The sequence below is a fragment of the Bordetella tumulicola genome (genome assembly GCF_965138755.1).
GTDB lineage: Bacteria > Pseudomonadota > Gammaproteobacteria > Burkholderiales > Burkholderiaceae_B > Bordetella_A > Bordetella_A tumulicola.
Genome location: NZ_CBCSFP010000002.1, coordinates 886,047 through 943,717, shown reverse-complemented (window position 1 = coordinate 943,717; position 57,671 = coordinate 886,047). Strand labels below are relative to the sequence as shown.

Below are 57,671 nucleotides of genomic sequence, written 5' to 3'. Positions count from 1 at the left end.
AACGCTTCGTACGGGGTACTCGTACCACCTCAGCCCAAAGGCTGGCACGCCAGTGTGAGGAAAGCGGTAAAGAACAGATCGACATTGGCGGCATTCCCATGCCAACGGCCAACGAAAACCTCCACCTGCTCATCAGCGGTGCCACCGGTTCGGGTAAATCGGTGTTGTTGCGCAACATGGCCGCATCGGTCCTGCGTAGGTCAAAGCGTGACATGCAAACCCGATTATCCAGACAAGCAGCGGATCGCAATGACCGCATGATCGTGATCGATCCCAATGGCGATCTGCTCAGCAAATTCTGGCAGCCGAACGACGTGATCCTCAACCCCTACGACGCCCGCAGCCAGGGGTGGTCCTTCTTCAACGAAGTTCGTGCCGACTACGACTGGAAACGGCTGGCCCACTCGATGGTGCCGATGAGCCAGGACAAAAATGCCGAAGAGTGGAACGATTTCGGGCGGCTGCTCTTACGCGAAACGGCCAAGAAACTACATCAAATGCAGGGCGAGCAAGCCAGCGTCATGGATCTATTTCGCCTGTGCACCATCGAAGACCCCAAGGTCCTGAAACAGTTCCTAGAGGGTACGCTGGCCGAATCCCTGTTTGTGGGCTCCAGCGAGGCCAGCAAAGCCCTGTCCTCTGCCCGCTTTGTGCTGTCGAACAAGCTGTCGGAGCACACCGGCATGAAGCCCGGAAAATTCTCCATCCGCGAATGGCTGTCCAAACCTGATGGCGGCAACCTGTACATCAACTGGCGCGAGGACATGATGAGCTCCATGAAACCGCTAGTGTCCTCATGGGCAGACGTATTCATCACGTCCATTCTGTCCATGCCGGAAAGCTCTCATCGGCGCTGGTGGTTATTCATCGACGAATTGGCCAGCCTGGAAGCGCTTCCCTCGCTGGAAGCAGGCCTGACCAAGGGCCGGAAAAATGGCCTGCGCATCGTGGCCGGGCTGCAAAGCACATCACAGTTGGAACACATCTATGGCAAAACCATGGCCACAACCATCCGCGCCAGTTTCCGCAACCTGGCAGTGCTGGGCGGCTCCCGCACAGACCCTCAAACTGCCAAAGACATGAGCGAAAGCCTGGGAAAACATGAGGTGGAACGCCCCAAATACAGCGTCAGCCGCAGCGTCGACAACCGGAATACGTCGGACAACATGGAGCGTACGACCGAAGATGTCGTTACGGCGGCCCAGATACAGGCGCTGCGATCACTCGGCGGGTACGTTGCGCTAGCAGGAGACTTCCCGATTGCGAGGGTAACTTTGCCGTTCAGGAAATTCGGATCTGCTGCGATGGCCTTTCAGGAGTCTGGGAGAGACGATAACTCTGAATGTCGGCAACAAAAAAGTGACACATGACGCGCTGCCACAGCACAATTTTCCACAGGCGCAGGCCAAGTGTATCCAACTCAACATTCGCTACAATAAGTAACTTCGTAACATATTTCAGATACTCAGTGCTGATGGTGTCCGTACTTTTTTTGCTTTCCTCAGAGGGTCGAGGAATGCCGATATTCGCCTAATGGAGGTCGTTTCTGCGCGTAAGCAGCAATCAGAGCTAGAAATATGTCGAATTGATCACACCAGATTACGTGTTAGTTCCTAACTAAGACAACGGCATCTCTCCTCGACGCGTCAGAGCGAATAGATCTTGCGCCGCTATGCGCGTTGCACGAACTATTAAATAACAAGGAAATAGCAGATCTGATGGAAAATCGCATATTGATTCATCGCGAATTAAAGAAATTGGATATTCGCATACGAAATAAAGTACGAGCAATTGTCGCAGGAGAAATAGCAGATAGCGTGCGAATCCTAAACTCATTGCGCGAGAGGCTAAGCGTGCACGAGCTAGCTCAAATAGACGTAGTCCTCCGCGCATTTGGGCAGATTAGCATCGTATCAATTCCAGATCTATTTCCGTCGCATCCGCAAATTACAGAAAATTTTAAGCGGCTTAAACTGCTGACCCTGCCAAAGCAGCTAGCATTTCTTGATGTGTTATGCAAATCTCATTTTGATAAGCTCGAAGCGAGCCTACGCTGTGTCGAAGCCATAAACGTCGCGGTACTCAAAAAAGACTATCAGGGGGCATCACTAGCTATTGCCAAAGCGTACCGCGAAGCAGGTGCAAGTCATTTTCTATTACGTAAAGCAGCGCTAATTTCGGTGGAAAGGGAAAATGGAGACGAACTACCTGAAGTCGATTCCATTCTGGAAGACGCTGGCATAAGGGTCAACAATTTAGTTTCTAGCTCTTTGGTCAATTGTTACCAAGAGGGCCAAGACTTTCTTAGTATGAAAAAATCTCTATTGGGCTTGCCCAACAAAGGAGACTTGAATAAATTCACTCGCGATACGTTAAGACTTGCCTTTCATCCTCATGCGGCAGACACGGAGGATCTGACCAATCTCATTCAGAGCAGCCTGCAGTCATCCCTACTCGATGCGATAATCATTGCCAAAGTAAACAAACATGCATTCCAGGCAAATACCTATAACTATCTCAATATAATTTTTGAGAGGTTGGAAAACCTCTCTGATATTTCTGCAATTGCTAACCAATACACTGAATTCGAAGACGGTGAAGAGCTATTTTACAAACGCTCAAGCGCCTGGTTAGAAAACGACTCTGTCGTGCTGTATAGAACCCTTCAGGATAATTTTTACGATTTTCCTGAGTCCCCGTATATAAAGCTAGATGAAGAACTGTTAACTCGCGTTGGCCAGTGGGTGGGCGACGTCATTTTGCCAGAACTGCCTTCTGGCAGAAAAATGACGCGACATACTTGGACCTCGCTTTCGCGTTTGGAACGAGATGGCTCCACGACACGTTCGTCGGTTTTCAATTATCTAATAGCAAAACACAAGGGATACGCTGATATCTCTGAAGACGGCTTATTATTGCTGATGAGTCGAACTCGTGATCTTTCCAAAACCATAAATCCTGCCTATCTTCGAAATATGGCAGCATGTTCTTCATCTCAGATATCTAAGCTCATATATTTTCTGCTAATAGCCAAGAAGAGTAGGAGCGAAGGCGATGATCATCAATTACGAAGAATCCTTCAGAAGTTGGTCTTGGATTCTTATAACGGTCGCCTAGTTGATTTTGTCGCCGCCATGTCAACTTGCTCTCAAGTAGTCGCTGAATACATGTACGAGGTCTTTACAGAAGACTTCATTGCAAAACTATCAAAAATAATACTCACAGCCTCTCAGATTACTGAAACACGTGCTGCTTTGCATCGTTTCATGGGGGATACCACAGGCGAAAAGATCTACCTTGATCGAGCCCGTACTCTCCTGATCGACCATCAGATCAATAAGCTGAGAAATGAAATTGATGACAATAGAATATATGTAGATTCCTCACGACTTCTTGAATGGATAAATGACGAGTTGATGCGAGAGCTGAATGCCATACTTACAGCACTAGATCTTAACAATTCCCTTGAGCAGGATAGCAACCCGCAGATGTTGGAGATAATTGGTAGATGTTATGCCGCATTTTGTGGAAGCACCGTTTTCGGAATTGCTTCATATTTAGGACGAAGAATTAGACATGGCACTTTCAAAGGGCATTTATACTCCTCTGTAGTTAATCTCTCAAAACTCTCTAAATATCAATCTCTTCTTAATGAAAATCTTGTTGGACAAATATGGTCAGATTGGCAAGCACGCTATGAAACCGTTATAAACGAAATAATAATTGATAGACTGCACGTTGAATCTCCAGGCAAGCGTCAAGCTTTACTGAGGCCAAGGTTAGAGGGCCCTCACAAGATGGAGATTGCGAACGCTTGTTCAAAAGCGGTGATGCGAGACTACTCGGAGCGTAAGACATCTCAAGCGGCTCCACAAATACTGATTGAGTATTGTTGGAGAATGCTGGAGGACGACTTAAATAATGTAAATACCTTCCTTAAAGGCAAGAAATCTGAACTAATCGGTGCAGACCTGCTATCTCAAATAAAATCCTGCGCGCATAGGTCCGAGCTTGCGGGAGTATTTTGTCGAGACTTAACCCATCACATAAATGAAAAGCTGTCGTCTATGTATGGATGGTTTAAACGCCCAATTAGTGTCTCACCGAAAGCTTCGTTATCTCTCCTTTTTAGAGCTGTAGCCGCTGAAGTCAGGGACACATTTCCCGACTTCAAGATCGACCAACTACATGATCATGATGACGATATCGAGATAGTCGGAGGAGCGTATCATGTGCTCTACGACGCTTTTTACGTTGTCATCTACAACGCTGCAAAACACGGTAAGCCGGGAGCAGAGGTCGACAGATTATTTCGTTTCGTGAGGAGACAGCCTCAGAATGATTTGGCGGTAAGTATCACTATTACTTCACAGATTAGCGACGATGACACAAGCGAGTATGTAAACTCCCGTCTCGAGGTGAATCCAGACGACAATCTAGATAATGCACAAATCTCTGAAGACCGGAGTGGAATTCGGAAACTCCATCAGCTTGCACGTTCAGATCCAAATTTTTCAATAAACATTTTGCACTGCGAAGAGCGCAACGTAGTTATATCAATGTCGTATTTGCTGGAGCATTAACATGCACAGAATATTGCTCATCGAGGATGATAGCTTCAAGGCAATAAATATCCGCGAATATATTCTTGAATTAATGCCAGACTCCTCATTTGATGAGATTCCCAGCCTCGTGGAAGCGATAGATTTCATAAACAAGAATACCTACGATTTAGTGCTAGTTGATATGGCGATACCCAGTCATCCGAGCTTGCAAGGAGAAGGGAGTCCAATGTCTTTTCTTAATGGAGGCTTGGAGATTTTATTGGAGCTCAAATCACTTGACCGCAAAGACCCATGTATTGTGATTACTCAGTTTCATGAGATCGAAATCAGTAGCGTTCATTACGCAGTGAAGGACGCCGCAGACGCCATCAAGAAAGAAATAGATTGCGATATTCTCGGATGCATTGAGTACTCTGAGGAGAGCGAGCGCTGGAAGGCTGATTTATCAAAATTTATTAAAAAAAATGAAAATCCTAATACTTGAAGATCAAGAAGAGAAGTACCGTCAAATCGAAGAGCAGGTTAAAGGCGAGGCATCTGATGCTGATATAACATGGGTGAAAAATTTTCAGACCTTTCACAGAGTACTTGAACGCGAAAAATTCGATCTAATTATTGCTGACCTAGTCGCTCCACAATTTGATGGTATTGAAGAGCGTGATCTGACACTTCAAATAATTGATGCTGCGCGGGATCATGACTGCATCAACTGTCGGTCGCCTATGCTGGCTCTAACTCAGTTCTTGCAAGCAGCGGATGAAAGCTACAAAGACCTTAATTCGAAAGATATTGCGGTCGTAACATTCGAACCTGCAAATCAACTTTGGGTTGAGCCATTACGAGAAAAAGTTAGAGCTTGCAAACCACCATTACGTTTTGATTTCTTGATTATCTGCGCTCTTCCGAAAGAGGCGAATGGATTCCAAGAAGCTGGCTATGAGCTCGGCCCGCTGACAGGAGTTTTCGGTCTTGAAATTCGTGGCCTCGAGATAAATGGCCGCAAAGGCGCTATCGTGATTGCACCACGAATGGGATTGGTCAGCTGTGCGATAACTACAGCCAAGGCCATCGACTACTTCAAGCCTGATTTAGTGTGTATGAGTGGAATTTGCGCGGGAATAGAAGGTAAAGCCGATATCTATGACGTCGTCATACCAGAAATTTGCCACCAACATGATTCTGGAAAGTGGGGAAAGAACGGCTTCGAGCCTGAGCTATACAGCGTCCAGATCCTACCTGAAGTGCGTCTCAAACTTAACGAGATTATCCAGTCTCAGGAGTTTATCGAAACAGCGACTGAGGGGATAAAACTGGGACGTAGTGAGCTACCAGATTCAATGGAACATTTCGCGCCTAAGGTATTGCTTGCGCCTACTTCCAGCGGCAGCTCCGTGGTTGCAGACAAAAATTTCCTAACGTCTATCAAAGAGCAACACCGCAAGATTACTGCCTTTGAGATGGAGGCATTTGCTGTATATGAGGCTGCTCGCCTCTCCTCTAGTCATCCGAAATTCTTTAGCGCCAAGGCTGTTGTGGATGACGGAGGGCCTCATAAAGGCGATCAGTATCACCGCGCAGCATGTGTACTGTCCGCTAAGATTGTATATGAGCTGATTCGAAGGGGGCTATGAGTTGGTCAAATCAGTCGCAATATACCCTAGAGTGACGCTCCAGAGCGTCGCAGATGAAACATGAATAGGATACAGAGCTGTTTTCTTACTGACAGCTTTGCATCCTTTGCATTCGAAGACTCAAAACCTACAATTTCTCAGCGGTAATCCCCTCTTTCTCCTCGTTTGCTAAAGCTCTAGTCGAGTACGGGGAACAGGCCCTGCCGCCCTGTTCCATTCTCACCACTCCAAATCTGGACTCCCTGGCGACCGGTTATTGACTCAGGAGGGTCCTGATTCTCGAAAACTAAGAACTGGGCGAATGCAGACATTGACGACAAATGAGCATAGAAAGCTTCATTGAGAGCTGTTTGCCCAAGCTCTTTCTCATCGGACCGAAGCTCTCCATGCTTGAAGCCCTTCAGAGGGCTTCGATATGTGAGAAGCGGAGAATCGAGAACAACAAATCCGGGATGTGGAAGATTCTTTTCATGACAGTACACCAAAAGAGCTACTTTCATAGCCGAATGCAAGATTGCCCGAATACCCTTGCCGTTATCCGATCTTTCCTTTCCATTCACGACGATGTCTTGTTTTTTGAAGTCGAAATCGACAGTCTGAATTTGGGGAAAATTCCAGGCTTTTAAAACGGCAAGTACTGTTCGAGAAAACTCTGCCCCTGAACTCGACCCGATGGGGTCAGGAAGCCCATCAGCACGCTGCTTTCCAAGCTTTTGCGCTTTCAGTGCTGCAATACGACCTTCGTGTGCCTCTTTAAGCTGGAACAGAGCAAGCCGATTTTGAAGTGACAAACGCTCACTTACCGCCTCCTCATACCTCTGACGTGAAGCCCCCTCCAGCGGCAGCAGGTCATCGATTTTTCTGTCTTCCTGCGCCAAATTTTCCGCAAGATCCACATGATTTTTAGTTAAAACTTCTATTTTTTTATTCAATGCGGAGATAGTGAATTTGAGCCCATCCAGATCGCGCAGAATCTTCTCAATCTCTGCTTCTGCAGCAGCAGACTGGGCCTCAAAGTCGTGCACACCCTCGGGATGATGCTGGTGATTCGGTTCCGCGCCACATACCGCACAAGGACGAGCACTCAAGTTTGAGAATAATAGGCTACCTTCTTGAAGGGCTTCTAGGCGTTCCATATCCAACAGATAGGTCGATCGGAGCTCCTCAAAGCGCATTAACATCCTCGAGTGCGACGACAGCCTATCTTCTATTAATGACTGACTTTCAAGGATGTTCCTCCTACTGATCCGTCGTGCGTCTAACTCACTCTGAAATTTCTTAGCATCTAACTGAATATCCGCCAACGATTGGTCCAAGCTATCTAAACGATCAACAAGTTCGGTCCTTGTCACAGTCCTCAATTGCACCTCGATCTCAGCAACCATCTCCTCCAAGACTTCTAGCTTCCCTTCTCGATTTGCTTTCAGGGTTTCTGTTTTTGGGACGCTTGCAATTGCAGAATCATCCTTGCCATTGAGGAGAAATCGAAAAATGCTTTTATCTTCGGTGCTTAGTCGTTGATCCAACGATTTCAAGGGACTACCCTCTGTCACCATCGATTCTTCGCCAACAAGTAAATATCGACTCAATAGCCGGAGCGACAACGTTACCTTATCCCCTGTCTCGTTTCTTAAAATCTGGGCTCCTAACGGCATGCCCATATTCTCGAAAAAATAGTCTGAGACACTTCTCTTTTTTTTCTTTGTCTTCGTCTTCTGATTGCTTGCTAGCGTTTCTCTGGAAACACCATTCAAGTTCTCTTCTACATGTCCTTCGAAAAGCGATATGTCCCCACCACTGGCAGAGCGTGATAATGTATTTTTACTGCCATCAGAAAGAGTCACCCATAGATAGAGATGAGTGTAATTTTGGCCTTGCTTAGGCATTTTCAACGAATCTGCACCCAGCATGAAGTCGAGCGCCTTAAGCGTAAACGACTTGCCGGCGTTCGATCCACCGTAGACAATGTTCAATCCGGGAAATAGATTGAGAGACGCAACCGGAAGCGCTGGCCCTATGAAGAATAGTCGATTTAAGCTGATTGGCTTGAAAGTCACGACTACATCTCCTGATTTTTAGGGCCACTCTGTGGATTGGCGTTCATTTCGGACAGCTTATCAAGCATCCATTCTTCGAAGTCTAGCGGTTCATACATATGCCTCTCATATAACCAAGCAGCACGATGCTTCAGCTTTTCGTGATAGGGCGCAGCGACCACATCTAGCAAACCGGTGGCCTCCTCTGTAATTTTGTATGCTTGCCCATCAGCATCGTTATGAAGTTCAATAAGATGCGCCCTTTGCAAGAATAGGAGTGCACGCTGAATCCCTTTACGCCGCACAAGAAACTCACCCGATCGCGATGCCGTAGCAACGTGAAGGCTTTTCGGACCATCAATATCTTCTGTATGAAGGATGTAGTAGTCGTAGGCCGAAAGATACTTTAGATCAATCGTACAAGGATGAAATGCTTCGAGAATAAATAGAATACGCATTCCTATCTCGGTTAAGCTATTGAATAAGCTGTTGCTCTCCAATCCCTCCAGAGAATTCACTTTTTCCATGGCATGACTCCGATATTGGCTTGCTGGTGGCATACGCCCTGTTTGACACTAACGGCAGCTGAATTGTGTTTACCGAAAACTCCTGATACTTGGACGTTGCCGGCAGATTTCATAACTGCATTGACTCGAGGTAATCCTGAACTACTTAGATACTCATCGATAACAGCATGGTAAATATCGTGATTGAACTGTTTTAGAGTTTTCGGATCGATGTTGTCTCGAAAATGCCGATGGAAAGCCTCAGCGTCGTAGTATCGAGTACGCTGAACTAAGAGGTGTTGTCCATATTTCTCATGAGCATGAACAGCGTCCTCATTGGAAAACTTTTCTCCGCAATCATCTTCATACACACCAATGAGTTGATTAATGAGTCCTCGCTCAGTGGGATCAATATCCGCTGGCACAGTTCCCTGTGGCGCACTCCCTGGATTTACATCCATGAAATAGTGCAATACTTTCCGAACGTTAGGCTGCTCAATAAGTTTGGTGTTATTCCAAGCCTCAATCTTAGAGAAATCGTAACCCTCAATCGCTGTCTTTAATTCAGAGGATAAGGGAATTTTTTTCTTTGAGATAATTTTCCCTGAACAACGTACATCCCATTCATCTAGCAGAGCTGCTTTCAGTTGCTTTGGAGAATTAACAAACTTTTTCGTCTCTTTAGAAATTCCATTCGGAGCAACGAATATGTACCTACGTGGCAATATAAACTCGTTGAGAGATGCGTAATAGAAGACCTTTCCAATCTCGGCGAAAAACTCTCCATCTTTCAGTGTGGATCTGAGTTGCTTGCATTGGAAATTATCCCAATCACCGTCATGGCGCTCTTTGGTTAAAAAGCCGACAGCATCCAGACCTCTGTCGTAGGCTCCGGAAGATCGAGAGAAGTCGAAATATATTTCACTCTCTAATGCCAACCATTTCTTCACCAGCTCCTCGAGTTCATCCGAGTCAAGCTTCAATATGAGCGCACTCTCTTTTAACGACATATTTAACTTTATTGAGTCAATGGTTTAAAACGTGAGATTTGAACGATAGCCAGCCTTCTAGCAGTTCTATACTTTTATGTTTCCGTCAAGGGCGATCTCTGACCTTCCCACGAAAGATATTCGTGACCGACCGAGCATTTCAACAGCAAAAAAAGGACCGATCTCTACTAATGTTCTTATTGCTAGACTAGCCATACTTCAGCAAAACCATCGCTAGAAACAACTGCTGCGCTCACATCACCAAGTGCCCGAAGCTCACATAGCGCCATTGGCTCTTTACGCAGCCACTGTCTTATCGAAAACTCCGGCTCAGCCTCATTGAGCTGATCGACAATGGCGCGAGGTGCGGTGTCGGAAAGATACCTGAGCGCCACAACACGTTCGCCAAGAATGGCTGCCAGCGCCCACTCATCGCCATCGTGCGTATCGCACACGGATTCGGGAATCGGATAGATTTTCATGTCAGACAAAACATAATTTATCTAAATGTGACTGATTTTAGCCATATCACCCGATTATTAAAGCTGCCATGCATAGGGATTACCCATAAATCCCTGAGATAAGTCACCTTTCCACGTTGTTTCTGCCAAGTTGATGATGGCAAATCCACGCGCTTCGGCAGCACACCGCACACCAAGCCGTTGACGTAGCTATTCCCTCTCCCCGTTCGCTTCTGGAGTTTCTATGATCTCGCACAGCCAGATCTATCGCGCTCGCGCGTCCGTTGCTACCCACTACTACGCAGACCAGGCAGACGATTACTACAGCCGAGACGGTGACGCTGCCACTTGGCAAGGTGAAGGAGCTCGACGGCTAGGCGCAGTCGGTGAGATCGATCCAGCACGTTTCAAGGCCATGTTGCAAGGCGAGTTTGGCCATCGTGTCGCCGCAGGCGAATCCATTCGTAAAGATGCCAAAGCCCGGGCTTCTCTAGACCTCACGTTCGGTGCCCCTAAGAGCATCACACTGCAGGCCTTGATCGGCGGTGACAAGCGCCTAGTCCAAGCCAACGACAAAGCGGTCGCAATGGCCCTGGACTATGTTGAGCAACACTTGGCCATGGGTCGCCGCAAGGAGAAAGGCAAATCACGCGTCGAGCACACTAGCAACCTCATCATTGCCAAGTTTCGCCACGAAACCGCCCGCCCTACCGAGGACGCTGCCCCAGATCCTCATCTGCACGTTCACGCGCTGTTGATGAACCTGACTCAACGCGCCGACGGTAGCTGGGTAGCCCTATCCAATGAGGAAATATTCAAGCTCTTGCGCGTGACGGACTCTATCTACCAGGCAGAATTGGAACGCAATGTCCGCACGCTGGGCTATGGCGTCCGCCATGAAAAACACCATATTGAACTGGCCCACATCAGCCGCGAACAAATCGAGTTCTTCAGCAAGCGAAGCACCAACATCACGGCAGAGCTCTCCGCACGCGGAACCAATCGCGACGAGGCTCCTCACGCGCTGCGCCAAGGTATCACATTGTCCCGTCGCCAAGCCAAAACTCAAAACTTCGATCGCGCTGCATTGCAACAACAATGGCGCGACGCCGCCGCGGCAATCGGCATGCAGTTTGGCCACACTACGCCATCATTTCAGGAACAGGAAGCCCCACATCCGCAAGCACCGGCCAACCTAGTCGCGGAAGCCTCATTAGACTGGGCGATTCGGCATCTGGCGGAAAGAGAATCCGTGATGTCCTTGGCAGACCTTTTGCGTCACGCGGTACGCCACACGGGCGGGCATGCAAACGTCACAACCATCCAAGACGTAATTCAGCAGCGTATCGAGTCCGGCGCATTGATCCGAGAAGCCCCTCACTACCGCGACGTGCAAGATAAACGGGCATCACCCATGACGCGTGACGGCTGGGCAGCCGAAGTGACACGCCTATCCAACGTGGCACAGCCTATCGCTCTGCAACTGGTCGACCAGGCCATCGCAGCAGGACGTCTGTTGATGGAGTCCCCACGGTACGCGACTCGGGAAGCTTTCGACGCCGAATCAAGAATCTTGTCGGCGGAGCTCGCAGGCCGCGATGACTGGCCCGCCACCATTGTCGAGTCCCATGCTGTAAACGATCTGGATATTCGGCTGACACCTGGCCAGCGCGAAGCGGTCATGCTGATTGCGACCGGATCAGATCAGGTCGCAGGTATTCAGGGACTGGCAGGCACGGGTAAATCCTTCGCGCTGCAGAACGCACAATCCGTACTGCACCAACACGGTCATACGATGGTTGCCCTGGCCCCTTACGGGAATATGGTGCGCAATCTGCGTGAAGACAACATATCTGCCAAAACGATCGCTTCCGTGCTCGCCGCGTCCGACAAACGCACTTTCACCGACAAGCTAGACGCTAAAACCGTGGTCGTCATCGATGAGGCTGGGGTGGTACCCGTCAGGCAGATGGACAAGCTGCTGTCCCTAATTCAGCCTACCGGTGCGAAAGTGGTTTTGTTAGGCGACACTACCCAGACCAAAGCCATTGAGGCCGGACGAGCATTTTCCATGCTGCAAGAACGCGGCATGCGCACCGTCTTGATGGGGGATATTCAGCGTCAGCGTTCGGAACGATTGCGCCAGGCGGTTCGGTTGGCCGCCGACGGCCAGGCCAGCCGATCCCTTCCACTATTAGACGAAATCCGTACTATTACGGATCAGTTCACAACAGATGAGCATGGTCACAAGCGTCGAGACAGTTCGGCACGATATGAAGCCATTGCTCAAGCGTATACAAAGCTTTCGGCGACGGAGCAATTGAATACCCTCGCGGTCACGGGCACCAACGACTCACGCATCTCAATCAACGCCCAGATACACCGACTGCTTGGCCTGCAGGACAAGGGCCAACAATGCGATCTCCTGACGCGCCGCGACACCACTCGCGCGGAGCGCAGTGTGGCTCGCTACTATACAGAGGGTGATATCGTCATTCCCGAGCGGGACTATCAGTGTGGGCTGAAACGCGGCGAGCCCTACCGCGTAACGGGCACCACGAGTCATGACCGCATTACCGTCAAAGCAGTGACTGCCAGCCAATCGTCTGCGCAACCCATAGAAATTATCCCTAAAACCATGAGCAAGCTATCGGTCTACCACCAGAGCCGAGCCGAGTTATCGGTGGGAGATCGCGTCCGGATCACGCGCAATGACACGCATAACGACCTGGTCAATGGCCAACTGGCAACGGTCGCCGCCATTGATTCGGCTCATGTCACCATCGAGACCCAAGGCCGATACGTTCGATTGTCCACAGATCGTCCCCTTAATATGGACTATGCCTACACCACCACCGCGCATAGTGCCCAAGGTTTGACTTGTGACCGTGTGCTTTACAACGCGGAAAGCTTCAGCCGCACCACGGCCCAGGACACCTACTATGTCAGTATCTCCCGTGAACGGCATGATATCGTTGTGTTCACAGACGACGCAGGAAAACTACCAGAGCGCGTGGATCAACTCACATACAAGGGTCTGGCACACGACCTGCAACCGGTGGTGAGCAAAGACCTGACAGACGGTCAGAACAGACTGGATCCTCTTGCCCTGCGCGCAGAATCTGAGATGGAAGTAGGATAACTAGTCGCCTCTTGCTCTCTATTCCACATACCGCCTAGTTAACCAAACAAGCAACGGCAACTGCATCAAAGTGGACTTGTTGCCATGCCCGGCACGTATCGGCCAAGAGCGGTCAGTGGGCACGATGCCATAAGCGATAGCTCGGCTCTGCGCATCAGTCTAGAATAAGCCAGAACGCGGGCCAATGGCAGCTCGCTCGACGAAGCGAGGGAGACGGGCATGATAGTCGCAATCGGGCGATCGGAGGGCCAAGCATGAGCCTTGATCGCATCCAGCTGCTTCGAAACGTGGGGCAATTCGATTCCGTAAGTGAAGGGGCTCAATTCCCGCTGACTCGCTTGGTATTGATCTATGCCGAGAACGGCCGCGGCAAGACGACGCTCTCCTCCATTCTGAGATCAGCGGGCACTGGTAACGCTCATCTCGTCACCGAACGCCATCGCCTCGGGGCGCAGCATCCTCCGCACTTGGTCTTGACCCCGAGGGCGGGTCCGCCACTGGTCTTCCAGAATGCCGTCTGGTCAAGCACACTGCCCGGCGTCGCCGTCTTCGATGATCACTTTGTCGCTCAGAACGTCTGCGCAGGCATTGAGATCGGCGCGTCACACCGGCAGAACCTGCACGAACTGATCCTCGGCGCGCAGGGTGTTGCGCTGAACGCCGCTCTACAAGGCCATGTGGCTAGTATCGAGGATCACAACCGGACTTTACGAGCGCTCGGCGACGCGATACCGGTGGAGGCGCGCGGCAACATGGCGGTCGATGCGTTTTGCGCTTTGCCTGCGCGAGCCGACATCGACGTCACTATCCAGGATGGCGAGCGAGACTTGGCCGCGGCAAGGTCGGCCGATGCGGTGCGGCAGGCTGCGACGTTTATCGCACTCAGCCTGCCCAGCTTCGACATCCCGGCCATCAACGCGCTTCTCGCCCGGACGCTGCCTGATCTTGAGGCGGAAGCTGCCCATAGAGTCCAGGCCCATCTAGTCAAGCTCGGTGGAGCAGGCGCCACGTGGGTCAGTGATGGCATGCAGAGTATCGCCGCCGCTTCCACTGACGTGGATCACGAAATCTGCCCCTTCTGTGCTCAGGATCTAGCTAACTCGCCTCTATTGGGCCACTACCGTGCTTACTTCAGCGAGGCCTACGATCAATTGAAGCGCGACGTGGAGCAGCAGGTCCGGGAGCTGAACAACACTCACGGCGCGCCTGCTGCGCTCACCTTTGAAAGATCGCTACGAGAAGCGGAACAGCGTCGCAACTTTTGGGGCGCCTTCGTGCAAGTGCCCGAGATCACTGTCGACACCGCGGTGCTTGCGCGCGCATGGGGAGAAGCGCGCGAAGCAATAGCAGAAGTGCTCACCGCAAAGCAGGCCGCCCCATTGGAAGGCAGCATCCTACCCGAGGCTGCAATGGCCGCTATCGCGAACTACGAGGCGGCCAAGGTGGCCGTCACTGCCTGTTCCGAGTCCTTGACGGCCTGCAATGACCAGATCGCACTCGTCAAGGAGCGCGCAGCCGAGGCCAGCGTCGCCGATCTGACAGCGGATCTAACGCGGCTGAAAATCACACGTGCGCGCTACTCCGCAAACGTCGCTCCGCAATGCGCGGCGTACGAAGAAGAAAAGGCAGCGAAGACCAGAACAGAAGGTTTGAGAGATCAAGCGCGCATCGCCTTGGACAACTACCGGCAGAATATCTTTCCGGCTTATCAAAGAGTGCTCAACGACTACCTCGGACGCTTTAACGCCGGGTTTCGCCTTGACCAAGTCGATTCAGTCAATACGCGAGGGGGATCGGCCTGCTCGTATAGCGTATTGATCAATAATGCAGTGGTGCCCCACACGGCCGATGTGGGTCCTTCGTTCCGCAACACACTCAGCGCTGGGGATCGCAATGCGCTTGCGTTGGCGTTCTTCTTCGCATCATTGGAGCAGGACCAGCAGCTCGCGCAGAAGATAGTGGTCATCGACGACCCCATGACAAGCCTCGACGAGCACCGTTCGTTGACTACCGTGCAGGAGATTCGCCGCCTGCTTCCTCGCGTTGCCCAGGTGATTGTGCTTTCGCACTCAAAGCCTTTTTTATGTAACCTGTGGGAGGGTGCGAACACAGCGGACCGCTCCGCCATCAGGCTGATTCGCGCAGCAGCGGGCTCGACATTCGCCGCCTGGGATGTCCGTCAGGACTGCATCACGGAGCATGATCGGCGTCACGAGCTCGTGACCGAATATCTGCAAGCCGCCAATCCGGCAGTCGAACGACAGGTCGCCGCAGCCTTGCGCCCCATTCTTGAGGCGTTCGCACGCGTTGCTTACCCCAATACCTTTCAGCCAGGTGGACTTCTCGGACCGTTCATCGGCATCTGCGAGCAACGGGTGAACACCCCGGGGCAGATCCTAAGTCAGGCCGACATCGTGGAGCTTCGGGCGCTGCTGGACTACTCCAACTTGTTCCACCACGACAGCAACCCCGCGTGGGCAATGCAGGTCATCAATGACCAGGCGCTCGTCAACTTCGCGCAGCGCACCTTGGCTTTTACCAGGCGGTAGGCTCGGAACAACGTCTGCTCGAGAGTGGCAGTGCTCGTCCCCATTCGCTGCTCTCGACCTCTTGAATGTCGGCATTGGGTCGGAAGCGGTCCGCTACGAAGAGCAACTTTCGGCCAGAAACCGTCGGTGGCTTCGAGCAAAAGCGGACGTTCAACGTTCACAATGAGCGGCCGGGCAACAGCAAGCGAAGCGCCGCGAACGGTCCCTCGATTATATTGTTAGACCGCTTCCCCGCAAGTTCAGATGCGATCAAAGCAATATCACTTCCGTTTCCGTTAGCCGGTAAAGCTGAACTTGGATCTCGCTACGCGCCAAAGCCGCGGCCAAGTCCTTGGCCAAGGTTTCATCACCGGGCAGCACGAGAGTGCGTGAACATTCAGGACTTTGGGCGTGAACGACTAGTTGGCCAATGCCTGTATAGACGTCTCCTCGCGTTGCCGATGTCTTTACCTCGAAAGCCTCTACTAGGTCAGAGCCCTTCGCGACACCGAGGTCAAGTAGCGTGCTCTTCACTAAGCGATGGCCAGCTTTCATGCCCCTGCTCTTGCGCCACTCCTGCAGCGCCTTGACAACTTCACCATGCCTAGAAACATAGTCAATATCGCGCGCTGTTACTTGTCCATTCTTCCGCCCAAAGAATTCATCGAAGTATTCCCGCAGCTTCCGTTCCTTCTCCCGAGCCTGCGTAGTCTGTGTTTCTCCACTGCGGACCGCAGCCTTGAAATCAATGATGGATTGGAGATACGCAATTGCTGGACGGGCAGCCCCTCGTCCCGAAACGGGCATCACAAGAATCCCTTCTTTGTATGATCCGTCGCTGGCGAGGACAGCTTGAAGCTGGAGATCAGCCCAGGCAACGAGCGCATCCTTCTTGACGCCTTTAGCGCCGCCTCCGACACGCCCGGAATGGAACAGATAAGCCCGGCCGCTCATAGAGTCTCGAGCGAAGAAACCAGCGATGGAGTCATTGCGACCCTCGTAAAGCGTGTTCACCTCTACTGCAATCGCCACGCCTGGCCCTTCTCCGATTCGGCCAAACCAATTCAACCTTCTGGGGGTCGCGACTCCGTCCTTGTGATCGGAGGACCAAAACCAGTACGCTCCGTTTGTGCGCACCCTCGCTTGCGACTGTCGGCCACCTTGCCAGCCAATGTCCCGAACCGCCGTTGTCGGAAACTCGCGACGGATTGTCGCTTCGAGCTCAGACTGTGCCTTACGAATCGCTGCGCGGTCTTCAATCAGTGTGAACATTAAGTGGGCCAGTGTAGGGAGTTTGAGGCAGTCTAACGTTTGACATGAGAGGCGCTAGCCCTGCAGCAGGTGTACTAAATAAAAAGACATTGCTAAATCTAGCCATGAAACGCGCCACACGGTTGTTGAATCAGATCCGCGAACGAGTTTGTAACAAACTCTATACTTATACAGAGGTCAGGCCTATGTGCAATGGGTACGCCTGTTTGTTAAATAGCACTGTTGGCGGCATCGCGAGACATGAGGCTGCAGGAAACCGAGATTTTTCAGTTTATGCTGGCCAATAAGTGACGGCTTTCGAGCTTCTATCTGGATGGCGGCTCAGGGTCGGAAGCTGCCACCATCCAGCAACTCTCTTTGTAAGCATCCGCCGAACACATCTTGACTGCCCGCATGAGCGGGCATTTTGACGTTATGGCGTTGCCGGCCGCCAGTTATGCGGGAGTAACTCATCGATCTGATCGGCCAGATGCGTGGGCCGACGCGTGAGTTCCTATTTCAGACAGGCATAAGGATCATGGCCGTTGAGTTTGGCTGATCGAACCAGCGTCATCACAGCCGCCGCCCGTTTGCCTGCATGCAGCGCGCCCGCGAACAACCAATTATTCCGGCCCACCACGACCGGTCGGAACTGCCGTTTGATGTGGTTGTTGTCGATCGGCAACTGTCCATCGTCCAGATAGCGCGTGAGCGCACTCCAGCGCTTAAGGTTGTAATCGCAGGCTTTTGCGGTGGCTGAACCGTCGGAAACGCGGGCACGTTGCTCTTGCATCCAGAAGTGCAGCGCATCGGCCAGGGATTTTGCTCGTTTCTGACGTATTCGCCTTCGAGCATCGATGTCCAGGTCCTTGACCTGGCGTTCAACCTCATAGAGCGACCGATATGCTGCAGAGCTTGCTCAGCGAGCTGACTCTTGCTTGCGGCATGCAGCTCGAAGAACTTGCGCCGCGCATGCGCCATGCAGCCGACCTCGATCATGCCTTGAGTAAAACAGGCCTTATAGCCCGAGTAGTCGTCACAGAGTAGAGTGCCTTGCCAGTCGTTCAGGAAGGCGCGATCGTGTTCGCCGGCACGGCCTTGCGTAAAGTCGTAGATCACCGCCTTCAGTGACTCGAAGGCACCAGGTGCATATGCCCGGAGATAGGCTCGATGGATCTTTTGCTACCAGGTTGGAGCATTTGCACCGGCGTTTCGTCGGCATGCACCACGCGATTTCACGCCGGAAGTCTCAGGTTCAAACCCCGTCCGCTCAGCCAAAAACTCAGAAGGTCAGCACTTTTTAGTGCTGGCCTTTTTCATGTACAGCTCAAAACTCCGGCGCAGGTGACCATAACTTCCACCTATACCACCACGGCACCTACCTGTTTCGTGACTTCCTGCAGCGCGCTCAGCAAAGAAGACAATGCCTCTGGATCGGCTGCCGTGCCCTGCCGGGTAATGAAAGATACCGCGGGAAGCGCGACGACCGGACTTACCGGCAACACTTTCACAAGCCCAACCTGCGCATCATCCATGACTTGATGCGCGCGCGTAAGCGCAAGCAAGGTAGGGTCACAGCGCAATAGCCACCGAACGGATTTAAAGGAAACGCACTCAATCGCCGGCCGCGGCGGTGTCAGCCCCTGATCCAGGCAAATGGCCACAAAGCGCTGGCGGGTCAATGCATCGGGTGGCGATAGCACCCATTGCTCCGACACCACATCGCTCCACGACAACGAGTCATGCCCCGCAAGCCGGTGCTGGGGCGAAGCGACCACACACATCCAATCAGCCATGACAGGTTGCAGACGTATGCTCTCCACTTCCGATGAGGAAAGAATATCTGGCGGCAAAGGCGCAAGAGCGCAGTCAATTTCCGCTGCCATTAGCCGCGTAATCAATTGGCGGGGCGGCTCATCCCACACTCTAAGCAACAGGGACGGCATCTGGCGGCGCAGCGTTACCACGGCCTGGGACAACAGAGGCATCGTTGACGAAGAGCCCACATTTAACAGCGCCGAAGCACCAAGCTGCATCGCCTGCAACTGCTGTCCGGTGGCATCAAGCTGATGCACCGTCAAGGTCGCATGCCGAATCAAAAGTTTCCCCATTTCCGAGGGCTCTATACCCCGGCGGCCACGATAAAAAAGCTGCGCCTGGCACACCTCTTCGATTTCCTGCAACATTTTACTGACTGCGGGTTGCGACAAACTCAATTTGGCCGCCGCCGCACTTGCGGTGGCAACTTCACCCAATACTTGCAGCAACTCGATGTGCCGAAGCCTGAGTCGTCGTAAAGCCTGATTGGTGAAATTTTTTTCAAATATTGAAGTCATGTCAGCATCCTGCTCAGCAGAAGCGATGTGATATATCGATTCGTAATGGAACGTTCAATATATATGACTTATGGAGAATATACGTTCTGCAGATAATAGTCTCCAGAAAGATGAGTCCTGGCACCGAACCTCATGGTTCAAGCGCCTTCCATATTAAGGAGACAATAATGAAACTGATCAATTACACCCGATGCGGCCTGGGTGGGCTTGTCATGGCCATGGCGGCCGTAGCCAGCTTCCCTGGTTACGCGAAGGATACTGCCGAGAACTACCCCGACAGGCCCATCCGCATGATCATGGCGCAATCGCCGGGCGGTGCCCCGGACATTCTGGCCCGGATACTGTCCGACCAGGTCGGCAAAAAATTAGGCACTTCTATAGTTATTGAATACAAGCCCTCCGCCGGCGGCGTCGTTGCGCAAAATTTAATTGTAAATTCACCCGCCGATGGCTATACCCTGCTATTTGCCACGCCATCCATGCTGGCTGTTGCTCCCTATCTCCACAAGTCGCTGCCGTTCGATCCATTCAAGGATTTCCAGCCCGTTACGATCATAGGTCAGAGCGCCAACATCCTGGTCACCAGTTCCAAGGTCAAGGCCAATAGCATCCCGGAACTGATCGCATACGCAAAAGCCAATCCCGGAACATTACGATATGCCTCTTCAGGTATTGGCACCCCCTCACACCTGGCAGGAGAACTGCTGGCCGCAAAGACAGGAGCGCAGATGCTGCATGTGCCCTATAAAGGCGCAGGCCAGGCCCTGAATGACCTGGTTGGCGGCACCATCGACTTCATGATCACATCGCCTGCTGCGGCAAAATCCTACTTGCGTAGCGGCCATCTCAAGGCCATGGCCACTACTGGCCAGGTACCCGATCCCTTGCTTCCTGATCTACCGCTGATGAGTACAACTGTGCCAGGCTACGAGATTACACAGTGGTGGAGCATCGTGGTTAAAGCCGGCACGCGAGAGGCCATTGTCAACAAAATTCACTCGGCAATCGTCGAATCACTGAAAGATCCAAAAATCGTCCAGCAATTCAAAGAACAAGGCGTTCTCGCCCGCTCCATGTCCGTCGCCGAGTTCACCAGCTTCATCGACTCTGAGCGCAAGCGCTATCAGGAGCTTCTCAAACTGGCTAAAGTCAACGTAGAAAATTAAGGCTGACAATAATGAAACCAAGTAATCTGCTTTTTATATTTTCTGACGAGCACAACAAAAAGGTGACCGGCTGCTACGGTAATGAGTTCGTCAAAACACCCAATATCGACAAGCTGGCAGCAAACGGCACACGCTTCACGCAAGCCTACACAAATTGCCCCATCTGCGTGCCCGCACGAGCAAGCCTGGCTACCGGACGCTACGTCCACGAGAACCGGTGCTGGGATAACGCCATTGCCTACAAAGGTGCTCAACCGAGCTGGGGGCACCGCCTGATCCCGCAGGGCCACGATGTCGTGTCTATCGGCAAGCTGCACTATTCAGGCTACAACCCATCCCAGAATGGATTCACAGAAGAAATACAGCCGCTGCACATTGTTGACGGCTTGGGTGACCTGCTGGGCCTGATCCGTCAAGAGTGCCCTCTTCCAGTCCGCAAGGGCTCGGCAATGCTGGGACCTGAGGCCGGCCCGGGCGAATCCGACTACACACGTTACGATCGCGCCGTGCGCGATGCGACCATCCAGTGGTTAAAGAACCGAACCAAAAACATAGGCGACAAACCATGGGTGCTTTACGTCGGGTTCGTTGCCCCTCACTTCCCGCTGATCACCCCACAGGAGTTTTTTGATCTGTACCCTGAGCATCGCATGACGATGCCCAAGCAATATCTAGGCGAAGACCGGCCAACGCACCACCCTTTCATTCAGCAATTACGAGAATCACAAATCTTTGATCAAGGTTTTACCGGGCAGGAAATGGTGCGGCGTGCATTGTCCGCTTACTATGGGCTGGTGAGTTTCCTTGACGATAACATCGGCGGGATTCTATCCGCTGTCAAGGAGTTTGGCCTGTCCGACTCGACGCGCATCATCTATAGCTCGGATCATGGCGACAATCTCGGTGCACGAGGACTGTGGGGTAAATCCACAATGTATGAAGAGTCTGCAGGCATTCCATTAATCATCTCCGGAGAAGGAGTCCCCAAAGGGAAGCAATGCAATACGCCTGTCAGCCTGATCGATCTGTTTCCGACAATAGTGCAATGCGTTGGAGCAACGTTGAACCACGAGGACAAGGATCTGCCTGGCCTCTCGCTGTGGGACATCGCCAACGACAAGGAGGTAATGCCACGCACAATCCTGTCCGAATATCATGCTGCAGGCTCATCCACCGGCACCTTCATGATCCGCTACGGCCAATACAAATACATTTACTACGTCAATATGCCGCCCATGCTCTACGACGTGGAAAATGATCCGGAAGAGCTCCAGGACCTGGGCGCCGATCCCATATACGCTGACATTCTGCAGGAATGTGATTTGGCCTTGCGCAAAGTTGTAGATCCAGAAGCGGTCAATGCACAGTGCCTGCTGGATCAAGCACACAAGATAGAGGAAGTCGGAGGGATCGAAGCCATCAAAAAACGCGGCATGTTCCGATTCTCGCCTCCTCCTGGGGCAAATCCTGTCATGTTCAAGGAGTAGCCATCCTTATTTACTGTTTCTGATGTTGAGTCGACCGGCCGCTTACCGGCCACAAACGGCCCTTCACATGTCTCGTAAGGCGGACGTTCAGGCGTCGGCTTTGTTCAGACAACGGACCCTCGCACGCGGAAGAAGTCGGTTCGTTCGTCGGCCATAGCGAACATTCGCAATATTATCGCCGAGCGCCCTCAGCAGACCTCAAAGTGGCCATTGCCTCACCTAACCAAACTCTCTTTCTTTTGGGCGGCTTATCGCTGATATGCTGTACCTATTGGTAAGAACAGATAAGTAAGCCTAACGGGGGTAGGAAATGGCAGGCATAAAATGTGGAGATCCATTCGGGCTCGACGCAACCTTGCTAAAAACGCTGAAATGGGAGCGAGCGTTGAAGCGGGTTGCACACGACCAGCGGTCTGATTTTATCTATGCACCTCACTTCGGGATTATTTACGCTAAGGCGGGCGACGAATTGGCGGAGCTAGTTAGTTCAGAATTAAAGAGCGGGAAGTACCTCCCGGGAATGCCGATTACCATGGAAGTACCCAAGTCGGGCCGAATGCGGGCAGTGAGTATGAACCGGCAAGGACCGGGTTTCTCAAGACCCGGCAGTATCCTTTGGCCGAAAGACAGGTTGTTTTATCAGCTACTTGCTGATGAAGCTGCACCTATCATTGAGAAGAAAACCGACAAAACACGGTCATTCAGTCATAGACTAGCCGCTCCGGATCAAGCTTCCATGTTTGCGCCAACACGCACGTGTTGGAACGCTTTGCAGCAGGCGCTTGCGAAACATTCGAAGAAACGCGGTTCAAAATACATCCTTCGCGTCGACGTTGCGAACTATTTTGGGTCAATTAATCAACACACGTTCATAAACGATTTGACTGGCGCGGGTTACCCCAAGACACTTGCGGATCGGCTTGAAGTGATGCTTGTTGCATATACCGAAGAACGAAGCTCCCGAGGGATACTACAAGGCATGTATCCATCTGATTTGTTCGGAAATTACTACATGGATCCAATTGATCGCTTTCTCAAAGAATATCCGATTCCCTCCGCGCGTTACGTAGATGATCTTTATATTTTCATCGGTAGCGTTGATGAAGCAGATGATTTGTTGCGAGGGCTCGTTCCTTTGCTTCGCGCCTACGATCTCGTCTTGAACGAAGCTAAGTCAGCCATCATGCCTAAAAACGCATTGATGTCTGAGGAACCGGACCTTGAAACCCTCTTTGAAGAAGCGTTGGACGAAATTTCCTCACAAGTCGCCGATGAGGATTTTGATGCCGATTACGGCTTCCAATCGGAATGGGACGAAGATGACGACGAGGAAGAAGAAGAGGGTTCACTCGATATCAAGCTGGAAGCGACAAAGCATTTATTCAATTCCATCTCGAAGTATCCTGGCCATGAGGAAAACATTGAGCGGTTTTGTCTGCCGCTTTTTGCAACAATTGAGTCTGATTACGCGGTCGGCCATGTACTGAATTCGTTCAAGAAGCGCCCCTCAATGTCGCAAATCTATGCAGCGTATCTTGCTCGATTCCTTGATGAGGATGGCGTAGCTGACTATCTAATCGAATTGCTCTCGGACGCTTCCTTAATGGATTGGCAGAAAATGTGGATACTCGCCGCACTTTTACAAGGTTCGGGAGATGATGGTGCAGTGAAGGTGGTTAACCAGATTTTGACGGATACAACGCGACGTGATGTTCTCCGGGCGATTGCGGCGATTTATGTCGGAAAATTCGGTGATCATGCGCGACGTAAATCTTTGCGTCTGCTTTATCCTTCATGTTCACCTTATGTTCAGCTTGCGATCTATTTTTCGTCACGCCATTGGTCAGCAGCGGACAAGAAAAATGCGCGTAACGCTTGGGGGGCAAGTAGCGCAATGCACAGCCTACTAACCAGTGCACTTTTGAAACCTCAGTGACAACGTTCGATACTGCTGGAGATGCCCTGGACCTGACCGATTTGGCCGTCGTCTTCGCAAGTTCCTTTTCCGCCCGTCATCGGTCAAACAGTGTGCACCGACTCCATGTCCGTTTCGGCTGAATTCCAGTCTCGCACTGCGATCCAACGAACGTCCGTTGTACCTCGGGAGGCGGCCCTATAAGTCGCGCTGGGTCGACGGACCGCTGTGGGTCGCTTGCTGCCGTTCAGATCTGGCAAGGTCTGCCTGCTCAAGTCGGAATCAGCACCCCTGAGATTTTCCCGTATGCATGGTGCCGTAACACTGTAAAGTCCATGCTGCCAATAGGTAATCATCATGTAGCATGCATGCTGTCGCCATGCAATCAAAAGGCATATGGAAAGCAGTCAGCGTGTAGTCGATATGTTGCTAGCGACAGGTGCCCGTGCCGTCTACCAGAAACGAGACTACAACTGTAGCCAGATATCTATTCGATAAATCAAGCTCTTACACTGTTTTGTGGTTCTATATGTCCTGCAACGCGGCTAGCCGCCGCTTGCTCCCAATCCCTTGAAAAACAAACGCTTTTCCCACCCCGTCAGGGGTGCGTCATGTGTGGGACGTTTAAGGCCACAAATGAGCGCCAGCGAATTTGGGGACAAACGTCCCCGCCTGATCCCGAAAGCGGGCAGGCAGTGTCACGCGGCCGGGGCCCNGGCACAGCCTGGGCAAGCGGCACAGGGCAAACATTAAAAGAGCCACAGAAGCGCCCCTAGGATGGAAAGTTTGCAGGGATCAAATCGTTTTTGCACGCCAAAACAATGCAAACCGAACGGCTTTTTTAAGAACTCGCCCACGATTTCGGCCAGGCAGTTGTAGAACACGATCCGATGCTACTCAGTTTCTTCGCGCCATTCGCCCGTGGTCTTGCAAGAAGGAGCGCGGTCACGCAATCGACGTATCAGGCCGCGCGCTTAACGTAATGATCGCCCACACCAAGGAGATGGACTAATTGCAAGGTCCGAGCGGCGAGCACCGTTGCCCGACGCAAGGATGGTCTGATCTCTAACTGTTATTCAGTTAGGTCAGTATTAACCCTGATTACCAAATTCAAACAGGGACAAACCCTAGTTAACCGGCTTTATCAGTTACACTTAGACAAATTTATCTCGCTCCTTTGAATGCTTTCAAGGTACCCATTCATGAACGATCGATGGCTTTCCGTCGAAGAAATCGCAAACTACCTCGGTGTTACCAAGGACACGATCTACACCTGGGTAACCGGAGGCAATATGCCGGGTCACAAGGTTGGACGATTCTGGAAATTCAAACAGGAAGATGTAGACGCTTGGGTCAAAGGCGGCGGCGCGGCTAACGCCAATAGCCATACAGATTCCTAAAAGGACAGCCATGACTGACGTACATCACCAGGCTCAATCAAACTCCCTCGCTCAACAAATGCCTGACCAAAGCTCTTTTTTGACTGAGCTGCTGCAAGTCCGTCTGGCGGTTGGTTTTCTTGGTGAACGCGCCCAATATGCTTGGTGGTCGACCGCATTCTACGAGACTTCCAGCAGATTATTCTTGGAACCAGTCTTTTCGAGAACTTCTCGCTTGGCTCAATACCATGCTGTCCTAGAAGCAGCCAAACGGCTGCATGACGAGCACCTCCATGCCGGCAGCTACCACCTATTCAGGCTGCCCGAGGAGATTGAACAAGATCTGCACGCGATCATGCAAAGCAGCATAGGAGAAGAGCTCGCTCTCCAGACACAGCAAAGTCAGGAAACCGCGCTAGACAGACTGAAAAGTTTGGCAATCACCAATAGTAGCGAGTTCAGCGAAGGACCAACAAAGGTTGGACACATCCGAGACCTCAATTCCAACACCACGCTGAAGGCAATCGCTGCGGCCTATTTATCGGCTTTCACTCGAAACGTCAAAACCTATCCGTACTTGGTGGGATGATCGTGGCCTCGACAATGCAGTACGACACCAATCTAGCGATGGGCCTTGGCCTGACCGAGGAGACCAAGGCGCTACTGCACGCGTGGTCTCCGGCCATGAATGCTACAACGCTCTATCATGAAGTGCTGGAATCTGGACTGCTTTCACAGATCTCTGCTTACCGTCTAAGAAATATCGTCGTCCGTTGCTTTGGAAATCGATACCTCGTGAGCGGAGACGAGCCTGCCAGATCGTTGAAAAGGCTCGCTTCTTCTCTGACTTCTGCTGAGCTAAATCAGCTGTTCTTTATTCACACCTGCCGAGCAAATCCGATCCTCCGCGACTTTGTGACGGACGTTTACTGGCCTAGCTACGAGGCTGCATCTACGGCAGTATCCAAAGTCAGAGCCGAGGATTTCATCAGGAGAGCAATAGACGATCAGAAGACCCCTTCACGTTGGGCCGACGGCCAGATCGAACGCATGGGAAGGTATTTGACAGGCTGTTGTTCCGATTTTGGATTGTTGAGCCGTCCATCGAAAGGTGGGCGACCAATTCTTCCATTCCGAGTGGAACAGAAAGTAGTCGTCTACCTCGCCTACGAGCTGCATTTTTCCGGTGTCAGCGACAACGCGTTGTTGATCCACGAGGACTGGCAGCTATTTGGACTGACGCGCGAAGACGTGTTGGACGAAATCAAACGACTCTCGCTGAAGGGACTACTGATCGTCCAGGCTGCCGGCGACGTGATCCGCATCAGTTGGAAACAACCAGACATGGAGGCGCTCTGCGATGTCCTCACTCAATGCTGATTTTGACGAGTTGCGCGAGCGCATCCGGCATGGGCGAGAGCTCGGCCATGCGAGCTTCGAGCCGATCTATTACCTGGTCTTTCCGCCAGAGCAAATCCTTGAGGTAAAGCGACAGACGCCCGCCTGGATAGCCAAGCTCCATCAAGAAGGCTGGGACGTTCACACCTTCTCCATCGTCGAACAGATTTGGTCTCTGCTCAAAGACGACCCGTTCTGGTCGCTCTGCGTGATGGAAGACAAATCCGCACCATTGGACTGGCCGCGCACCAACAGGGCGCTGGCAGACATTCTGACAACAGACAACGGCTTGCTCAAGCGGCTTGAGGACGCTTTACAGCCGCTGGAGGGCCAGCAAAACGCGCTGCTGTTGGTAACGGACCTTGAGGCGTTGCATCCGTTCATGCGGATCGGTGCCATTGAAAGCCAACTCCAGGGGAAGTTTCATGTGCCGACGATTTTTCTGTACCCCGGTGTACGAACCGGCAAGACACGCTTGAAATTTCTTGGCTTCTATCCGGAAGACGGCAACTACCGCTCTGTACACGTCGGCGGCTGAACAGACAAAAAGAACCCTGAGACACGACTATGACCATTCGCTCACTCTTCGATCCAAGCAAGGACATTTACCGGACCATCGAGAAGGTCATCACCTATGGCGCGTCGCAAGAAAGTCGCCTGAAGGCTGAGATTTCCGAATACGTGGTCACTGAGAGCATCGAGGAGCAGTTCCGAAAACTGCTCGATCGCATGCAGCTCGCCATGGAGTCCGGTGGTGAAAACGAGGTAGGCGTCTGGGTCTCAGGCTTCTATGGCTCGGGTAAGAGTTCGTTCACAAAGTATCTCGGCCTGGCGTTCGATGATCAGCGCACTATCGACGGCACGCCTTTCATGAACTATCTGCAAGACCGCCTGCACAAGCCGCAAACCAAGGCGCTGCTCACCACTGTCGCGAAGCGCTTCCCGGCCGCTGTGGTCATGCTCGACCTTGCCAGCGAAATGCTCGCCGGCGCCACGATGGAAGATGTCTCCACCGTTCTCTACTTCAAGGTGCTGCAATGGGCTGGCTATTCGCGCAACCTCAAGGTCGCCGCCTTCGAGCGCATGGTCGAGAAGGACGGGCGCACACCCGAGCTACATGAACGCATCGGAAAGGCATTGCCAGGTGCAACCTGGGCCCGCGTGCAGAACAACCCGTTGGCCATTGACGGGCTGATTCCGAAGATCGCCCACGAGATGTACCCAGCGCTCTTCCCCGAAGCCAAGTCCTTCTCGTCAAGCACCGAGGGCTTCTTCCAGTTCGAAGACCAGCGCGTGCAGGAGATGATCGACATCGTTCGGGAGAAGAGCGGCAAGCAGAACATCATCTTCATCGTTGACGAAGTCGGCCAGTACGTCGCCTCGCGCGACAACCTGATTCTCAACCTCGATGGCCTGGCCAAAAACCTCAAGCGGCTGGGTGACGGCAGGGCATGGATCATTTCCACCGCGCAGCAAACGCTGACGGAAGACGACCCGCGCGCCGCACTGAACTCCGACAAGCTCTACAAGCTCAAGGATCGCTTCCCGATCCAGATCGACCTCGAATCCAGTGACATCAAAGAGATTTGCTATCGCCGTCTGCTCGGCAAATCGCCAGCGGGTGAGACAGAGCTAGGCAAGCTGTTCGATGCACACGGCCAGGCGCTGCGACACAACACCAAGCTGCAAGACGCCAAGTATTACGACGCAGACTTCAGCAAAGAAAGCTTCACCAACCTGTACCCGTTCCTGCCGGCGCACTTCGACATCCTGCTGCACCTGCTGGGTGCGCTGGCCAAGTCCACCGGCGGCATCGGCCTGCGCTCGGCGATCAAGGTGATCCAGGACGTTCTGAAGGGCGAAGGTGGCTCCAAGGCAATGGCCGACCAGCCCGTAGGTTGGCTGGCTACCACTGTCACGCTATACGACGAACTGGACAAGGACATCCGTCGCGCCTTCACGTCCATCCACCAGGCGGTCGGCAAAGTACAGATTCGCTTCCCGGATTCGCCGCTCCACTTGGACATCGCAAAGTCCGTCGCTGTGCTGCAAATCCTGGGCAACTTGCCAGTGTCGGTACAGAACGTCGCAAGTCTAATGCACCCATCTGTAACGGCACCTTCGCAGCTCGACACGGTCAAGAAAACCGTTGAGGAAATGCTGGGCGACGTGCATGTGCCACTGGGAGAGAAAGATGGCAGCCTGGTCTTCCTCAGCGAAAAACTGCGCGATATCGAACAAGAGCGTGGTGCCATCGCACTGCGCACTGTCGATGTGAAGCGTATCTTTAAAGATGCGCTGCGCGAGTCCTTCGATCCGCTGCCCCGCGTCAGCCTGCATGGCACGATGGCCGTCGCGGCCGGCCTGAAGGTCCAGGTGGGCAGTGCCAGCACCAGCCTGACAGGCGACAACAACGCCATCCAGACCGTCGTGGAGCTGGTGCCCGCCAGCGACTACGAGGTTGCCAAGAACCGCATGCTCGACGACTCCCGCAGTCGCGCCGGTCGCAATGTCATTGGCCTGCTGGCCCGCACCAATGCTGAGCTGGACGACCTGACGAATGAAATCTACCGCTGCCAGCGCATCGCCGAGCTGCACCGTAATGAGCCGGACCAAGAGGTCAAGGACTATTGCTCTGGCCAGCTTGACCGCGCTGCCAAGCTGGCGACGCAACTGCAGAGCAAGATCAAACAAACGCTCCAGGCCGGTTCGTTCGTCTTCCGCGGACAAGCTACTGCCGTGTCGGCGCTGAATGCCGACCTGCTGGAGGCAGCCAAGAAGCTGCTCTCGGACGTGGCCGAGCAAGTCTTTGACCGTTATGTCGAAGCGCCGGTGCGCGCCGGCACCGACACCGCCGAGAAGTTCCTGAAGGTTGCCAATCCCGCAGCCATCAGCAGCACACTTGACCCGCTCAGCTTGGTGCAAACCGTGGCGGGACGCGCCTCGTTCAAGACCGACCACAAGGCGATGATCAGCATCCGCGACTACATCGACAAGCGCGGCACGGTCGATGGCAAGCGCTTGCTGGACGACTTCAGCAGTGACCCATTCGGCTGGTCACCCGATACGACGCGCTACATCGTGGCCGCCATGCTCATGGCCGGTGAAATCAAGCTGAAAGTCTCTGGGCGTGAAGTCACCGCGGCTGGGCAGCAGGCGATTGATGCCCTGAAGACCAACAACTCGTTCAAGCAGATCGGCGTTGCACTGCGCGACGAGCGCCCCTCCATCGAAACTCTTGGCCGGGCTGCAGAGCGCCTCTCTGAGCTGGTCGGTGAGATGGTGATTCCGCTGGAGCAAGAGATCAGCAAGGCGGCGGCCAAGCACTTCCCGCGCTTCCAGCACGACTACGGCTCCTTGGCCGAAAAGCTCAGCGGGCTTGGGCTGGCAGGCAGTGACCGCATCCGCACCTTGAACCAGGACATTGCCGACGTTCTGTTTACCGATGCCTCGGACGCCCCTCAGCGCCTGGGCGCAGAAACCTCCGCCATTTACGACAACCTCAAATGGGCGCAGGAAGTGAAGCGGGTGCTTGACAACGGGCTTGACGCTACCCTGCGCGACTTGCAAGCCCACCGCCGCGACATCGAAACCCTGCCGGACACCGGCGTGCCAGGTGAACTGCGCCACGAGCTTGCCGAAGACCTGGGAACCCTGTCCGAACGTCTTGGCAAAGAAGACTTCTACAAGCACACCGCCGACTTCAACTCACAGCTCACCCATCTGAAGGGCCGCGTACGCGACGCGGTCATCACGCTCTCCGAGCAGCAAAAGCTGCGTTTGAAGGAAGGCGTGGAAGATTTGCAACGTATCCCCGAGTGGGAAGAACTCACCCAGGAGGAGCGTGGCAACGCGGTGAATCGGCTGGATGGGCTCGCCCTGGTCGCTACACAGGATCTGGCAGGACTCAAGAAACTGCTGGCCCGCGACTACGACATCAACAGCACCCTCGACGATCTGAAGCGATCGATTCAGCGCCAGGGGCAGGAACGCCTGCGTCAGCGCATGGAGGAAGAGCGGGCCAGAACGGGCGACAAAGGTCCTGCAAAGCTCACCAAGTCGATCGCTGTGCCGGTGAAGATGACTTCCGCTGCAGACATCGACGGGCTGATTCAACAGCTCAATGAAATCAAGGCACAGCTTGGCCTCTATGCCGAAATCGAGGTGTCACTCGAAATTAAAGGAGAGTAATCATGCTGACCGCCATTACTCTGGAAGACTTCAAAAGTTACCGGCAAGCAACACTGCCCTTGTCTGCGCTGACAGTGCTGATTGGTGCTAACGCGTCAGGTAAAAGCAATGTCATTGAAGGCCTGCGCTTACTGTCCTGGTTGGCGCAAGGGCAGAAGCTGTCAGCTATCCGCTTTGCTGTGCAAAGCGGCGATCAAGTGGTGCGCGGCAAACTGGAGGATCTGGCCTATCAACGCGGTGAGTCTTTTGGACTCGGTGTACACACCAACGCGACTGAATGGAGTCACCTCAGCATGCGCCTAAGCCGTCGAACGGATGGGTTGCACATCACTGCTGAGAGCCTGACTCACGACGGGGCAAAAGTGCCACTTTACACCTTGGATCAGCCCTCCATCGGACAAGGCACGGATGCTGGTGTGGCCTATAACAATTTTGCAAACGGTCGCAATAAGCCTCGCGTGACCTGCACCGATCAAACGGCAATCTTCACCCAGCTCACCAGCCCAGCCACTTTTGACGCGAAGCATAAGAGCTCTCGGGAACGCATCCCGCCTGTGACGAAAGACTTGGAGCAGTGGCTTTCCGCCGTGCTTTTTCTCGATCCGGTGCCGGCGCAAATGCGCGACTATGCGTTTCCGTCAGACAAAGAACTGCAAGGCAATGGTCGCAACGTATCGGCAGTGCTGTTCAACTGCTGGGGGCCTGATGAAAAGGCAGGCGACGAACCCTTTGCCAGCAACCGTGCGGCCATCCTGAATTTTATTCAGAGCTTGCCCGAACAGGACATCGCTGGACTGTCGTTCCTGGAAGAGCCACGCGGTGGTGTCATGGTCCAGCTTACCGAGACCTTCGGCGGCAGGACGGATGAACGCGACGCATCCTTGCTCTCTGATGGAACCCTGCGTGTTCTGGCCATCGCCGCCACCATGCTATCCGCCCCGGAAGGCAGCCTGGTGGTCATCGAGGAAATCGACAACGGCGTGCATCCCAGCCGCGCCCACCATTTGCTTCAGCAGATTCAGCGCATAGCCAGTGAGCGATCCTTGCGTGTGCTGCTCTCCACTCACAACCCCGCGATGCTTGATGCGCTGCCTGACAGCGCCGTGCCCGAAGTAGTTTTCTGCTACCGCCACCCGGAAGATGGTGCCAGCCGCCTAGTGCGCTTGGCCGATGTCCCGGACTACCCGGAGCTCATCGCCCAAGGCAGCTTGGGCCACCTAATGACCTCCGGCACCCTGGAGCGCTTCGTCAAGCATCACCCAACGGGTGATGCACGCAAGCAGCGTGCACTGGATTGGCTGGCCAAGATGCGTTCGGGAGCCAGCAATGAGTGAAATTGTTTTGCTGGACACATCGGTTTACTTAAACGTGCTGGATGTGCCTGGCCGCAATCAAGAGCGTGCGCAAGTGTTGGATGCATTCCAGGCCCGTGTACTAAACGGTGATCATTTTCTGCTACCCATGGCTTCTATTTGGGAAGCTGGCAACCACATATCTCGCTTGGCCAACGGTGCGTTGCGCTACCAATTTGCAAACACGCTGGTTACCAATGTTCAAGCCGCGCTCAGCGGCGAAGCCCCTTATCGCACTACTTATTTCCCGGACAGTGCAGTCTTTACCACCTGGCTGAATGATTTTCCTGCTGCGGCCCAGCGCAATAAGTTTCCGCAGAAAACAACCGAAGGCGTCAGCCTCAGTGACCTGTCCATCATCAAAGAGTGGGAGCGAACTTGCGGTCTCCATTCAATGTCGCGCGTGCTGATCTGGTCTCTGGACATTGATCTTTCTGCCTACGACACAGGAGCGCGCTAACGCATGGCCTTCGATCAAACAACAAGAAACCGCCTACAGCGCTTCGTCAACGACGCGCGGCGGGTGCTGGAAGAGGAATTCACTCGCCAGCTTCAGAACGACTTTGGGCTAGACCCAAGCGCGGGCAGTGTGGCCGAGCTGGCCAGCCTTCGTCACATCAACGACGGCCAGCGAGAAACCGCCCGCATTCTGCGCGATACCCTGGCTCACTACACCGCCAGTGGCGACATAAACGCCAAGCAGGGGCTGGATCGCATCGTGCGCGAGCAGGCCTTCACTGTGCTCAACCGCCTGGCGGCACTGCGCATGGCCGAGGCGCGGGGCCTGTTGGTCGAGTCGGTCGGTAACGGCTTCCAGGCCAAGGGCTTTCAACTCTATGCTCGCCTGGCTGGCACGGGCCTGGGCGAAACCGGCGATGCCTACCGCCTGTACCTGTTCAGCGTGTTCGATGAGCTCGCCCAAGACCTGCCGGGCCTGTCCGACCGTTACTCACCGCAGGGCCGTCTGTTCCCGCGCGAAGCTGCACTGCTGCAAGTGCTGAACCTGATCAACGATGCCGACATCGCCCCGCTCTGGCGTGAGGACGAAACCATCGGCTGGATCTACCAGTACTTCAACTCTAAAGAAGAACGTAAGGCCATGCGCGATGCCTCGCAGGCGCCGCGCAACAGCCGCGAGCTGGCAGTACGCAACCAGTTCTTCACGCCGCGCTACGTGGTGGAGTTCTTGGTCGATAACACCCTGGGGCGCCTGTGGTTCAACGCCACGGGCGGGGCAACGAGCTTGCGCGATCGTTGCCAGTACCTGCTGGTGAAACCCGACGAAACAGCTCAAGCCGCCACCAAGCTGCGTGACCCGCGCACACTGAAGCTGCTGGACCCGGCCTGCGGCTCCATGCACTTCGGCCTGTATGCTTTCGATCTGCTCGTGGAAATTTACCGTGAGGCATGGGCCTGGGAACAGCAGCACGGCCCTGGTTCACTCGATGTCTCGACCCAGCCGCAGGCGGCCCTGAAGCCACTGAGCCAGACCTACGAGGACGAGGCGGCATTTCTGCGCGATGTGCCGCGCCTGATCATCGAGCACAACATCTACGGCGTGGACATCGACCCGCGCGCCGCGCAGATCGCCTCTCTGGCGCTATGGTTGCGGGCACAGCGCGCTTGGCACGATGCGGGCGTGAAGGCTAAAGAGCGCCCGCTGATTGGGCTCGGTCACGTGATCGCTGCTATCGCGCCACCTGCAGAGCGTGAGCTGCGCCAGCAGTTTGCTGCCAACCTCGATCAACGCGATGCCGAGCTGTTTGAGAAGACCCTGCAACTGCTTAAGGGGCTGCCTGAGTTGGGCGTGCTGCTTCAAGTCGAGCGCGAGTTGCCGCAATTGATTCGTCAGGTTTATGTCGGCAAAGGTACGGGACTTTTTGCGCAGCAGGAGCAGGAGAACTGGCAGCAGGCGGAGACACGTCTGCACACGGCACTCACTGAGTTCGCCCAGGCCGCCAAGTCGACGTATCAGGGACGCCTATTTGCGCACGATGCCCTGCAGGGGCTGCGGCTCATCGATCTGTGCCGTGAAGTGTTCGACGTGGTGGTGATGAATCCTCCTTTTGGGGCGCTCCCCCTGGGTGTAAAGGAGTACTTGACTGACACCTACCCCAATTCACGCAATGACCTGCTTGGCGTATTTGTCGATCGCGGATTGGGTTTGCTCAGGCGGGGAGGTCGGCTGGGTGCGATCACCTCACGAACCTGCTTCTTTTTGACCAGTTTTACCGATTGGAGAAAGAAAGTCGTTTTGGGCCTTTCCGGCATCGAGGTAATTGCCGATCTGGGCCAAGGCGTGATGGACGACGCGATGGTGGAGGCGGCCGCTTATGTACTGGAGCGCAGCGTCTCGCACCCAAAAATCAATGTCATTCGTGCTATCGCCGACGAAAACCGCCATCAAACTTTGGATGTTTGCGTAGCTGCTCATCGCAAGGGCGAGACTAACGCACGTTTGTTCAAGGCCGAGAAGAAGACCTTTGATCTCCTGCCAGATTCACCCTTTGTCTATTGGGTAGGCGCTGACACGATCAAGCAATTTGAATCCGAAAAGCGCATTGAGCCGGATGTAGCTAGTGTGCGTGTGGGATTACAAACAGGCGATGATCCGCGCTTCGTTCGCGCTGTGTGGGAGGTGGCACCTAAGGACACGCAATTCTGCTACTACCCGACAAACGAAGAAGCTTTTTGTAGCTTCGACGACCCCGTTGTTCAAGCATATTTCCGGAGACGTGACGAAGGCTCTCCACGCTGGACATTTCATGTCAAAGCGGGGGCGTCACAGCCTTGGTACTCACCGATCACATTGAAGCTAAATTTCGCAGACGATGGTGCCGAACTTCGTGGATTTAAAGATAGCAAAGGAAAGCCCCGGGCATATTTGCGAAGCCAAGGACATTACTACCGCCCCGGCTTCAGTTGGACGCGCCGCGCAGTTCGCTTCTACCCCTACGTGATTCCGAGCGGTTGTATTCCTTCTGTCAGCCGCTATATGGCGTTCCCTGAAGCAGGACGGGAATCCGAAGCATTGGGTATTTGCGCGTCGCGCCTGGCCTCGGCATTTATGCGGTTCTATGCGGAGTTTTGGCAGCGCCCGAATTTTTTGGTCGACAACGTCAAAATGTTGCCTTGGCCTCAATTGACCGATGATGCCAAAGGCTACTTCAGCGCCTTGATTGCTGGCGAAGTTGAGAAACGGCGCCAAGCCTATCAAAACTTCGAGCCATTCCACGAGTTTGTTTTGCCCACGCGTATTCGTGACCACTCGTGCGGTGGTGCGGCGCTTGCCTTCGATCGAAATAGTCTCATAGGAGAAGAAGGTGAAAGCCTGGTGGCAGATTCCTACGGATTTACGCCACTGCAGGCAGAGGCGGTAGAGCGCGACTTAAGGGAAGCCATCCTCCATCAACATGGTGTGACCGCCGAATCGGACGACGAAGAATCGTCTAGCGAAGACTCGGATTTTATTCTGGATACGTCGCCTTACGCTACCGAGGAAGCGCACATCTCCTACCTTCTGGGTTGTGCATTCGGTCGATGGGATATTCGCTTTGCAACGGGCGAACGCCAGCCTGAATCGTTGCCAAATCCTTTCGCGCCGTTGCCGGTATGTCCGCCTGGTACGCTTCAAAACGGAAAAGGTCTTCCTGCACGCGAGCATGATTTGCCAGACAGCTATCCGCTGACCATTGCCTGGCCTGGTGTGCTTGCTGATGACGAAGGCCATAGCTCTGACGTTGTTGAGCGAGTGCAAATTGCGCTGCGTGCGATTTGGAAGGAGGGGGCCGACGCTGTCGAGGAAGAGGCGTGCGTAAAGCTGGCCACCAAGTCGCTTCGCGACTATTTTCGGCGTCCAAACGGTTTCTTTGCAGACCATCTCAAGCGATACACAAAAAGCAGCCGCAAAGCGCCAATCTACTGGCCAATGGGTACACCGTCCGGCGGCTATACGCTGTGGGTCTATTACCCCAGCCTCACCAGCCAGACGCTGTACACGGCGATCAACGACTTCGTCGAGCCCAAGCTCCAACAAGTCGGCGCTGACATCACAGTGTTGCGCAACAAGGGCGGGGCCCGCACCCGCGACGACGAAAAGCAGTTCGAGGCCCTACAAGCCTTCGAGTGGGAGTTGATCGAACTGCGTGACGCCCTGCTCAAGCTCGCGCCGACCTACAAGCCCAACCACGACGATGGCGTGCAGATCAGCGCCGCCCCGCTGTGGCCGCTGTTCCGTCACAAGCCCTGGCAGAAGGTGCTGAAAGACACCTGGGCCAAGCTACAAAAAGGCGACTACGACTGGGCACACCTGGCCATGAACTACTGGCCCGAGCGCGTGCGCGAGAAGAGCAAGACCGACAAGTCGCTCGCCATTGCGCACGGCCTGGAGGATTTGTACATCGAGCCCGAGACAGCGCCGAAGAAGACGCGCAGCAGAAGGACGAAAGAGGAGTAAGGCATGCTGGTCTACGTTAACAGTTTTCTGTTCGAGCCCGAACGTGGCCCGGATCAAATCATTCAATTAGTGGCCAGATGGGTGAGTCGCCGTTCAAGAAGCTCTGTCGATGCACAGCGGCTTGCAGTAGGCATTCGTGAATTGAGGCTCAGGGACGGTAGTACGCTAACGTCCCGTACAACATTGCTTGCTGACAATTGCAGAGCCTATCCGTTTTGGTTCTCGGCGCGGCTCAGCCATCCTGACGACAAGACCTCCGGTCGGCGCTGGACGACTGAAATTGGTCTGTGTCAGAAGGCTGTAGATGGACCGGTTGAGTGCTCCTTACTACTTAAAACGGATGAGGTGAGCGCACGTGTCACCGCTCCAATTCAGGTAACACGTCCGAAGCTGGTCGAGCAACTTATCCTCTCGTGCAATCCTCTTGGCCGCACGCCTGGCTTGAAGGTCAAGCAGTTAACGCAAGAAAGTGCTCCAGCCTTTTTGCATGAAGTCGAACGTGCTGAAAGAACCTATCCAATTGCGATCTTGAGCGCCAAACCTGACGAAGGATACCCCGTAGATCCGGAGCGGTTGCGTTCCATCCTGGTCGGTTTAGCTGACGTGGTCTGCATTCCTGCGGATGAGGATACCTTTGCTATTGAAGATGCGGTGAGTCGCCGCTTCATGGCATTTGGAGGTGCAATCAAGATCGTGTTTCCAGGCCGCCAGGGGGAGCGTGGGCACTTTTATGAAAATGTGCGGCTGGACCCTGAGGATATTTCTGAATTTCTTGCAGATGGTCGATCTATTGAATCCGAAGTGTTGGCGGCTATCACCCATCGAACCAACCTTCCTTTGTCATGGCAGCACATTTCACCAGAAAAGGTTGCTCAAGCAGCGCTCCGTGCGCAACTGATACGGACGATCCAACAATCTAAAACAAATGAGCATTCCCAGCAACTGGATGAGTACATCGCGTTACTGGCAGAGGCAGACCGTGAGCTGAAGGCCAAGGATGATGAGCTTTCCAGTCTTCAATCCGACTACCAGGCAAAGGATGATGAAACCAGGAGCCTTGCGGCAGATGTCGCCAACCTCAAGTACGCGTTGAGCGGTATTCAATCGAATGATGGTGAACCGGACAGCCTCACCGAGGTAATTGGCCCTCTGCGTGAAAATATTGTGGCGGTGCTTGATGGTAGCCCGAGTTTGCAGCAGGTTGTTGCTTTGATTTCTGCTTTGTATGCGGATCGAATTGTTTTCTTGGAGTCTTCAAGGAGTTCTGTCAAGGAGTCTGACCGGGGCGGTTTTCGGCTAGGCGACAAGGCCTTTGAATTGTTGAAGAAGCTGGCAACTGACTACTGGCAACAGCTTGCTGATGGAAAAGGGGAACAATATGCCAAATCTGCATTTGGGCATAACGCCTACTCAAATAATGAGGGTAACGCTCTTAGCGTGGAAGGCAGGCGCCGCCGCACTTTTTCTTATCGAGGGCGGGATTTCGTCATGGAGAAGCATCTGAAGCATGGTGTCAAAGATAGCCTGGCTGAAACTCTGCGCATTCATTTTGAGTGGGTCGCTGCTGAGAAAAAGATCATCATAGGCCATTGCGGTAAGCATCTGGATTTCTGAGGGGGACGCTTTGAGTATTGTTGAATTTATTCGCGAAAGCGTGCTGCGACCGCGCCTGAAGCAGGCGGGCTGCCTCGTGGTGTACGACACGGACAAGCGCTATCGCGAGCTGTGTTTCGACTTGGCTGTCGACAAGTTGCGGGTGGTGGATGCATCCGAGAGCAGCATCGAGAGCCGCGAGGCCGCACTGCTGGCGCTGCGCGATGTGGGGCAGCCAGCCAAGCAAGGAGGGGCACCATTGGAAGGTGTGCTGATCTATGTGCCAGCCAAGCGCCCGGAAACCGAAGAGCAGAAGCAAGCAGACCCGTTCGCCCTGTACGCAGAATGCGGCGCGGTATTCCCACAAGATGATGGCGACGAGTACCTGAGCCTGTGCCTGCGCGCGAGGCCGGACCACGCCACCGAAATCCGGCAGGTGTTTGCCAACTCGCCAGCGGGGCCGACCTTCGCGGTCATTGATGCCATTGGCGGTGGCGTGAGCTGGCCGCAGTTGCGGGCCACATTGCAGGTGGAATCGGGCCGCGAGATTTTGGCCGCGCTTTTGGTGCCCAACGCCAAACAGACCGAGGCATTGAAGGCGCAAGAAGGCTGGGTACAAGAGACACGCGACTTTCTGCGGGCGACTTTGGGACTGAGCGTGAAGACGCGGGGCAAGACCTGGGGTGCGTTGGCAGACGAGCTGTGGCGTTACGTGCTATTCAGCGAATTCGTCTTTGATCTGCCGGTGGCCTTGCCTGACGCCCTGCACGGGGTGCCGCATGCTCCACCGGAGGCCAGGCCTATCGTCGAGGGTGTGTGCGCCCAATTGCGCAATGACCCCAAGGCTCGCGCAGCCTATATCGACCGGGCAGAAAGCATAGAGAAAGAGCTCAATCTGGTTGAGCAGTGTGGTGCGCTGGAAGACCTGGGCGAGCGAGATACCTTTGCCTTTGAAGAGAGGACTTTTCTACGCGTGGCGATTAAGGGCATCGTCACGGACGATACCGATGCCACGCGCCGCGTGTTGGCCCGCCACAAGGGTTCTGTCTGGCTGGGCAAGGGAGAAAGCCAGGCGCAGTGGGAGCTGGTGCGCGCGGGTCTGAGCCTGGTGGAAGCCTGCGACGATTTCGAACGTCAGCTGCCTCAGCACGCGCGATCCCAGGCCGAGCTGATCGACTTCTATCTGAACAGCTTGCGCGAGGCAGACCGCCTGCAACGCGAATTTGAGCAGGCTGCAGGGGATTTCCTCGATCAGCATGGGCTGATGCACGAGGTCATCAGCCAGGCACGTGCCCGCTATCGCCGCCTGGCGGAGAAGGTGCAAAGCATCTTCGTCAAGCACATCGAGACGGCCGGCTGGCCACCCGCAGGGCGACTGGCCAACGCCGACGTTTTTGATCGTCTGGTGGCTGACCGCCTCAAGGAGCGCGGCCGCAAGGTGGCGTATTTGATGGTGGATGCCTTGCGCTACGAATTGGGCGTGGCGCTTCAAAAGCTGCTAACCGAGGATGGCCCGGTTGAATTGCAGGTGGCGTATGCGCAGTTGCCCTCCATCACCTTGGTCGGCATGGTCAGCTTGTTGCCCAATGCCCGCACAGGGCTGACCCTGGCGCTGGAGAACGATTCGCTAGTGCCAAAATTGGACGGTGAATCCGTGGGAACTGTGGCGCAGCGCATGGGGGTTCTGGCCAAGCGGTATGGCGATCGCTTCGAGGAAATGCCGCTGGGCGACTTTGTTCGCGGCAAACCGAAGATCGCCGAGACCGTCGATCTGCTGGTGCTGCGCTCTACGGAAATCGACAGTCAACTGGAGAACAACCCCGAAACAACCTTGGGGCTGATCCCCGGCACGCTCAAGCTGATCCGTGTGGCACTGCACAAGCTGCGCGGCATGGGCTTTAAAGAGGCGGTGATCGTGACCGATCACGGTTTCTTCCTGAACGCGCAAGCAGAGGCTGGCGATGTGTGCGTGAAACCGCAGGGGAAATGGCTGAATGCCCATGACCGCATGATGCTGGGCAATGGCACGGTGGACAGCCATAGCCTGGTCGTCAGCGCAGACAAGGTCGGTATTCGCGGCAATTTCGCCCAGGTGGCCTTGCCACGCAGCATGGCACCGTACCGATCCGGTCATCTTTATTTCCATGGCGGAGCATCTTTGACGGAGGCTGTTGTTCCCGTTCTGGTTGCCCGTCTTGACCACAGTGCTAATGCGGAGCCACGCAAGGTGCTGGTGGAACTGAGCTACAAGAACGGTGCCAAGCGCATCACCACCCTGCTGCCCGTGATTGAAGTGACCTTGATATCCGATGACATGTTCACGCAGGACATGAGCGTGGAAATCTTGCTTGAGGCCCAGGACAGCAAAGACAATGTCGTGGGTGAACCACGCCCCAGCGGTGATGTGAACCCTGCGACCAGAACCATGACCCTGATGCCGAACCAGCGCAAACAGATTGCGTTGCGAATGGATGAGGAGTTCAGGGGCAAGTTCAAGATTGTGGCGTTGAACCCGACGACCTTGGCGGCCTACAGCAATCTGGCGCTTGAAACGGACTACACGGAGTAAGAGCCTTATGGACGAACTCGACCAGAAACTGAACGCCACTTTCGACGGCAAGGTGCTGCGTAAGGACTTGCTGCACCGGATCAAGAAAGGCACCAACGTCCCGACGTTCGTCCTGGAGTTCTTGCTCGCCAAGTACTGCGCCAGCAATGACCAGGCCGAGATGGATGCGGGTATGGAAGCGGTGCTCTCTTCACTGCAAGAAAACTATGTTCGGCCAGATGAAGCCAACGCCGCGCAGTCCAAGGTGGCCACCAGGGGCAAGCACCGCTTCATCGACAAAGTGCATGTGCGCTATGTCGAGAAGGAGAAGCGTCATTGGGCTTCCCTGGAAAACTTCAACTCGCAACGCATCGCTATTGCCGAAAAATTTTACCGGGACAACGATCGCCTGCTGGAAGGTGGCATCTGGGCCGAAGTGACCCTGGCGCACAACGACATTGATGAAGACGACTACGCGTTCTCTATCGAGGACTTACGACCGATCCAATTAACGCGATTCGACTTTGACCGCTACGCAGACGGCCGAACCGCCTTCACGCGTGATGAGTGGCTTGCGGCGGTGTTGCGCTCTGTGGGGTTGGAACCGAGTAAGCTAAGCAAGCGCGTGCAAATGCACTTTATCGCCAGGCTAGCCGCTTTGGTGGAGCCTAACTACAACTACATCGAGCTGGGGCCACGCGGCACGGGAAAGTCCTATTTCTTCAGCGAATTTTCGCCTTACGCTACGCTGATATCGGGAGGTCAAGCCACGAAAGCCACGCTGTTCTACAACAATGCGCGTCGCAAGGTGGGGCTGGTGGGCTTTTGGGACACGGTTGCATTCGACGAGGTCGGCGGGATCAAGGTGCGCGATCCCGACACCATTCAGATCATGAAGGACTTCATGGCCAACGGGCGCTTTTCGCGCGGGGCCGAAGTCATTGCGGATGCCAGTTTGAGCTTTGTTGGCAATATCGATGTGTCGGTGCAGCAGGTGGTCCACTCCAACGAGCACGATCTGTTTCAGCCGTTGCCTCCAGAACTTGACTTGGCGGTGATGGATCGTTTCGCCGCTTACATCCCAGGTTGGGAGATGCCCAAGAACAGCAGCCACTTCCTGACCACCAACTACGGCTTCATCACCGACTACTTGGCAGAGGCCTTTCACTACCAGTTCAAGCACACGAATCGGTATGAGGAAGTGAGCAAACGCATTCGGCTCGGAAAATCGATTGAAGGGCGCGACGAGAAAGGCATCAAGAAAACCGTCTGCGCGTTCTTGAAAGTCCTACATCCGAACGGGCCGCCAACGGACGAGGAGTTCGAGGAATACGTGGCCTATGCGACGGAATGCCGTCGTCGCGTCAAGGAGCAGATGAACAAGCGCAAGCCGGATGACGAGTTCGCGCGAATCAACCTGTCCTACTTCAAGACTGGTGGTGATGAGGTGGTAGTGTTCTGCCCGGAATCAAAGGATGCACCGGCAACGCAAGAGCCTGCGCGCCGTCGTCTGAATCTAATGAAGGAACGCCCTGTTGCAGAACCGGCTCCTTCTTCCCAAGACTCCCAAACATTGTCGACGCCCGCAGCAGCGGCCCCGAGCCCGGCTGGGGCTTCGGCGACGAAACCATTGTCGGCCGAACTCAAGGAGCAGCACTTCACCATTCTCTACGGCGATACCGGACACAGCTATGAGTCCGTCCTCGGCCCTTATCTGCAAGGAGCCAAGTCCGTCGTGATCGAAGATCCGTACATTCGCCTGCAGCACCAAATTCAGAATTTCGTACGCTTCTGCGAGACGGTGTTGAAGGCTGGCACGGTGAAGAAAATCAACCTTATCACTGGTTATGACGGTACAACCCAGCTGGCCGAGATTTCAGAGAAACTCGATGAATTGAAGCAGAGCTTGCTAGAGTTAGATGTAGAGCTAGAAGTGCAACTCAATCCGAACATCCATGATCGTGAGATCCGTCTGGACAACGGCTGGGTCATCAAAATTGGGCGTGGCCTCGACTTCTACCAAAAGCCAGGGGGGTGGTTCGAGGTTGGTGCAAATGATCTCAGCTTGCGCAAGTGCCTAGAGACAAAGGTGGATATTTTCAAAATCTAGAACATCCTCGTATTTCCCATCAAGTACCACAGCGAGGCCTCTACGCTTGACAATTTTATTCGCCACACCGTCTCATGACGTGTCACAACGCTCCAAATTTAAGTATTTATTTAATAAAATCGGCCATCCCAAAAATTGGACAAGCGACGTTTTTTAAATAAATATAGACTTACACTCCCAGCACCGCGCACGAGAAAAATGACAGCAGAAATGGAACCGAGCTCAAGAGGCAGCATCGGCGAGCGCTTGATCATCGCACGCAAGAAGCGAGGACTGTCCCAAGACGCCTTGGCCCGCCGTCTTACCCCTCCCGTGAGTCAAGGCGCGATTGCCCATATAGAAAGCGGGCGCATTGAGTCGTCCCGCCACCTTGTTTGGATCGCAGCCGCCCTCAAAGTTCGCGCCGAATGGTTAGTCACAGGGGAGGGAGACATGTTCGAAGTGCCTTGGCCGTGGCCAGAGACGCCCCTGTATGTCGTTGAACAGTTACCGGCTCCCGTCCTGGAAGACATCGGCGACTACATCAAGATGAAAATTAACCAGCAAGCCAGGCACGACAAAGATCAAACATAAGCCTGCGAACTACGCTCCTCATCGCAAAGAACAACATTTCCCTTCCCAACGCCCTAAATTTCGTAACGAATCAGGGCGTTTCTTATTGGGTTAAGCCGGTTTATAGGATTTCTCTGTTCAAAAATTTTTACCTTTTATTCGGCCCAGATTCAGTACTTACTTATTGACGTCAAAAAATAAGTACGTAATGATTACAGCAACGCTGCTCTTTAACAACACAACACCGATAAACACCGCGCCCTGCCCCATTGCGGGCGGTGTGAGTGCGCGGCTACCCGAGTTACCAGCATGCATATGCGGGGTGACATGCACCTGGGTAGGAGCAAATCAGGTGAAAAATCGTTGTGCTCTTGGGCCGGTCGTGACTGGCATGAACTGAGAGCACCAACGACGATCCTCGTTACTGGACGCCGGTGCTGCCGAAGGCAGGCCACCCTCGATGGATGGCGCGAAATCCGTCGATGACAGCGGCAAAGACCACAGTTTTCAGTATCCCGACGAACCACACTTGTGGATCAACAACGATGGGCTCTACCGAAAATGATCAAAGCAATTGGTTCCCATCGCGGTTATTTGGCGAGCCAACTACCAGGGCGCTGGCTGCGCCCGCTTTGGAAAGCATCCTGGAGATCGTCCTAGGATGCTTTCCAAGGTTTAAAGGAGAGAACATGGAGAGACAATCTCAACGATCACCTTTTAATACGTCATTTGGCAGCAGCGAAGTCGCTCACCCGTCTGACGGCGCATTGCTTTATCGCATACATACTGCCGAAACCAAACTCGGCGTGTCTCGATCTACGATCTATCGACTCGTCAACGAAGGGCAGTTGGTCTTGATCAAGATCGGCAAACGATCCAGTGGCATTACGGCAGCCAGTTTGCATGCGCTCATTGAGCGTAACAATACATCTGCTTGCTAAGCACCTCGTTGACACTCATGACAACGAAAGCTCATCAGTGAGCACACCTCGCATACAGATAGAGCGACGTCTCAAAAGCTGCTCACCGTCCTATCACTCCCGACGAGCATGCAACAGGGAGACGTAACCTGGAGTTGTTCAGTGACCACCGAAGAACAATTGATCAAACGGTATGGACCGTTATTGTCATTAGTCGAATTATCTGAATTGCTAAAGCGCAGCCCTGATGGCCTACGGCTTGCCCTCTGCGGACAATCCGAATTCGCCCGACAGTGGAACACCGCAAAGCGGAAAGTGGGAAGACGCGTTTACTTTCGGGCCAGCGACGTGGCCGAGTTGATTGACGGCGCGTAAGCACTTCTGCCCATCATTGTTTGCAGCGGCACACGCGCTCATTCTCCGTAAAAATTGCGGTGATTAGCCATGACAATCACCGCATACTCCTCTTTTTCGACACTTGCATGTCTCAACCAAACTAGCCACCGCGACTAGGTCCGTTGCTGTACCGAACTGTACCTACGCTTCGCTTTTCGGTACAGTAACGGTACAGCCATCAGTTCTGACGAACTTCGTTAAAATAACATAAGCAATTGATTTATAACTACTATCATCTAGTCTAAGATGCACTCAACATTGCCCAGCTTCCCTGGAAAAACAGCCTGAAACGCCAACTCACCCCCCCGCCGCAAGGCGCGCCGGTTCGATTCCAGCCCCCGGCACCAGATTAAAAGAGCCGCTCGTGCTAATGCAGAGCGGCTCTTTGCTTTGTTAGTAGCAGACCAATCGACTAGGCGTGTGCCATCGGCCGAATCAGGCTCTCAGCCGGGATACCAAGCTCTCTATGCAAACGCCAAATCATTGGCAGCGTCAGATTACGCTTGCGGCTGAGCACCTCATAAACACGGTTGCGCTTACCAATCATTGGTTCCAAATCTTTCGAGGTAAGGCCACCCTGCTCCATTCGGAACTTGATAGCCTCGACGGGATCTGGAAGATCAATCGGATAGTGCTCCACGGTTTCGGCGTCAACCTTGTCATACTCTGCGTGAGTGCCGATAAACTTCACGTAGACGATACCTAGTCTGAATCGCTCCGAGCGACTAAATTTGCAGCTGAAGGCCTATCGGCTCGGACGTATCAGTCAGATATCGTCGAAACCACCACCGTCATCAAAACCGCCATCGTCGTTGACCGCGTCTTGATTTTCTTCCGGTGCCGCTGCGGCGGGTTCTTCGGCAGGCGCCTCGGCAGCCTGCGCATCATTGCCACCGAACAAACCACCCAACAGATTACCCAGCATCATGCCGCCGGCAACACCGACCGCGGTTTGCATGGCACCAGCCAAAAAGCCACCGCCACCGGCATTACTGCGGCCAAAGCCCGACGACAACGGCGCCGCAGCCGGAGGCTGCCCAGCCCCTTGTCTACCAAAGCCCGTCGCTGACAGTGCCGCCGCGCCGGCAGGCGCCGACGGATCGGTCTGACTCTGCTCCTGCAGCTTTTGCTGCGCGTTCTTCAACGCTTCTTGCTGGATCAGGACGGTCTGAGCCAAATAATAGGCGGACTGGGGGTTTTGCTGAATGCGCTCCTGAATCAGGCGCTCAGCTTCGCTATCCCGAGGCGCGCCTTGACGCCCTACTTCTTCAATTCGGGCAAAGACATTGTCGATGGCTTGACGATCTTGGGGGTTCATAGATAACTCCGTAGCGATTGCTGCAATAAAGCTGGGCAGTCAAGGAGCCCATGCGGGCTTCTTAACTGACAGATAGGTAGGGTACCGCGCCTTTTTTATACGCGGGATCCAACCCTTGAATTTATTCAGGTTATTGTAAGTTTTCTACGAACGCAAATCTGCATACCAACGCCGCGATTCAGAATGGCCACTTACGACGGAAAGTTCCGCGACGAGCGAAACTGGCAGCAATTCCACAATCCTAAAGATTTGTCCCTTGCGCTCAGCATCGAAGCGAGCGAGCTGCTGGAGGCATTTCTATGGAAGGCCCCTGAAGCCGCCGACCCTGAGAAGGTGAAGGAAGAGCTCGCCGACGTGTTGGCCTACGCGCTACTGCTTTGCGATACGTACAACTTCGACATAGAGAAAATCATTCTCGAGAAAATCGAAAAAAATGAAGAAAAGTATCCGGTGCACAAGGCAAAGGGAACAGCAAAGAAATACAACGAGCTATGAACCAGACGCAGCTGGTCGAAGTGAATCGCTATGGGTTTTCAACAGACGCTCTGGCATGCGAATGAATTGATCAGTCTGGCAGCCAGTGGATCGGGCGCCGTGCAACGTGAATTGGCGACGCTCACGAACAGTGGCCTAGTAACCGTGAGGGCGGGGGTGATCAAAACCACTACCAGGCGAACGCAGAATCACCTATCTTCCATGAGCTACGCTCCATTATCCAAAAGACGATAGGCTTGGCTGACCCGTTGCGCGCCGACAAATTCAGCTACGCAGAACTCTTCACTGCTTTGGCAGATACCATTTACCGTCGCGTATAGGCAGGAAGCTGCCGTCGTCGACGCCGACCTCCTCGGCCAGGCGTTGATTCAGCTTTTCGTTCAATGCCATGATCAGCGTGCGGTGCGCCTGCGGATCGCGGGCGAGATTGTTCATCTCCTCGGGATCGTTCTGCAGGTCGTAGACCTCCAGGTCGTTGTGCGCCAACAAGTCCTCGAACGTCGTGGGCGTGTTGAAGTGGGCCGGCGCGAAGTAGCGGCTGAAGCGGTAGCGGCCGTCGAAGATGCTGCGGATCGCGCCACGATTGTCGAAATTGAACGCCGTAGACTCCAGCTTTTTAACCTTGTCGGCCGTCGACACTTTCGGAGACGCTAAAAGACCTTCCATTGCAGCCGCCCACTTGGCATCCTGGAACGTCAGCATGTTGTAGTTGAACAGGGCGGCCGGCCGCAGCGCGTCCGCCTGGGCGTCCTGGGGATGCTTCAACAACCCGGAAAAATCCCGCCCCTTCAGTCCGTCCGCAGCGTTCTTGACGGCGTCCGGGCTGGCGCCGGTCAGCGCCAGCAGCGTCGGCGTCAGGTCGATCTGCGAGGTAACGGCCTTGCATTCGAGGCCACCCGGATAATCAGGGTGAACAATCATCAGCGGCAGGTGGTTCTGCTGCCAGTAGGTGCAGGTGCCTTTGCCGCGCATCTGGTGGTTGCCGCCCAGTTCGCCGTGGTCGGCGGTAAAGACGACGATGGTCTTATCCGCCATGCCGCTTTCTTTCAGTGCGTCGAGCATGGCCATGACCTGACGGTCGCAGTCGCGGATGCAGTTGTAGTAATAGTCGCGCAGCACCTTCCAGCGGCGGTCCTCGTCGGGCCACTTGCCGACCAGCACATTCATGGACTCCTGGTAGGTCTGTTGCCCTTGCGGGCGCCCCGGCTCGTCGAACGATTGCTTGCGGGACGCCGGCAGCGGCACATTCCACGTGGCCTGGTACAACGCGTCCTCCGGTGGGCGCGCGATGGGCATGACCGCGTCCTTGCCCTGCACGGTCTCGCCGGGCAAGTCGGAGTCGATGTACATGACGTCGTGGGGATTGACGAAGTTCACCGCCAGGTACCAGGGCTTGCCGGCCTTGTGCAGTTCCTCGCCTTTGGTGCGCAGCCACCGTACGCTGAATGCGGTACACGTCTCGTCGTATTGATAGCCACCCAGGGTGCCATCGGCAATGTCGCCGACGCCGAAGAAGTCGTCGAATCCATACGACTCGATGATCTTGCGATAGTCCGCAAACGGCGCGTCGATGGCATGGTCCGATTGCTTCAGGTTCGCGCTAAGGTGCCACTTGCCTTGGTAGGCGGCGTGATAGCCCAGTTCGGACATGCGGTGACCGATGGTCTTGATTTTCGTGGACAGCGCGGTCTGGAACAATTCGTTGGCGTTGTCAAAAACGCCGGTGTGCTGGATATGCAGTCCGGTGTAGATGGTCGAGCGCGCGGGCGAGCAGACACAGGACGCACCCTGGTGATTCAGGAAAGTGATGCCGTTGGCCTTGATCCATTCCCGCGCGGGAACAGGCATGGGCCAGCGCGGGAAGAAGTGTTCCTGGTCGACCAGGATGAAGAGAATGTTGTAGCCCTCCGGAAGCTTGGCGGGCGCCGCCTTGGGACGGTGTTGGGTGGCGGGCACCGCGGTCTGAGCGCTGGCCGCGTCGGGCAGCATGCCACTTCCCAGCAGGGCAGCGGCGGAACTCGCCAGCAAGGTGCGCCGCTTGGGATTGTCGGGTACGTTCGACCCGCTCTGGCCCGGCTCGTTGGACTCGATGGATTCGTTCTTCTTCATGACGGGCTCCTGGAATCGCGTGCGATGCTTCGGCCAACAGCATAGCGGCTATGTATGCACCTGCGCGTGTTCGTCGCTTAAACGCCACAAGCCGCTCTGCCGTCATGCTCATCGTGGTAGCCTTTCTGGCACCTAGGCCGTCCAACGAAAAACAGGAATATCCATGAAAGTCGCCCTGGAAGAACACTTCATATTCCCCGAGTTCCTGTCGTATCTGGACATGGCCATGCCGAACGTCTCGGCGCAGGGACGAACGCGGATCATAGGGGCGCTGTCCGATTTCGGAGAACAGCGTTTGGCGGCGATGGATGCGGCGGGGGTTGGATTGTCAGTCCTGTCGATCTCGGGTCCGGGTGTGCAAGGTGAGACCGATACCGCGGTCGCGGTGAAGGTTGCACGCAAGGGCAACGACATGCTGGCGGAACAGATCGCCAAGCAGCCCGACCGCTACGCGGGGTTCGCGCACCTGGCCATGCAGGATCCGAAGGGCGCGGGTGATGAATTGGAGCGCTGCGTAAAAGAGCTGGGCTTTGTCGGCTCGATGGTGAACGGTCATACCAACGGCGTGTACCTGGATGATGCTCGCTACGATCCTTTTTGGGAGCGCATGCAGGATCTGGATGTTCCGCTCTATCTGCACCCCGGCGATTCATTCCGCTTGCCTTACGTGCTGGAGGGTGCACCGGAGTTGCTTAAGCCTACGTGGGAATGGACGGTGGAGACGTCGTCGCATTTCCTGCGTTTGGTTTTCTCTGGGGTGTTCGACCGATTCCCTCGGCTGAAGATCGTGTTGGGGCACATGGGTGAGGCGTTGCCCTTTTATCTGTGGCGTTTGGATAGCCGTGCCGAATTGATTGTGGGCAAGCGTCCGCTGAAGATGGCGCCTTCGGCGTATTTGAAGCGAAATCTTTACATCACGACTTCTGGAGTTTGTGACGACGCACCGATGATTGCTTCATTGAGCTCGTTGGGAATGGACCATGTGATGTTTTCGGTGGATTATCCGTATGAAGATTCGGCTACGGCTGGCAAGTTCCTGGATAACGCGGCTGTCGATGAGGCCACGCGTGAAAAGGTCGCGCGGTTGAATGCGATCAGTTTGTTGAAATTGAGGGCTTAGAGTTGAGGGCTTAGTTCAGTGCGATAGGTCGGCCTACGCTGCTAGGTGGAAGAACGCTGCCCTAAAAGGAAAGGGATTCCCTCCCAGCAAAACGTGAACACTAGCCAATCAAACCCAATATGGGTATGACAAAACCCAATATGGGTACAAAAATCACGACTGCATCCCCTCGGAGCCTATCCGGCGCCCTCTTCCCCGGCACCAAGCAACGCGTGCTGGGGATTATTTATGGTCAGCCTGACTGCAGCTTTTATGCGAATGAATTGATCAGTCTAGCTAGCAGCCCTGACACCAGGGGATTTTCCAATTTTGTGAGCCAGGCAGTCAGACCCCGAGCGAATCCTAGCTTAAGTCTGCGATTTGGCTGACGCCCAGCGCGTGCCGCCCTGCCGTCGGCTGGCCTTGTCGGTCACGACATTCTCGGTGGCCATGCGCGCGCCGCGCTGCGCCACCACCTGCAGCAAGTGCAGCAACTGGCGTCCTTCATCCGGCGTCAGGTCGGCCATCAGCAGGTCGTTCAAGTGAGCGATCTCCGGCAACATAGCGTGGTACAGCGCTCGCCCGGACTCGGTGGCCATGACGTGCGTGATGCGCTTGTCGTGTGTGTCGCGCACCCGGTCAGCCCAGCCCTTTTCGCATAACGAACCCAGGGCGCGCGAAGTGCGCACCAGGTCCAGCCGGGCGGTGGCCGCTAGTTCGGCCGATGTCAGCGGGCCGTATTCCACCGCCGCCGCCAGCAAACGCCATTCGCGCCGGGTAATGCCAAAGCGGCCTTCGCACAGCCGCACGAACACCGGGCTGGCCTGCGACCAGGCCTGGTACAGGCAATACATGGGCATTTCCGCCAGATGGACGGGAGGCTGCGCGGGCACGGAAGGCATGGGAGGGTTTCCTACCTGGATTGCGTATGTTTGTTTATGCCGATATTGGATTAGATCAAGAAACACGTCCGTTGCTACAGTCTCTTGTACCTTGACAATAATTCATCAAAAGACAGCAAGACAGGAGGAGACATGATCAAACAGATGATACTGGCCGCCCTGGCGGCATGCGCGCTAGCCACCTCGGCATGGGCGGCGGCACCGCTGAGCGGCCCCTTGACCATCGTGGTGGGCTATCCGCCGGGTGGCAGTTCGGACCGCATCGCCCGGCTGGTGGCCGAACGCCTGAAAGATCGAGTGGGCGTTTCTGTCATCGTCGAGAACAAGACCGGCGCGGGCGGCCGCATTTCGGCGCAACTGGTGCGCAACGCCGACACAAACCAGAATGTGCTGCTGCTGGGCAACCCCGCCGTGATGGTGGTGGCCCCGTTGGTCTATGCCGACCCCGGCTACGATGCGCAGCGCGATTTCAAGCCCGTGTCGCTAGTCAGCAGCTACAAGTTCGCGCTGGCGGTGTCGGCCGATTCGCCCATGAAAGACATGAAGGCGCTGCGGGCATGGCTGAAGGAACACCCCGACCGCTTCACGGTGGGCGTGCCCGCCACTGGCAGCCTGCCACACTTCTTCGCGCTGATGCTGGGCGGCGAGATCGGCCAACAGGCCGAAGTGGTGGGCTATCGTGGCTCGGCGCCACTAGTCAGCGAACTGGTCGGCGGCATCCTGCCGCAGGCAATCGATACGCTGGATACCCTGCTGCCGCAGCACCAGGGCGGGCGCGTGCGCATCCTGGCCACCTCGGGCACCGAGCGCGAGGCGGAGCTCGCGGACGTGCCGACTTTCCGCGAGGCCGGCATCGACCTGGCGGCGGACGGCTGGAACGCATTTTTCGCGCCGGCCGCCATGCCGCAGGACAAGGTCGAACGCCTGGCGCGCGATATCGCCGTGGTCATGCGCGATCCGGCCATGCAGAAGGCCGTGCGTGCCATCAACCTCGAGCCGATCTCGGCCGACGCGGCACAGACCGCGCAGGCGCTGGCGGCCTATCGCAAGCAATGGGAGCCGGTGGTGCGCGAATCCGGCTTCAAGGCAACCCAGTAACAAGGGCGGGCATTCCATGAGCAAGATCCAGAACGTGCTGTTCATCATGGCCGACCAACTGCGGGCCGACCACTTGGGCAGCTACGGGCATCCGTACCTGCGCACGCCTAACCTGGATGCGCTGGCGGCGCGCGGCATGCGCTTTGAGCAGGCGTTCGTGAATTCGGGGGTGTGCGGACCATCACGCATGAGTTATTACACCGGGCGCTATCCATCCAGCCACGGCACGACCTGGAACCGCGTGCCGCTGTCGGTGAGCGAGGTCACGCTGGGCGAGTACCTGGCCGGCCGCGAGCGCGAGATGGTGCTGATCGGCAAGAGCCACGTCATCCCCGACCAGGCCGGCATACAGCGGCTGGCCATCGACGGCGGCTCGGAACTGGGCACCTTGCTGGCGCGCGGCAGTTTCCGCGAGGCCGACCGCTATGACGGCCACCACGAGCCGGGCGATGAAAGTGGGTATCCGGCATTCTTGCGCCGCCATGGCTACGATTCGCCCGATCCGTGGTCGGACTATGTGATTTCCGCGGTGGATGCAGACGGGCAAGTGGTCAGCGGGTGGCATATGCGCAATGCGCACCTGCCCGCGCGGGTCCGCGAACCGCATTCGGAAACCGCCTACACCACCGACTGTGCCCTGGATTTCATACGCAAGCGCGGCTCGCAGCCCTGGACCCTGCACCTGAGCTATGTGAAGCCGCACTGGCCCTATATGGCGCCCGATCCCTACCATCGTATGTATCGCAGCGACCAATGCCTGCCGTTGGTGCGCAACCAGCAGGAGCTGGCCGGCGCGCATCCGGTGCTGCAGGCCTATCGCCAGCATGAAGAAAGCCAGAGCTTCGCGCGTGAAGAATGCGTGCGCACCGTACGGCCGATCTACCAGGGGCTGATCACGCAACTGGATACCCACCTGGGCCGGCTGTTCGACTACATGGAAGGCGCCGGACTGATGCGCAACACGCTGGTGGTGTTTACTGCCGACCATGGCGACTTCCTGGGCGACCACTGGCTAGGCGAGAAAGAGCTGTTCTACGACACCGTGCAACGGGTGCCGCTGATCATCATGGATCCGAGCGCCGAGGCCGACGGCACGCGCGGCCAGGTGTGCCGGCAACTGGTGGAAAGCGTGGACATCACGCCAACCATCCTGCAGGCGCTGGACGTACCACAAGCCGGCCACCGGATCGAGGGGCGCGCCCTGCAGCCGTTGTTGCACGGCGCAGCGGAAGGCATGCCGNGGCNCNCCGCGGCGGTATCCGAACTGGACTACAGCTTCCGTCAGGCGCGGCTCACGCTGGGCAAGACGCCGCAGCAGTGCCGCGCGTGGTCGGTGCGCACCGACCGGTGGCGCTACGTGTACTGGCGCGACGAGCCCGAGCAGCTGTTCGACCTGCAGCGCGACCCCAACGAGTTCGAGGATCTGGGTGCCAGCCAGTCCCACGCCGCGGTGCGCGCCGAGATGCGGCAGCATCTGCTGGACTGGTCGTTGCGCAGCAAGCGGCGCACAACCATGTCCGACGAGGCGGTGGAGCGATCCACCAACGCCCACAAGCGGGCGGGCATTTACTTTGGGCAGTGGTGATATAACGTCGCCCACAAAGTAGTTCAAAATATTATTCGCATTGCTTGTGGATCAGTATTGCATCAACTCTGACAACTAACTGGGTCCTTGAGCGATTGCACTAGCGCCGTCACACCTTATCGCTGGCACATGGTCAATCATGTAAAAGTGATGACAGAGAACATTGTTGTACTCCGTGAATTATTTCAATCGACGTAACAATACTGCGAGAAAAACGGACGGTTGTTGGGGCATCGGGGTCTGCCAGCACTCTTATAGAAGTGTCTGTTTATGCTCTGCACAGAAAAATTTAACGACGGTTGGTTGCCGTTCGACACTCGCCCTGCATGCAGACAAACGTCAGAATTAATAGCACGGTAGCCACCGCCGGCACGATAGTTGCGGTGCGCCGAGCCCACACACCGTTTGGAGAACTCACATGAAGCGTAAATTACTTGCTCGAGTTGCAGCCATAACTGTCTTCAGCGCCATGGCTGGTAGTGCATATGCCCAAGGCACACCCGCCGGGCAAACCGATCCGGCACAAGGTGGCCAGGGGTATACCAGCGCCGGCGATCCGTGCATCCCCGGAAGCAAAACCGGCCTGCAGCTAGACCGTAACTATGTCCCCAATCGCCAAGAGCCCGCCATAAACGAAATGAGGACGTCTGATACCTGCGGCACCTAAGCTTGCTTGCAGGCCAGCGACGCCCCAAGGGCGCCGCTTTTTTTGTCGACGGTCCGGCATCGAGCTGCTAATGACAGGCCGTCGGCAAAGTCATATACGCGCGGCACACTACAGGCTTCAACGCCAAGGAGCCGGCCGCTTCCTACGACGCGCTCACCGTTCCCCGCTACTTGCATAGGGAATTGCGTGCTCGACCGTCTGCCAGATATGCTTGCCTGTAGGCTCACGCATCTCTTCGGCAATGTGCCCCACCCAGACCCGCCGAGCGACTGATCACAGCCACACCCCGCATGATGGCACTTGGAATGGCGATCTCGCCCAACAGCGCTGCTGTGGCACCTGTGGCGTCGGTGAAGCCGAATTTTCCAATGACATCTTCGGTTAAAGCGCGTGTCAATGTGAATTCGCCGTACGCCTGCGCACGCTTGGCATACGCCGCTGCTTGCGTACTTTCGGCAACCATTGCCGAGAGATGATTCGACCAATACGGCGTGCCTTTTGTGACATATCCGTCTGCTCCGAAAATGTAGCAAGCAGGTAGCTTGACCTATTCCATAAGACGCCGGAAGGGTGTGCTTAGTGGATCATTTACGGATCAAGCTAAGCATTGCTTAGCTTGATCAAAACCTTTATATTTACCAACAGGTCAATTAAATCAAGAAAAGACGTAAAAAACTGAGAACGGGCTCGGGCCGCAGAAGCCAGACAGATTACCCAATCAGTAGATACTGTAGTTGGAAAAACGCAAGACCGACGCAATTGCTTGTACCCCAGCTTTAACAGCAACCGTCGCATAGCCTTTCTACCTCAGGAGACAACACATATATGAAAAGCGTAAATAAATGGGCCTTTGTCCTCTGTATGGCGTCAACCGCCACCATGACTGGCGTGCAGGCTCAGACAGACCCAATCCGCATCGGGTTGCCCGTACCGTTAACCGGCCCTTATGGTGCCGATGCAAAAGATCAAGTTAGAAACGCGGAAATAGCCGTTAAGGAATTTAACGATGCTGGCGGCCTAAATGGCCGCAAGGTCGAGCTTCTGGTCCGTGACGACAAGCTTAATCCTGGCGAGGCAGCCACTCGTGCTTTGGAACTCATAGAGAAAGATAAGGTTAATTTTATCGTTGGTGGTCTCTCTGCTGCTACACAACTTGCTACCAACAACATCACCAAACAGCGCAAGATCCTTTATATATCGATCAGCCAGTCAGACACTATTAACGAAGCGTCAGACTATTCTCGCTACACCTTCCATGAAGCGCTAAACCCGTACATGACCACCCAGGCGGTTGGCAAGTATGTATTCAAAAAAGGAATGCGTATTGCCTTTATTACTGCAGACTATGCCTATGGTCACGAGATGGCACGTGGCTTTAGGCGTGTGGCAGAAGAAGTGGGCGCAGAGGTTGTTGGCGAGGTCAAGCATCCTCTGGGCACCTCCGATTACTCAATTTTCTTGCCACGGCTACAAGCGCTTAAGCCCGACGTTCTTGTTTTCAACAACCTAGGACGTGATAACTACATTTCGATCAAGCAAGCGACCGACTTCGGCATGAAGAAAAGCACGATTTTTGCAACCCCCGTGCTTATGTATACGTCCCGCTTGGCTGGTGGGCCTAAAGTTTATGACGGCGTCATTGGCGGCACGTCGTATTACTGGGGCATTCAAGACAATACGCCCTCCGCAAAAAAGCTGAATGACCTCTACAAGGCCGCCAACAAGGGAACCTATCCGTCCGACTACGGCGCAATGGCATATTCCGCCGTTAAATCACTGCTAACGGCAGTCACTAATGCCGGCACGGTAGACACTGAGAAGGTAGTCGACGCTCTGGCCGCACTTAAGTACGACACCTACAAGGGCGAACAATATTATCGTCCCTGCGACCATCAGTCAGTACAGTCGGTGTTCATCATCCAGTCTAAAGACACCAACGCAGGCAACCCTGACGATGTGTTTAGCGTACTGAAAACCGTACCAGCATCCGAATCTATGTTGCGAACTTGCGCAGAGCTGGGCCATAAATAATTGATTCGGCATATGGCGGGCCCACTGTTCGTCGTAGTGGGTCAATATAAAAAAAACACGGAGGCATCATGGACGGCATTACCGCACAACTGCTCGCGCTGCAGGTATTTACTGGCCTGGCGCTGGGCGCCATCTATACACTTTTGGCGGTAGGCTTGTCCTTGATCTTCGGGATGCTGACGGTCGTCAACTTCGCCCATGGTGCGTTCTTCATGGTGGGAGCCTACGCCGGCTATAGCCTGTATCAGTACGTGCCCAATTTTTGGTTATGTCTCGTTGGTGTTCCTCTTATCACCGGTTTAATCGGCATCGTGGCCGAACGATTTCTGGTGCGGCCTCTATATGGACGAGGCATCGACTATCCACTTCTGCTGACCTTCGGCCTTGCCTATGTCATGGTCGAGCTTGTACGTATTCAGTTCGGAAAGCAGGGGTTGCCGGTGGACACTCCCGAGCTGCTGCAGGGCTCAGTCGATGTTTTGATCGGGCATTTCCCCCTTTATCGTTTGTTCGTCATTGGCATCACGGCGGTTGTGTTAGCTGCACTCTGGCTGTTTATTGAAAAAACCTCCTTCGGACTTATCGTACGCGCCGGTGCTCGCGACCCTGAAATCGTGCGCGTGTTGGGCATCGACATCGCCAAGGTGTGGCTTATTGTGTTTGGAATAGGCACCGGTATAGCTGGCCTAGCCGGCTATTTATCTTCGCCGATGCAAGGCATTACCCCTGAAATGGGTGGATCAGTATTGATCGTCGCGTTCGTGGTTACCGTAGTTGGTGGCATGGGCTCGTTAACGGGCGCCGTGGTGGCCGGCCTGCTAGTCGGCGTTGTCGAAAGCCTGGCCGCCTTGTTCGCTCCTGAGGCAGCAAAAGTATCCATGTTCGTCATTATGGCGGTCGTACTTCTTGTACGCCCCCTGGGCCTGTTTGGTCGCGCCGGTTTAATGAGTTAAAGACTATGAGCCTACAAATCATCACGTTATCGCCTCGCCAGCCTTTATCGATACTCAGCACAATACGCAAACACCGGGTTCTTGCCACCATTTTGCTTTTAATGGTGTTCCCCTGGCTGATCCCGCACCATTCCGTCGCGATCAATATGCTGATTTTTGGCTTGTACGCGCTGGGGTTTAATTTGGTGTTTGGCTATATGGGAATGCTGTCATTCGGCCATGCGGCATTTTTGGGTGTCGGCGCTTATACCGCGGGCATCCTTATTGCACAGCATCAGGTCGCTTGGTGGCTGGCCATCCCTGCCGCCGTGCTCGTGTCCACGTTTGTTGCATGGGCGATGGGGATATTGGCTATCCGCACTCGTGGCATTTACTTTGCCATGGTTACACTGGCTCTGTCGCAATGCGTTTACTTCCTGATCTACCAATTTCCCCCTTCCGGCGGCGAAAATGGACTACGGGGTGTGAATGTTTCCGAAGTCAATCTCTTCGGATTCAATTTCGAT

38 protein-coding genes and 5 pseudogenes (2 of these 43 cut by a window edge) are annotated in these 57,671 nt (G+C 54.6%); 31 read left to right on the top strand and 12 right to left on the bottom strand.

Annotated elements, in window-relative coordinates; genetic code table 11:
• From ACNAZS_RS10090 to ACNAZS_RS10075, 4 genes are all read left to right on the top strand, one after another.
• A protein-coding gene (locus ACNAZS_RS10090) for a type IV secretion system DNA-binding domain-containing protein (RefSeq protein WP_415788772.1) crosses the window boundary here: on the top strand, positions 1–1,370 show its 3' portion. Its footprint begins 274 nt before the window's first position; the window shows 1,370 of its 1,644 coding nt (coding positions 275–1,644); its start codon lies off the left edge, out of view; it ends in the stop codon at positions 1,368–1,370.
• 348 nt (positions 1,371–1,718) lie between these two features.
• The gene (locus ACNAZS_RS10085; RefSeq protein WP_415788770.1) at positions 1,719–4,583 is read left to right on the top strand and encodes a hypothetical protein; all 2,865 of its coding nucleotides are present in this window, start codon (positions 1,719–1,721) and stop codon (positions 4,581–4,583) included.
• Position 4,584: 1 nt separating this feature from the next.
• On the top strand, positions 4,585–5,049 hold the full coding sequence (locus tag ACNAZS_RS10080) for a response regulator (protein WP_415788768.1): 465 nt from the start codon (positions 4,585–4,587) through the stop codon (positions 5,047–5,049).
• On the top strand, positions 5,030–6,196 hold the full coding sequence (locus ACNAZS_RS10075; RefSeq protein WP_415788766.1) for a 5'-methylthioadenosine/S-adenosylhomocysteine nucleosidase family protein: 1,167 nt from the start codon (positions 5,030–5,032) through the stop codon (positions 6,194–6,196). Before ACNAZS_RS10080 ends, ACNAZS_RS10075 begins: the two co-directional genes overlap by 20 nt.
• Before the next feature lie 176 nt (positions 6,197–6,372).
• Here ACNAZS_RS10075 and ACNAZS_RS10070 read toward each other — a convergent pair whose 3' ends face one another.
• The 4 genes from ACNAZS_RS10070 to ACNAZS_RS10055 form a co-directional block, all read right to left on the bottom strand.
• Positions 6,373–8,253 (bottom strand): coiled-coil domain-containing protein, encoded by a 1,881-nt coding sequence (locus ACNAZS_RS10070; protein ID WP_415788764.1) that lies wholly within the window; start codon positions 8,251–8,253, stop codon positions 6,373–6,375.
• Positions 8,254–8,255: 2 nt separating this feature from the next.
• The gene (locus ACNAZS_RS10065; protein WP_415788762.1) at positions 8,256–8,759 is read right to left on the bottom strand and encodes an ABC-three component system middle component 2; all 504 of its coding nucleotides are present in this window, start codon (positions 8,757–8,759) and stop codon (positions 8,256–8,258) included.
• On the bottom strand, positions 8,747–9,688 hold the full coding sequence (locus ACNAZS_RS10060; protein WP_415788760.1) for an ABC-three component system protein: 942 nt from the start codon (positions 9,686–9,688) through the stop codon (positions 8,747–8,749). Before ACNAZS_RS10060 ends, ACNAZS_RS10065 begins: the two co-directional genes overlap by 13 nt.
• Before the next feature lie 242 nt (positions 9,689–9,930).
• Positions 9,931–10,209: a hypothetical protein gene (locus ACNAZS_RS10055; RefSeq protein WP_415788758.1), complete on the bottom strand. Its 279-nt coding sequence runs from the start codon at positions 10,207–10,209 to the stop codon at positions 9,931–9,933.
• A gap of 223 nt (positions 10,210–10,432) precedes the next feature.
• Here ACNAZS_RS10055 and mobF point away from each other — a divergent pair, with 223 nt between their 5' ends.
• A complete protein-coding gene (gene mobF / locus ACNAZS_RS10050; RefSeq protein WP_415788756.1) occupies positions 10,433–13,330 on the top strand; it encodes a MobF family relaxase in 2,898 nt (965 codons plus the stop codon).
• A gap of 254 nt (positions 13,331–13,584) precedes the next feature.
• Entirely contained in the window at positions 13,585–15,879 is a 2,295-nt protein-coding gene (locus tag ACNAZS_RS10045) for an AAA family ATPase (protein ID WP_415788754.1), read from the top strand.
• Between the two features lie 249 nt (positions 15,880–16,128).
• Here the strand turns inward: ACNAZS_RS10045 and ACNAZS_RS10040 are convergent, their stop codons facing one another.
• From ACNAZS_RS10040 to ACNAZS_RS10030, 3 genes and pseudogenes are all read right to left on the bottom strand, one after another.
• Complete coding sequence (locus ACNAZS_RS10040; protein WP_415788752.1) at positions 16,129–16,890, bottom strand: hypothetical protein; 762 nt, start codon at positions 16,888–16,890, stop codon at positions 16,129–16,131.
• Between the two features lie 652 nt (positions 16,891–17,542).
• Positions 17,543–18,338 (bottom strand): annotated as a pseudogene (tnpC, locus tag ACNAZS_RS10035) (IS66 family transposase); the annotation flags it as partial.
• 132 nt (positions 18,339–18,470) lie between these two features.
• Entirely contained in the window at positions 18,471–19,445 is a 975-nt protein-coding gene (locus tag ACNAZS_RS10030) for a LysR substrate-binding domain-containing protein (RefSeq protein ID WP_415788750.1), read from the bottom strand.
• Positions 19,446–19,612: 167 nt separating this feature from the next.
• Here ACNAZS_RS10030 and ACNAZS_RS10025 point away from each other — a divergent pair, with 167 nt between their 5' ends.
• The 16 genes from ACNAZS_RS10025 to ACNAZS_RS09950 all read left to right on the top strand — a co-directional run bounded on the left by ACNAZS_RS10025 (position 19,613) and on the right by ACNAZS_RS09950 (position 44,533).
• Complete coding sequence (locus ACNAZS_RS10025; RefSeq protein ID WP_415788748.1) at positions 19,613–20,611, top strand: Bug family tripartite tricarboxylate transporter substrate binding protein; 999 nt, start codon at positions 19,613–19,615, stop codon at positions 20,609–20,611.
• 11 nt (positions 20,612–20,622) lie between these two features.
• The gene (locus tag ACNAZS_RS10020) at positions 20,623–22,098 is read left to right on the top strand and encodes a sulfatase-like hydrolase/transferase (RefSeq protein ID WP_415788746.1); all 1,476 of its coding nucleotides are present in this window, start codon (positions 20,623–20,625) and stop codon (positions 22,096–22,098) included.
• A 310-nt stretch (positions 22,099–22,408) separates the two neighbouring features.
• Complete coding sequence (locus ACNAZS_RS10015; protein ID WP_415788744.1) at positions 22,409–24,034, top strand: RNA-directed DNA polymerase; 1,626 nt, start codon at positions 22,409–22,411, stop codon at positions 24,032–24,034.
• A gap of 1,181 nt (positions 24,035–25,215) precedes the next feature.
• The gene (gene mads1 / locus ACNAZS_RS10010) at positions 25,216–25,413 is read left to right on the top strand and encodes a methylation-associated defense system helix-turn-helix domain-containing protein MAD1 (protein ID WP_415788742.1); all 198 of its coding nucleotides are present in this window, start codon (positions 25,216–25,218) and stop codon (positions 25,411–25,413) included.
• Positions 25,414–25,423: 10 nt separating this feature from the next.
• The gene (locus ACNAZS_RS10005; RefSeq protein ID WP_415788740.1) at positions 25,424–25,981 is read left to right on the top strand and encodes a BrxE family protein; all 558 of its coding nucleotides are present in this window, start codon (positions 25,424–25,426) and stop codon (positions 25,979–25,981) included.
• Positions 25,982–25,995: 14 nt separating this feature from the next.
• Positions 25,996–26,772: a BrxA family protein gene (locus ACNAZS_RS10000; RefSeq protein ID WP_415788737.1), complete on the top strand. Its 777-nt coding sequence runs from the start codon at positions 25,996–25,998 to the stop codon at positions 26,770–26,772.
• Positions 26,753–27,328 (top strand): BREX protein BrxB domain-containing protein, encoded by a 576-nt coding sequence (locus ACNAZS_RS09995; RefSeq protein ID WP_415788735.1) that lies wholly within the window; start codon positions 26,753–26,755, stop codon positions 27,326–27,328. Before ACNAZS_RS10000 ends, ACNAZS_RS09995 begins: the two co-directional genes overlap by 20 nt.
• Positions 27,329–27,357: 29 nt before the next feature.
• The gene (gene brxC / locus ACNAZS_RS09990) at positions 27,358–30,981 is read left to right on the top strand and encodes a BREX system P-loop protein BrxC (RefSeq protein ID WP_415788733.1); all 3,624 of its coding nucleotides are present in this window, start codon (positions 27,358–27,360) and stop codon (positions 30,979–30,981) included.
• 2 nt (positions 30,982–30,983) lie between these two features.
• Positions 30,984–32,315 (top strand): AAA family ATPase, encoded by a 1,332-nt coding sequence (locus ACNAZS_RS09985; protein ID WP_415788731.1) that lies wholly within the window; start codon positions 30,984–30,986, stop codon positions 32,313–32,315.
• Positions 32,308–32,793 carry a hypothetical protein gene (locus tag ACNAZS_RS09980; protein WP_415788729.1) on the top strand — a complete coding sequence of 162 codons (486 nt, stop codon included), beginning with the start codon at positions 32,308–32,310 and terminating at the stop codon, positions 32,791–32,793. Before ACNAZS_RS09985 ends, ACNAZS_RS09980 begins: the two co-directional genes overlap by 8 nt.
• Before the next feature lie 3 nt (positions 32,794–32,796).
• Positions 32,797–36,789, top strand: coding sequence for a BREX-1 system adenine-specific DNA-methyltransferase PglX (pglX, locus tag ACNAZS_RS09975; RefSeq protein WP_415788726.1), 3,993 nt, complete (start codon positions 32,797–32,799; stop codon positions 36,787–36,789).
• Between the two features lie 3 nt (positions 36,790–36,792).
• Positions 36,793–38,403, top strand: coding sequence for a hypothetical protein (locus ACNAZS_RS09970; RefSeq protein ID WP_415788724.1), 1,611 nt, complete (start codon positions 36,793–36,795; stop codon positions 38,401–38,403).
• Positions 38,404–38,413: 10 nt separating this feature from the next.
• The gene (locus tag ACNAZS_RS09965; RefSeq protein ID WP_415788722.1) at positions 38,414–40,951 is read left to right on the top strand and encodes a PglZ domain-containing protein; all 2,538 of its coding nucleotides are present in this window, start codon (positions 38,414–38,416) and stop codon (positions 40,949–40,951) included.
• 7 nt (positions 40,952–40,958) lie between these two features.
• Positions 40,959–43,040 carry a BREX system Lon protease-like protein BrxL gene (gene brxL, locus ACNAZS_RS09960; RefSeq protein WP_415788720.1) on the top strand — a complete coding sequence of 694 codons (2,082 nt, stop codon included), beginning with the start codon at positions 40,959–40,961 and terminating at the stop codon, positions 43,038–43,040.
• A gap of 198 nt (positions 43,041–43,238) precedes the next feature.
• The gene (locus ACNAZS_RS09955) at positions 43,239–43,613 is read left to right on the top strand and encodes a helix-turn-helix domain-containing protein (RefSeq protein ID WP_415788718.1); all 375 of its coding nucleotides are present in this window, start codon (positions 43,239–43,241) and stop codon (positions 43,611–43,613) included.
• Between the two features lie 668 nt (positions 43,614–44,281).
• Positions 44,282–44,533, top strand: a complete 252-nt coding sequence (locus ACNAZS_RS09950; RefSeq protein ID WP_415788716.1) for a helix-turn-helix transcriptional regulator — start codon at positions 44,282–44,284, stop codon at positions 44,531–44,533.
• A 787-nt stretch (positions 44,534–45,320) separates the two neighbouring features.
• Here the strand turns inward: ACNAZS_RS09950 and ACNAZS_RS09945 are convergent.
• A pseudogene (locus ACNAZS_RS09945) lies at positions 45,321–45,548 on the bottom strand (helix-turn-helix domain-containing protein); the annotation flags it as partial.
• A 126-nt stretch (positions 45,549–45,674) separates the two neighbouring features.
• On the bottom strand, positions 45,675–46,226 hold the full coding sequence (locus tag ACNAZS_RS09940; RefSeq protein ID WP_415788713.1) for a DUF2076 family protein: 552 nt from the start codon (positions 46,224–46,226) through the stop codon (positions 45,675–45,677).
• Between the two features lie 183 nt (positions 46,227–46,409).
• Here ACNAZS_RS09940 and ACNAZS_RS09935 point away from each other — a divergent pair, with 183 nt between their 5' ends.
• Entirely contained in the window at positions 46,410–46,721 is a 312-nt protein-coding gene (locus ACNAZS_RS09935; protein ID WP_415788711.1) for a nucleotide pyrophosphohydrolase, read from the top strand.
• 282 nt (positions 46,722–47,003) lie between these two features.
• Here ACNAZS_RS09935 and ACNAZS_RS09930 read toward each other — a convergent pair whose 3' ends face one another.
• Entirely contained in the window at positions 47,004–48,830 is a 1,827-nt protein-coding gene (locus ACNAZS_RS09930) for a sulfatase-like hydrolase/transferase (RefSeq protein WP_415788709.1), read from the bottom strand.
• 163 nt (positions 48,831–48,993) lie between these two features.
• Here ACNAZS_RS09930 and ACNAZS_RS09925 point away from each other — a divergent pair, with 163 nt between their 5' ends.
• On the top strand, positions 48,994–49,950 hold the full coding sequence (locus tag ACNAZS_RS09925) for an amidohydrolase family protein (protein WP_415788707.1): 957 nt from the start codon (positions 48,994–48,996) through the stop codon (positions 49,948–49,950).
• Between the two features lie 347 nt (positions 49,951–50,297).
• Here the strand turns inward: ACNAZS_RS09925 and ACNAZS_RS09920 are convergent, their stop codons facing one another.
• Positions 50,298–50,831: a MarR family winged helix-turn-helix transcriptional regulator gene (locus ACNAZS_RS09920; RefSeq protein WP_415788705.1), complete on the bottom strand. Its 534-nt coding sequence runs from the start codon at positions 50,829–50,831 to the stop codon at positions 50,298–50,300.
• 132 nt (positions 50,832–50,963) lie between these two features.
• Between ACNAZS_RS09920 and ACNAZS_RS09915 the strand changes: the two genes are divergently transcribed.
• From ACNAZS_RS09915 to ACNAZS_RS09900, 4 genes and pseudogenes are all read left to right on the top strand, one after another.
• Positions 50,964–51,929 (top strand): Bug family tripartite tricarboxylate transporter substrate binding protein, encoded by a 966-nt coding sequence (locus ACNAZS_RS09915; RefSeq protein WP_415788896.1) that lies wholly within the window; start codon positions 50,964–50,966, stop codon positions 51,927–51,929.
• Between the two features lie 16 nt (positions 51,930–51,945).
• A pseudogene (locus tag ACNAZS_RS09910) lies at positions 51,946–53,169 on the top strand (sulfatase-like hydrolase/transferase); the annotation flags it as partial.
• A 7-nt stretch (positions 53,170–53,176) separates the two neighbouring features.
• Positions 53,177–53,514 (top strand): annotated as a pseudogene (locus tag ACNAZS_RS09905) (phosphonate monoester hydrolase); the annotation flags it as partial.
• Positions 53,515–53,932: 418 nt separating this feature from the next.
• Complete coding sequence (locus ACNAZS_RS09900; protein WP_415788703.1) at positions 53,933–54,181, top strand: hypothetical protein; 249 nt, start codon at positions 53,933–53,935, stop codon at positions 54,179–54,181.
• Positions 54,182–54,334: 153 nt separating this feature from the next.
• Here ACNAZS_RS09900 and ACNAZS_RS09895 read toward each other — a convergent pair.
• Positions 54,335–54,530 (bottom strand): annotated as a pseudogene (locus ACNAZS_RS09895) (citryl-CoA lyase); the annotation flags it as partial.
• Between the two features lie 476 nt (positions 54,531–55,006).
• Here ACNAZS_RS09895 and ACNAZS_RS09890 point away from each other — a divergent pair.
• The 3 genes from ACNAZS_RS09890 to ACNAZS_RS09880 all read left to right on the top strand — a co-directional run.
• Positions 55,007–56,212 carry an ABC transporter substrate-binding protein gene (locus ACNAZS_RS09890; RefSeq protein WP_415788701.1) on the top strand — a complete coding sequence of 402 codons (1,206 nt, stop codon included), beginning with the start codon at positions 55,007–55,009 and terminating at the stop codon, positions 56,210–56,212.
• A 68-nt stretch (positions 56,213–56,280) separates the two neighbouring features.
• A complete protein-coding gene (locus ACNAZS_RS09885; protein ID WP_415788699.1) occupies positions 56,281–57,165 on the top strand; it encodes a branched-chain amino acid ABC transporter permease in 885 nt (294 codons plus the stop codon).
• A 5-nt stretch (positions 57,166–57,170) separates the two neighbouring features.
• A protein-coding gene (locus ACNAZS_RS09880) for a branched-chain amino acid ABC transporter permease (protein ID WP_415788697.1) crosses the window boundary here: on the top strand, positions 57,171–57,671 show its 5' portion. It continues 480 nt past the right edge of the window; the window shows 501 of its 981 coding nt (coding positions 1–501); the start codon lies at positions 57,171–57,173; its stop codon lies beyond the right edge, outside the window.

What these genes read in the sequence shown, in the direction of transcription:
- ACNAZS_RS10085 (WP_415788770.1), top strand. Translation starts at nt 1,719, where the DNA reads ATGGAAAATCGCATATTGATTCATCGCGAATTAAAGAAATTGGATATT.
- ACNAZS_RS10080 (WP_415788768.1), top strand. Translation starts at nt 4,585, where the DNA reads ATGCACAGAATATTGCTCATCGAGGATGATAGCTTCAAGGCAATAAAT.
- ACNAZS_RS10075 (WP_415788766.1), top strand. Translation starts at nt 5,030, where the DNA reads ATGAAAATCCTAATACTTGAAGATCAAGAAGAGAAGTACCGTCAAATC.
- ACNAZS_RS10065 (WP_415788762.1), bottom strand. Translation starts at nt 8,759, where the DNA reads ATGGAAAAAGTGAATTCTCTGGAGGGATTGGAGAGCAACAGCTTATTC.
- ACNAZS_RS10055 (WP_415788758.1), bottom strand. Translation starts at nt 10,209, where the DNA reads ATGAAAATCTATCCGATTCCCGAATCCGTGTGCGATACGCACGATGGC.
- mobF (WP_415788756.1), top strand. Translation starts at nt 10,433, where the DNA reads ATGATCTCGCACAGCCAGATCTATCGCGCTCGCGCGTCCGTTGCTACC.
- ACNAZS_RS10045 (WP_415788754.1), top strand. Translation starts at nt 13,585, where the DNA reads ATGAGCCTTGATCGCATCCAGCTGCTTCGAAACGTGGGGCAATTCGAT.
- ACNAZS_RS10030 (WP_415788750.1), bottom strand. Translation starts at nt 19,445, where the DNA reads ATGACTTCAATATTTGAAAAAAATTTCACCAATCAGGCTTTACGACGA.
- ACNAZS_RS10025 (WP_415788748.1), top strand. Translation starts at nt 19,613, where the DNA reads ATGAAACTGATCAATTACACCCGATGCGGCCTGGGTGGGCTTGTCATG.
- ACNAZS_RS10020 (WP_415788746.1), top strand. Translation starts at nt 20,623, where the DNA reads ATGAAACCAAGTAATCTGCTTTTTATATTTTCTGACGAGCACAACAAA.
- ACNAZS_RS10015 (WP_415788744.1), top strand. Translation starts at nt 22,409, where the DNA reads ATGGCAGGCATAAAATGTGGAGATCCATTCGGGCTCGACGCAACCTTG.
- mads1 (WP_415788742.1), top strand. Translation starts at nt 25,216, where the DNA reads ATGAACGATCGATGGCTTTCCGTCGAAGAAATCGCAAACTACCTCGGT.
- ACNAZS_RS10005 (WP_415788740.1), top strand. Translation starts at nt 25,424, where the DNA reads ATGACTGACGTACATCACCAGGCTCAATCAAACTCCCTCGCTCAACAA.
- ACNAZS_RS10000 (WP_415788737.1), top strand. Translation starts at nt 25,996, where the DNA reads ATGCAGTACGACACCAATCTAGCGATGGGCCTTGGCCTGACCGAGGAG.
- ACNAZS_RS09995 (WP_415788735.1), top strand. Translation starts at nt 26,753, where the DNA reads ATGTCCTCACTCAATGCTGATTTTGACGAGTTGCGCGAGCGCATCCGG.
- brxC (WP_415788733.1), top strand. Translation starts at nt 27,358, where the DNA reads ATGACCATTCGCTCACTCTTCGATCCAAGCAAGGACATTTACCGGACC.
- ACNAZS_RS09985 (WP_415788731.1), top strand. Translation starts at nt 30,984, where the DNA reads ATGCTGACCGCCATTACTCTGGAAGACTTCAAAAGTTACCGGCAAGCA.
- ACNAZS_RS09980 (WP_415788729.1), top strand. Translation starts at nt 32,308, where the DNA reads ATGAGTGAAATTGTTTTGCTGGACACATCGGTTTACTTAAACGTGCTG.
- pglX (WP_415788726.1), top strand. Translation starts at nt 32,797, where the DNA reads ATGGCCTTCGATCAAACAACAAGAAACCGCCTACAGCGCTTCGTCAAC.
- ACNAZS_RS09970 (WP_415788724.1), top strand. Translation starts at nt 36,793, where the DNA reads ATGCTGGTCTACGTTAACAGTTTTCTGTTCGAGCCCGAACGTGGCCCG.
- brxL (WP_415788720.1), top strand. Translation starts at nt 40,959, where the DNA reads ATGGACGAACTCGACCAGAAACTGAACGCCACTTTCGACGGCAAGGTG.
- ACNAZS_RS09955 (WP_415788718.1), top strand. Translation starts at nt 43,239, where the DNA reads ATGACAGCAGAAATGGAACCGAGCTCAAGAGGCAGCATCGGCGAGCGC.
- ACNAZS_RS09950 (WP_415788716.1), top strand. Translation starts at nt 44,282, where the DNA reads ATGGAGAGACAATCTCAACGATCACCTTTTAATACGTCATTTGGCAGC.
- ACNAZS_RS09940 (WP_415788713.1), bottom strand. Translation starts at nt 46,226, where the DNA reads ATGAACCCCCAAGATCGTCAAGCCATCGACAATGTCTTTGCCCGAATT.
- ACNAZS_RS09935 (WP_415788711.1), top strand. Translation starts at nt 46,410, where the DNA reads ATGGCCACTTACGACGGAAAGTTCCGCGACGAGCGAAACTGGCAGCAA.
- ACNAZS_RS09930 (WP_415788709.1), bottom strand. Translation starts at nt 48,830, where the DNA reads ATGAAGAAGAACGAATCCATCGAGTCCAACGAGCCGGGCCAGAGCGGG.
- ACNAZS_RS09925 (WP_415788707.1), top strand. Translation starts at nt 48,994, where the DNA reads ATGAAAGTCGCCCTGGAAGAACACTTCATATTCCCCGAGTTCCTGTCG.
- ACNAZS_RS09920 (WP_415788705.1), bottom strand. Translation starts at nt 50,831, where the DNA reads ATGCCTTCCGTGCCCGCGCAGCCTCCCGTCCATCTGGCGGAAATGCCC.
- ACNAZS_RS09915 (WP_415788896.1), top strand. Translation starts at nt 50,964, where the DNA reads ATGATCAAACAGATGATACTGGCCGCCCTGGCGGCATGCGCGCTAGCC.
- ACNAZS_RS09900 (WP_415788703.1), top strand. Translation starts at nt 53,933, where the DNA reads ATGAAGCGTAAATTACTTGCTCGAGTTGCAGCCATAACTGTCTTCAGC.
- ACNAZS_RS09890 (WP_415788701.1), top strand. Translation starts at nt 55,007, where the DNA reads ATGAAAAGCGTAAATAAATGGGCCTTTGTCCTCTGTATGGCGTCAACC.
- ACNAZS_RS09885 (WP_415788699.1), top strand. Translation starts at nt 56,281, where the DNA reads ATGGACGGCATTACCGCACAACTGCTCGCGCTGCAGGTATTTACTGGC.